The following is a 57,671-nucleotide window of genomic DNA, read 5'->3' on the forward strand; positions in this document are numbered from 1 at the left end:
GCGTCCACCGAGGAGGTGACACCGGCCTTGACTGCCTGACTCACCAACGAGGAGCCACGCGACGGCCCTCGTACACCACTCCCATGGACTTGACCGCGCCGGGCTCGAGTTCGCCGCAGGCTTTGTCTGTGGCGGACAGTGTCCCGTCGGGGATGGAAATAGACGACACCCGGCGGGCTCCAATCTCCGAGGGTGCCGTTTCGGGCCTTCTGTCGAGTCGATCGGTGCGCTGCAAACGCAGATTTGCGCAGCATGACCGCCGAAACCGCTACTCGCGTAAAGTCACGTGCCTCCGATCAGTGAATGACCACCTATGGGGACGCACATATCCGATCGACTTCGCAGCTCGACTGAATGGTGGCCTGCGAATAACGGTCGGAACCTCCCTGGGCAACGACTGTCTGTGCCTAGGCAGCACGGGCCAATGCGCACGAGAGGGGCATACGGCGCAGGGTCTAACGAAGTGAGTCTGTGCGATCGGACTGGCCGTCCGACAGTCGTCGGAAGTAGTAGCGGGATTGCCACGTGCGACTCAGGTATAGCGGAATTCGCGCGAGATGCGGATCGCGCCGCCGTGCTCACGCGGGCGGGGATGTCATTTCAGGGAGTTCTTCTAACGCGTAGAACTTGGCCGTTCCCGGGCGAACTCCACTGAGGTCGAGGGTGGCGGTCCCCGCGCCCGCTGACACTGAAGCTTCCGTCGTCATCGAACGTGACCAAGTCGCCGTCCTGCAATTCTCGGTGCTGCAACAGGCACTTCAGATACTAAACCGAATTCAGTTTGACAGATCGGAACGGTGGAGTTACGTTCAGTCCCGTGACTCCGCATCGAAGATGGTCGGCGAACACCGCAGTAGTCGGCTTAGGCGTAACGGCCATGGGAAAGATCTATGGGCGAACCACCGCGGACTTCGCCGCCGAGGCGATCGGCCTAGCCCTCGACGACGCGGGACTGCAGAAGACCGACATCGACGGTCTGCTACTCAATGGCAACGGAAACCTGGATATGGATCCGCGCCTGCAGTTCTCGCTCGGATTCGAGGATCTGTCGATCATGAACTCGATGAGGGCATTCGGCTCGACAGTCGGCTCGATGGTCCAGTACGCCAGCCTTGCTCTGGAAGCGGGCTTGGTCAACCATGTGGTCCTGGTATTCGGCGACACCCCACTGAAGCCCGCTGTCGGTGCGGGTGCCGCCTACGCGGCTCGCGGGGTCTGGGACGGGATGAACGTCCTCAAGGCGGCGTACGGCGAGTTCGGTGGCAATGTCCCCTACGCTCTGGCGGCGCGTCGACATATGGAGCTCTACGGCACCACGAGCGAGCAGCTCGGCGCGATCGCCGTCGCCCAGCGCGAGTGGGCACAGATGAACCCGCACGCGCAGATGCAGAAGCCGATGACGCTCGAGGACCACCAGGCCTCACGCATGGTGGCCGACCCGTTCCACCTCTTCGACTGCTGCCTGGTCTCCAACGGTGCCGTTGCCGTCGTGATGACGACTGCCGAACGCGCGAAGGACCTTCGGCAGCCGCCGATCCACCTGAAGGCTGCGACGCAAGCCGCGCCGGGGGACAACCAGATTTCCGGACGCGACCCGGGGATCATCACGGGCGCGAAGCAGGCCGGAGAGCAGGCCTTCGCGCTTGCGGGGATCACGCGCGACGACGTCGACATCCTCGAGCTCTATGACTGCTACACGTACACGGTTCTGGTGACGCTGGAGGATTACGGCTTCTGCGAAAAGGGTGAGGGCGGTGCGTTCGTCGCGGACGGCAAGCTCGGTCCCGGTGGCTCGCTGCCCACCAACACCGGCGGCGGACAGCTGTCGGGCTACTACATGTGGGGCTTCACCCCGCTATCGGAGGCCATCATGCAAGCACGGGGCCAGGCCGGCGACCGCCAGGTGGCCAAGAACGACATCGTCTTGGCCAGTGGCAACGGTGGCGTCCTCAACTTCCACTCGACCACGATCTGGAGCAAGCATGCCGACTGACGCCCCAGAGCTCACCTACGACGACGCCAGCGCCCTGTTTTTCGAGGGCGCGGCCCGTGGCGAGCTCATGCTGCAGTTCTGCGAGTCGTGCGACGGATACATGTGGCCGGTGAAATACCGCTGCTCCCATTGCTTCGCGCCGGCCGTTGTGTGGCGTGCAGCGAGCGGTGGGGCGACGTTGTACAGCCTGACCGTCGTACACCAGGCTCACCCGAGGTTCGCCAGTCCGTACGTCCTCGCAACGGTCGAAACGCAGGAGGGTGTCCGGTTCAACGCCTCGCTCGTCGGCGAGAACGCCGCGAGCATACCGATTGGGTCGGAGCTCATTGCCGACTTCGACCGCACCGAGAAGCCGTTCACCGTTCCCAGATTCCGGAGAGCCTCATGAGCTATCACTTCATCACCTACGAGAAGCGCGACCGTGTCGCGGTCGTGACGCTCAATCGGCCGGAGTCGATGAACGCCCTGCATCTCGAGGCGCACCGCGAACTCGCGGGGGCGTGGGAAGATTTCCGCGACGATCCTGACGTGTGGGTCGCGATTCTGACCGGAGCAGGTGACCGCGCCTTCTGCGCGGGGAACGACCTCAAGGTCACGGCCGAGCGTACGGCGCAGGGCGGCGACGTCCAGGGCGAGGCCCGCCCCCCGTTCGGGCGCATTACCCGTGACTTCGACTGCCCGAAGCCCATCATTGCGGCGGTCAACGGCGTCGCCGCCGGCGGCGGTCTCGAGCTCATCCTGGCCTGTGACATTGTCGTGGCCTCGGAGCACGCCCGCATGGGACTTCCCGAGCCGAAGGTCGGCCTCTTCGCCGGTGCCGGGGGCGCTCACCGGCTCGCACGTCAGGTCCCCTTCAAGGTGGCCATGGGGATGCTCCTGACCGGCGACCTGATCGATGCGCCCGAGGCCCATCGGATCGGGCTGATCAACGAGGTCGTTCCCCACGACGAGCTGATGACGACGGCGCAGGCGTGGGCCGACCGGATTATCAGGTGCTCGCCGTTGTCCGTGCAGCTCACCAAGGAGGCGGTCTTCGACGCCCAGTTCCTGAGCGTCGACGACGCGTTCCGCAAGGACAACGGCCGACGCGATCGGTTGCTGGCCTCGCACGACTTCGTCGAGGGGCCAAAGGCCTTCGCTGAGAAGAGAGAACCCGAATGGACAGGACGCTGATCGACATGACCGGGACCCACTCCCTGAGCGCGCTGCTCGCGCCCCGCAACGTCGTCATCGTCGGTGCGTCGGAGCGCTCCGCCTGGTCCGCAGGGTCGTTCTCCAACTTCGCCCGGCTGGGGTTCGAGGGTCAGGTGTATCTCGTCAACCGGAAGGGTGGCAGCGTCCACGGACAGTCGGCACACAAGTCGTGCGCCGAGATCGGCGAGCAGGTCGACCTGGCCCTGCTGCTGGTGGCCGCCGAGGCCGTCCCGAACGCGCTGCTCGACATCGCCGCGGCCGGGATTCGCTTTGCTGTGGTGCTAGCTGCCGGCTTCGACGAGATCGGTGCCAACGGTCGTGCCTTGCAGCAGCAGATCACCGAGCTCGCTTTGGAGCTCGGGGTAACCTGCGTGGGACCGAACTGCCTGGGGTTCATCAACCTCGTCGACAAGGTGCCCGCTTGGTCCGGCCGGATGGCCGAGCTCACTACGGGCGGAATGGCGGTCGTGTCGCAGAGCGGCGCGACCGCGCACACTATCTCGGCCTTCGCAGCGCAGCAGAACATTGGCGTCAGCCACGTCGTCTCAACCGGCAACGAGTCGATGGTCGACACGACCACGATGGCGACCATCCTCATCGAGGATGAGCGGGTCCGCTCCGTGGCAATGTTCATCGAGTCGATCCGCGATGCCCGAAGCTTCCGGAGTCTGGCGCGTCGGGCGGCCGAGCTCGGCAAGCCGATCGTGGCGCTCAAGATCGGCTCGAGCGAGCTCGCCGCCGAGATCGCCCAGAGTCACACCGGTGCACTCGTCGGTGACGACCGCCTGGTCGATGCGGCGCTTCGGCAGTTCGGCGTCATCCGGGTCAGGTCTTTGGAGCAGCTGGTGATGACGGCCGGGCTGCTGTCACGTACCGGTCCGCTGGCCGCGGGTGACCTAGGAGTCGTCTCGATGTCCGGCGGCGCCTGCGACCTTGTTGCCGACCGGGCGGATGCATCGGGTGTCAGGCTTCCCGTCCTCGCGGATGTGACGAAGGCGCGGCTCGCCGAGCTGTTGCCGGAGTTCTGCACCCTGCGCAACCCGCTCGACTCGACGGGCGCGGCGTCGGCGAAGCCGGAGCTCTTTCGCGACTCGATCTTCGCACTCGCCGAGGATCCGTCGGTGGCGATCGTCGCTGCGATCCACGTTCATCCGACGGAGGAACGTGGCGAGGCGATCAAGGAGCGGCTGCGGATCGACGCGCCGGCGCTCGCCGGTTCGGCCACGCCGGTGATCCTGCTCGACCAGACGATCGCGACGATAGACCCCGGGACGGTGCGCAATCTCGAGGAGCTCGGCATCCCGCTCGCCATGACGGGTCTTGACCACGTCGTCGAGGCGGCGGGCCATGCGATCTGGTGGTCGCAATGGCTTCGCCAGGATCACAGGCCTATTGCGAGCGCGCCGGACCTGTCCGACCTCGCCGGGACCGGTGGGGTGTGGAGCGAGGCCGAGTCGCTGTCGCTCTTGGTCGAGCATGGCGTCCCGGCGGTTCCGTACGCCCATGTCAGGGGCGAAGAGGCTGCCGTCGAGGCGGCGGGTCGGCTCGGTTTGCCCCTGGTGGTGAAGCTCGTGTCGCCCGATATCGTCCACAAAAGCGACGTCGGTGGAGTCCTCCTCGGCGTGGATTCGCCCGAGGCCGTCCGGCAGGCGTACCGCCAGGTGCAGGCTGCGGTGCTCGCGGTGCCGGGCGCGCAGTCCGAAGGTGCCCTGATCTCATCGATGCGATCCGGCGGCGTGGAGATGATCGTCGGGGTTGTGCGCGACCAGCAGTGGGGGCCCATTCTCGCGGTCGGCCTCGGGGGTGTCCTCGTGCACGTCATCGACGACAGTGCCCTGCGGACCCTTCCCGTAAGCGAGACCGACGTGCGTGAGATGCTGTCCGAGTTGCGGGGGAAGGCTCTGCTCGACGGTGTCCGCGGCTCCAAACCCGTCGACCGCGATGCGTTGGTGGCTGCGATCCTGAACGTCGCCAGCCTGGCCGAGCGGCTCGGCGACTCGCTCGAATCCATCGAGATCAACCCGTTCCGCGTGGAGGGCTCGACCGTCGAAGCCCTCGACGCATCGATCGTCTGGGCGCCTTAGCGTCAACATTGCGAGCCCATGCACCCGGCATCATGACCGAGCCACGCACCCAGAGGGATGTTCTGACACTGTCTGTCGATGCGAACCGGTGAGGCTGCGGAGTACTTGGGCATGTCGGTAGTTGGGGTGCGCAAGGCGGCAACGCAGGGCCGGTTGAATCAACATCGGCTCCTCGGCGACGCCGCCGCACGGTTGGCAAGGGGTACCGATCAGCATCTCGGGAGATCGCGGGTCTTCTCGCAACGCGAAAGTGCTCGCCGATCGTGAATTGTGCCCAGCATGACCGAGCCGGGATCGACTGCGCCACGGCTGTTCGCGTGCACCACCCGCGCATACATGGCGGTCGACGACGCGACCGGCGAGCCGATCGGGCGGGCGATCTGATTGCCGGCGCCGGTGGCGAGTTGGTGTCGCAGCTGTGGCAGAACGTATCTCAGGCGCACGCCACACCAGTGGCAGACATCCTGGACGAGATGCGGCAGCGGCTCGCGGCCTGGTTGCGCGAGGGCAAGTTGGGCGAGTAGTCGTCACCTCCACAAAAGTGAACTGGTTTCACTTCAAGGGATCAGGTGATTGACATCACACACAGGGCCATCTAGATTCAAACTGATTTCAGTTCATGACGGAGAAGAGTCATGACGTTCGTTCATTCGGCTGATCTCGTCGGCGGGGCAAGGTGGTTTCTCGAATCGGGCCACCTGGCATTGTGTCGGCTCTCTCGATCGTGTTGCTGCTACTCGAGTCACTCGCGGCATAAGAGTTCCTGCTGCGTGTGATCCTCGCTCCATCCCGAATACGCAGGTTCGCATTCGTCGAACCGATACCGGAAGGGCTTTCATGCCATGAGAAGTATGCCGATAAAGCTGATGGCCGTCGCAGTGGTCGCCGCTTTCGCCTCTGCCGCTTGCGGATCCGGCGGCTCCGGACCCACTGGGCCAGTGACCGGCAGTTGGGACGACGTCGTCGCCGCGGCCAAGGGCGAAGGCAGTGTGCTGCTGTACTCGAGCCAGAAGCCCGCCAATCTCGACGCTCTCAAAGTGGCATTCGAGCAGGAGTATCCCGAGATTTCCCTCGAATACGTTCGGGGGACCGATGCCGACATCAACCCGAAGGTCGAGGTCGAGAATCAGACGAAGCGCGGAACGGCTGACGTGCACATGCTTACCGACGCCGCGTGGATCGAGACTGCCGCCGAGTCGGGCACCTACTCGACCGACCTCGTCGGCCCGGCATTCGATGCACCGGAATACGACCCAAAGACCAGTATCATGTCCGACAGATTCTTCTTGACGAGTGCGGCGGTGTTCTCTCTCGGATGGAACACGACAGCACTTCCGAGCGGTCTGCAGAAGCCGGCAGATATGCTCGACCCGGCGTTGAAGGGCAAGATCGGAATCGTCAACCCGTCCGGTATCGCCTCCTATGTCGACCTCTACCGATTCTTCGAGAAGAACTTCGGCGCCGACTATCTCCAGAAGCTCGCAGAGCTGAAACCGCGAATCTACCCGAGTGCACTGGGGGTCGCTCAAGCATTGACCTCAGGGGAGATCGTCGCAACCCCTATGGTGCAACCCCTGGTGCGAGAAAAGGAATCGGGTGCACCAGTGGACTGGGCATTGCCCGCGCCCTCGTGGGGAACCCCGTGGTTCACGCACGCCCTCTCCGCGGCGCCGCACCCCAATGCGGCGCAGGTGCTGGCGAACTTCATGGTCACTCCCGCCGGCCAGAAGGCGTTGTCCCTCGGCTACGCGAGCGCCCTCCCCGACATCGAAGGAAGCGTCGCACGAGCCCAGGACATCGCGCTGCCCAACGCCTCCGATCTCACGCCCGAATCGCTCACGCAATACCAGTCGGAGTGGGAAAAGAAATTCATCCAGTAGGCCGCGCACCAAGCGGTTTCCATTCTTCCGCGCCAAACTCAATCGCGACATAGCCCTCTCCACACGGCGGGCGTTTCGCATCTCAGATCCTGACGAGGGTGATGCGGTGCGCGGCGGCCGCCCGCAGGCTGTCGTCGAGGGACTCTCAAGTTGTCGATATAGCTGGCTTAATCTGTGGTGGCGAGCTATTCGCGGCGGACAGGCGTCCGTCGAAGGTGATCTCGAAGGTCTTCAACGCCGCCTTCCAATGGTTGGACCAGCGTATCCGGGTCTTCCTGGCGGGATCGAGACTCATGATCGCGAGGTAGACGCACTCGAGCGCCGATTGCTCGTCGGGAAGTGACGGCGGGCATCGGCGGCTCGGCGAATCTCGGGTTCAGACTCTCGACCCCGTTCGTCGTGGCGATCAGCGTTCGGATCTCGATGTCGAGCACCAAGAATGGTGTGAACCTGTCGACTCCGACAGTGGAGATCGACTTGATTATGTCGCAGAGCGCTGCGGTGCGGCGGATTTGCGAAAGCGCGGTGCCTCTGATCGAGGGTGGCCTTGCGCGGTGTTGCGGTGCTGGATCTGCATCTGGTGGATTCGTTGTTCGCGGCGTCGTGTTGCGTCTGCTGGGTTGCGGAGCTGGTGGAAGGCGCGCATTCGGTCGATTGCGGTGAGTCGCCAGCGGAGGAGTGTCTTCTACGGGTCTGCGGACAATCGTGTGTCATCATGGCTCGGGGCTGACCGGAAGGTGGGCGATAGCTCTTCCGCTACTGTCCAACAATCGGCCCATGTGTTTGACCGTGTGCAGTACCACGGCTCGGTCGGAGATCGTCACACCGAACTCAGCGAGGCGGCCCGTGATGCGCGTCTCCAGGCGATGGACCTCTTCCAACGACTGCAGCCACACGTCGAGGACGAGATTGAAGGGACCGGCTGTCACCGAAGCCATACGTAGTCCTGGTATCGAGTTGAGGGACACCGATACTCGCTCGACTTGGTTTGCTGGTACGGAGCCGAAGTAGATTGCCGAGACGGGGTAGCCGATATCCGTTCGGGCGGCGCCGCACCGGAATTCGAGACGCCCTGCTCGTTCGAGCGCCTGAATACGGCGTTTGACGGTTGCTGCGCTTGTATCAAGTTCTTCAGCAAGGGTTTGGAACGAGGCTCGCCCGTCCCGTTCGAGAGCCGCGAACAACCCCCTGTCGATTGCGTGTGGTCGTATCGGGGTCGACGCACGGTCGAATCTCGTGGAAGGCAGTCGTCTACGCTGAGCCGCATCAAGAACGTTCAGGCTCCACGTGCTGCCGATGGCGAGCGCGTGAGTCACGAGATGCATTCGGATTGATCGACACTGGTCGAGTCCGGCGACACCACCTGCGAAATCTGCAAGCGCATCGAGCCCGTGTGCCACGACGAGTGCCAGGTAGTCACGTACGCCCGAGGTTCGACGAAGGCCGATGACGTCCGGATGGCCGGCGAGCGAGTGTTCGAGCTGGGGCGCTGCCAGGCCTCCGGTGTCGATCTCGACCCACGCCCGGACGACAGGCTCCTCCGGGGACGATCGAATGAATCCGCGCACCCACACGATTCCTGCCGACTCGAGTTCCTCCCATCGTCGCGCCACGGTCACCGGGGACATTCCCAGAACGTCGGCAACAAGGGTCCACGGCGCGCGTGGTGCGAGTTGCAGACACTCGACGAGCTTCAGATCAGGCTCGTTCATTCTGGATCAGTGCTCCTTTGGCGGATGTCTACATTTTGACCGCGACTTCTGGCGGAAAACATCAAGTTTACACAGTCTTGTTTCGATTTAACAATGATCGCCTTCAGTATTGCGCAAGGCTTCTTCAGGGCCTTCGAGATGGATACGGAAGAGATGGAGTGCGAGCATGCAGGCTGTAGACCTAGCTCGACGGGGAATAGGTGCGCGGGCAGCTTCTCGAAGGAAGCAAGCAATAGGTGCCGATGCAGACACTGATTCATGTGGTGAGCACGAGACGAGTATGAGGACCTCGTCGTCTATGACGAGCCGCCACGGCCGAACAATTGCGGCGCTCCATGCCACGCACGCCGGCCATCGCGCTGACCCGCAGGGAACTCTCGGGCGTCGTCAGCTGCCGTTGTGTCAATCGCCGAGCACGGGTCTGCCCAGCGAACCACTTCGGTGGGGCCTCGAGGAGCTTCCGAGATAGCCTGCGCGGCAATGCCGAGCGGGCAGACGGGTTCGCTCAGTGATCCGCGGCACTATGCGGGAACCAAGGCACAGACCAGACTGCGTTCCCACCACACGTGAACGCGGAGCAAAGGGGCCACGAACATGAGTTCTATCCACGGTTCGGCTGGAGGGATCGGCACGATCTCTCCGCCGGCCAATCCACAGACGACGGCGGCGAGAACCCCGCTTCGTGTTCCGTCGGTGCTGCTATTCCTTCTCGCGCGTGTTGCTCGCGGCTTCGTCGTGCTCTTCACACTGTCGATACTCGCTTTCGGCGTGGTCCATCTCATTCCCGGCGATCCTGCTGAGACCCTCGCAGGCCCGTACAGCGATGCGGAGACCCGGGCACAGATAACAAGAGATCTCGGTCTCGACGGCTCGCCGGTGTCGCAATACCTCCGGTGGGTCGGCAATGCGCTGCAAGGAGACTTCGGGACTTCGTACATCAACGGGCTACCTGTGAACGAGTTGATCATGTCGAGGATCCCGAACACATTGCAACTCGCTGTGGGAGCTACGTTGGTGTCGGTGATTTGGGGAGTCACGTTCGGCCTCGTTGCCGCGATGAAGAAGGGGCGCCCGTTCGACTGGTTCACTCGCGGAGCCACCTTTCTCGGCATGGCCACACCGGTATTTGCGTTCGGTGTCTCTCTCGTCCTACTGGCTTCTGTGGCAATGCCCGCCTGGCCGACTCTTGGCTTCGTCCCGTTCGACGAGAACCCGTCGCAGAACCTGGCCAGTATGGTTCTTCCCTGCCTGGCGATCGGGTTGCCTCTCGGGTCGACGATTTGTCGGTACATGCGTACATCGATGCTGGAGGTATATGACCACGACTTCATGAGGACGGCACTCGCCACCGGAAGTACCCGATGGCAAGCGACGATTCGGCACGGGTTCAGGAATGCCTCGGCTCCGGTGGTCACCATCGCCGGCCTGCAGATCGCCGGAATCGTCGGCGAATCGATTCTCGTGGAGAACGTATTCGCCATTCCAGGGATCGGCCAATTGACCATCACTGCAATCAACAACAACGACTATGCGGTAACTCAGGCGTGCATCCTGCTGCTCGGTGTGGTGTATGTGGTGATGAACCTCGCGGTCGATCTCCTGTACCCATTGATCGATCCGAAGGTAGGGGCGTCCAAATGACCGCCGACAACCTGGGCGCGCGTGCATCCGTCGCCGACAAGAGCAGCAGAACGACAACTCTGGCAGCCATCAAGGCTGCGATAGTCTCCCGGCCCGGGCTTGCGGTCGGAGTCTCGATCCTACTCGTGCTGCTTGCAATGTCAGCCCTCGTCGGCGTGCTGCGGCCCTTCTCGGCCACCGAGGTTGCCGGAATCCCCTTCACTGGACCGAATTCCGCAAACTGGCTCGGAACCGATGAGCTCGGGCGCGACTACTTCGTCCGAGTGTGTGTCGCAGCGCGCACCTCGTTGACCATCTCGGTATGTGCCGCTTTGCTCGCTCTCTTCATTGGTTCCGCGATCGGTCTGGCTGCGGGTCTCGAAGGCGGCAAGCTCGATTCCCTGCTCATGGGTGCCATCGACTTGCTGGTCTCGTTGCCGTCGATCATCGTGGCGCTCGGCGTTGTGGCGATCTTTTCGCCCACGATGACTACTCTCGTCTCAGTCCTCGCTATCGTATCCGTGCCGAACTTTGCGCGTGTCATACGGTCTCGCGGACTGGAGCTACGGGAGCGTGAGTTCGTCCTGTCGGCTCGGGTATCGGGAATCTCGTCGTTCCGTATCGCTAGCCGACACCTTCTGCCGAACGTACTCACAGTGATGATGGTCCAACTCTCGAACACAGCCGCGATCGTGATCCTCATGGAGTCAGGTCTGAGCTACCTGGGTCTGGGAGTCCAGCCGCCCACTCCCAGCTGGGGCAAGATGATCTCCGAATCTCAGAGTTACATGGTCGAGGCGCCGTGGCTTCCCTTGGTTCCCTTCATCGCGTTGCTGATCACGTCCTCTGCGTGGGGATTGATAGGAGAGGGCTTCGGATCGAAGCGCAAAGCAGCGAACTAGCCTCCCCGCCTTCATCCATGAACTTACTCAGCGCCTATGCGCGACGAAAGGCACTGCCGTGAAAGTATTCAATTCACATTCGAAGGCAACAGTTCTTGCGGCCACCACTGTGTTGTCGCTCTTCCTCGCAGGCTGTTCGGGTGCGAGCACAACCAGAGCCGGTGCGGCCGCTGAGGCGGGGGATCCTGTACGCGGCGGTACTTTGATCGTGGGTGAGGACACGCAACCGGTCAGCGGCTTCGATCCGATGTTGGCGCAGGCACTTGACGCGAAACGCATTGTCTCCCAATTCTACGAGGGATTACTCTCGGTGAGTGCCGATTTCACTGAGGTGCAACCGGCGTTGGCCAGCGAATGGACACAACTCTCCGACACGAAATACAGCTTCACCCTCCGCGCCGGCGCCAAGTTCCACGACGGTTCACTCGTCGAACCGTCCGACGTAGTATTCAGTCTGAATCGGATCGCCGACCCGGACCAGAACTCCCCGTACAAGCGTCTATACGATCTCAAGTCCGTCACTGCCACCGGCCCCGACACTGTCGAGATCGAGACGAACGCGCCGCAGGCATCGTTGTTGACCCTTCTTGGCCAACCGTGGAGCGGTGGGATCGTCAGCGAGGCCTGGATTACGAGCCACACAGCAGACCAGATCAAGACGACCGAGAACGGAACCGGCCCCTTCTCCTTGGCTGAGTTCCAAGAAGGCGCCGTGATCAAGACGGTGCGATTCGAAGACTACTGGGACGAACAGAAGCCCTACCTGGACGGCGTCGACTATCGACTCATCTCCGCTGAAGCCACTCGCGTACAGGCCCTCAGTTCGGGTTCGGTCGACATGATCGAGGTCCGTGCGTCCACCAACGCAGACACACTGAAGGCAAAGGGCATCAACGTCGGCCCGCCATTCAGCATCGGTACTGCGTGGTACGCAATGAACACGCTCTCCGGACCATTGTCCGATATCAAGGTTCGACGGGCTTTGAGCATGGGAATCGACCGAGATCAGCTGATTCAGGTTGCGACGCTTGGCGAAGGCGTTCTCAGCTACACCGTTCCGCCGGCAGACCCATACGGCACCGAGGCATCCGAGGATTCGCCCTACTACAAGCATGATCCGGACGCAGCGAAGTCCTTGCTGGCCGAGGCCGGCCAGCAGAGTCTAGCTCTGTCGATGCTCGTGCGGTCAGACAATCCGAAGGCTGTCTCAACAGCCGAACTGATGAAGCAGCAGCTCAGTGAGATCGGGGTGAATCTCGAGATCCGGACCGTGCCGTTCAACCAAGTGGTCAACGCGGTAACGGGCGGAGAGTGGAACGCTGACATCGTCACATTGAACGCATCGCTCAATGCCGATCCAAGCCAGTATCTCGACCTGTGGTTCGCGCAGGGAGCCCCCGGCACCAAGGTCGACGATCCCACGCTGTGGAAGATGATGGACGAAGCGGACCGGATCACCACAGGCAACGCCGACCGCAGCGCCAAGTACGCGGAGATCGGCAACTACATCGCCGAGAACGCCTACCAACTCGTTCCCTACGCCTCACCGGTTGTGTACGACACCTGGGCGAGCAAGGTGCACGGATTCGAAGCCGACCTCTCAGCCACCCGTCTCCTGCTGAAGAATGCGTGGATCAGCTGATGAACACAATTGCGACGATGACCCTGAACGATTGCGATGACTCGCGACAACCCATCGTGGACATCCGAGGCCTCACCATTGCCTACGGCGATGCCGTTCCGAGCGTCAAAGGCGTGGACCTCGTCGTCCACCCCGGTGAGATCGTCGGATTGATCGGCGAGAGTGGAAGCGGGAAGAGTTCCGTCGCGATGGCGTGTCTCGGGCTCCTCGACGGATCGGCCACTGTTGCAGGCAACCACTTCTCGGTGTGCGGGACGGACATGCTCGAAGCCGAAACATCGGATCTCGTGAAACTTCGCGGCAGCCGCGCCGCCATGGTATTTCAAGACGCAATGGGCGCACTCGATCCGTGTATGAGGGTCGGTGCTCAAGTCGCCGAGGTGGTGAAGCGCCACCGCAGCCTACCCAAGAGCAAATGCCGCACTGCTGTGATCGACCTACTGGAACGGGTTGGAATACCTAACCCCGAGATCCGCGCCAGACAATACCCACACCAGCTCTCCGGCGGACTTCGCCAACGCGCAGCCGTTGCACTGGCACTCGCCGGCGAACCGGACCTGCTGCTAGCCGACGAGCCCACAACTGCTCTCGACGTCACGGTGCAGGCCGGGATATTGGACCTCTTCCGCTCCATTCGCGACGAGTTCGGCGTCGCAATCCTGCTGATCTCCCACGACATCGGCGTTATCGCGCAGACTTCTGACCGGGTCGCGGTGATGCTCGACGGGAAGATCATCGAACAGGGCGACGTCGAGGACGTGTTGCTGGAGCCTCAGACAACCTACACACAGACGTTGTTGAGGGCAGTTCCCACCATCGAACGAAGTGAACGTTCCGCCCCCTCCGCAAGTAGACCGCGGAATGCCGGTGACGCGACGGTTTTCTCGGTGCACGACCTTGGTCGTAGATATCGGACGAGCAGTGGGTTCGTCGACGCGTTGAAGGGCATCACATTGGATGTCCATCGCGGCGAAGTTCTGGGGATCGTTGGCGAGTCGGGCTCGGGAAAGAGCACGCTTGCCAGGATTCTCATCCAATTGGAGAAGGCAACCAGTGGATCGGTCGCCTTCGAGGATGTCGACTACGGTGGAATGCGCAGTGGCCGACTCCGGGAATTCCGCAACGCTGTCCAGATGGTCTTTCAGCATCCATCGGGATCACTCAACCCGCGATTGAAGATCAAGAACTCCATTCGTGAGCCATTGACTGTTTCCAACAAGGGGCACCGACACGCCGAGCGCGTGCGCACTGTGCTCGAAGAAGTCGGACTACCCGCAGACAGTGGGGATCGATTCCCGCATCAGTTCTCCGGCGGACAGAAGCAGCGGATCGCGATCGCTCGTGCGATCGCAGCGTCACCCGAAGTGGTGCTGTTGGACGAACCGACGTCGGCGCTCGATGTGACCGTTCAGGCGCAGGTGCTCGAACTGCTCGCTCGGATTCAGCGTGATCGCGGCCTGACATACATTCTGATCTCGCACAATCTGGCCGTCGTACGCGCAATCAGTGATCGTGTGATCGTGATGAAATCCGGCGAGATCGTCGAAAGCGGAACGCCCGAGGAAGTGTTCGATGCACCGTCGCATCCCTACACGCAGGCGCTGGTTGCGGCGATACCGTCGGTCGACCCTCGTGAACGGCAACGTCTGTCGAGCCAGGCCAAGTCGGCATGACATCGATCTGCCCGCACGGTCGCGCGCCGCGGATCTCACGAAAGGAAGCATCATAGACACGCAATGGCTCGACGCCACGACGCAGGCGGAGCTGGTACGCACTGGGGAGGTCGCGCCACGCGAGCTCGTGCAGGATGCGATCGAGAGAATCGATCGTCTCGACCCGGTTCTCAACGCAGTGAACCACAGACGGTTCGGGGCAGCGCTGGCGGAATCGGAGACGGTCGACGCTTCGGCTCCGTTCGCAGGAGTACCCACTCTGATCAAGGGCTTGACAGCAATGGAAGGCGACCCCAATGACCGGGGAACGCTGGTGCTCAAAGATTTCGGGTCGACTGCCAAGTCCGACGCGGTCATTGCCCGTCGATTCCGGGAAGCGGGTTTCATCGTTGTCGGTCGATCTGCAGCGCCGGAACTCGGCATCGTATCTACGACGGAGAGCAAGGCACACGGAATTACCAGAAACCCGTGGCGACTCGATCTCACATCAGGTGGGTCTTCTGGAGGAGCAGCGACAGCCGTCGCTGCGGGAATGGTGCCAGCAGCACACGGCGGCGACGGGGGCGGTTCGATCCGCATGCCCGCGGCCTTCTGCCATCTCGTCGGGCTCAAGCCTAGCCGGGGCCTGATCAGCACCGGACCTGCGACGGCAGATCGATGGGGCCACAGTGTGCCCGGCGTCCTCACCCGAACCGTCCGCGACACAGCGGGGATCGTCGACGCGGTGTCGGGCGGCGAGCCTGGCGACCAGGGACGGCCAGCCCTCATCGAGGGTGGCCTGCTCGGGGCGCTGAAGCGAGCGCCGACGCGGCTCAGAATCGGATTCGTCACATGCCCAGCCGGGCTCTCGGCGCCGGTGGATGCTGAGGTGAGTGATGCGATTCTCGATGCCGCACGACTACTCGAGAGCTTGGGACACACCGTCGACAGTTCCTATCCCGACACGATGTTCGACCCTCGGAACATCCGTGCCTTCTTCGACTCACTCAGCGTCACGGTGGCTCAATCGATCGACGCGATCGAGGTGGAGGTCGGCCGCGCGCTCGCATTCGACGAACTCGACGTGATCTCGCGTCATTGGGAGCGCCGAGGGCGGGAGATGTCGGGTGTGGATCTCGCCGATTCGCTGAACTGGCTGGGCGGGTTACGTTCCCGCATGGGGAATTGGTGGGCGTCGGGATTCGACCTGCTTCTCAGTCCGGTCTTCGCTACGACGCCTCCGAAGCTGAGCTGGCCGTGGTCCGAACCCGGCGGGGTCGAGAAGACCATCGACGTTCTGACCTTCACCGCTCCGATCAACTCGACGGGCCAGCCGGCGATCTCCGTCCCCTATGGGTTCACGTCCGCAGGTGAACCGTTGGCCGTGCAGTTGGTTGCAGCCTTCGGTCGTGACGATCTCTTGATATCCACTGCGGCACAAATTGAATCGGCGAGGCCCTGGGTGCACATGACCCCCGCCGTTGCAGACAGGGCAAACTTCGATGCAGAAGGTGCAGGCGCGTAATGGGCACAATGAACGATCAGGGTGTCGACGTCGGGCTGCGATTGGAGACCGAACGCGCTATTCGCGACAGTGTCGAGCACTATGCCGCGGGTCTCCTGGACGTCAGTCACAGGATTCACCGCCAACCGGAACTGCGCTTCGAGGAACGCTTCGCGTCTGCTCTTCTAACGGAGACGTTGCAGAAGGAGGGGTTTCGAGTCGAGATCGGAGTCGCGGATCTTCCGACTGCATTCATCGCGGATTTCGGATCCGAAGCCGACGGGCCGACCGTTGCGTTCGTCCTCGAGTACGACGCACTCGAGACGATCGGACACGGATGCGGCCACAATGTCATTGCGTCGATGGGCCTGGGTGCTGCACTCGGTACGAAGCGTTGGATGGAGCAAGAGGGCCGACATTTCGGGCGGATCCTCGTCGTCGGAAGCCCAGGTGAAGAGGGTGGGGGTGGGAAGAACCATCTCATCGCCGCAGGACTTCTCGATGGCATCGATGCAGCACTGATGATGCATCCATCCGGTGAGAATCTCTCTGTAATGCGGACATTGGGTAGGGTCGCTGTCGACTTCGAGTTCAGCGGGCGGGCCGCCCACGCCGCAGTGAGTCCTCATCTGGGGATCAATGCGCTCGATGCTGCCGTGCTCACACTCAACGCGATAGGCCTTTTACGGCAGCAGTTGTCGACCGATAGTCGTGTTCATGCGGTTATTCTCGATGGCGGCGAGGCACCGAACATCATTCCCGAACGCAGTCTAGTTCGTGCGTACATTCGGGCGGAAGACACCCGCACGCTGGTGGATGAGTTGCAGCCCAAGGTCGAGAATTGCGCGCGTGGTGCTGCACTCGCCACCGGAGCAACGGTCAGTATCACAAACCAGTCGCCCACCTATGCAGCGCTCGCGCCGAATGCAGTTCTCGGGGCCCTGATCGAGAAGAACTTCGCGCGGGTCGGCCGCATCACAGAACCGGCCCGTGCCGAGGTTTTTCCAGGGTCCACGGACATGGGCAATGTGAGTCAGATCGTTCCGGCGATTCATCCCAATATCGAGTTCGTACCCGGACTCGGAATGCATACCCGAGAAGCTGCGGCCCTCGCGGCCGGTAAACCCGGTGACAAGGCCGTTCTCGATGGCGCGCTGATCATGGCAATGACCGCGGCCCAACTGTTCACCACACCCGAGTTGATGGATCAGGTGCGCGAGTCGTTCACCGAGGGCGTCCGGATTGCGCTGTGAGTGCGATGGCGCGGTCGGCGACAGGGTGGATAGGGCCATGATGTTCCGGGTCGAGGGACTGCTCGATGACGGCACAGTTGAAGCGATCGTCGCGGCGTGCGTCGCCGGCCTCCACACCGGTGGGTGATCGGGGTGGAGGTGGCGGTGTCGTTTGGCGATTTGAGTGGCGATCCCGGAAGTTTGCCCCGACGTGCTGGACGGCCTGTCATGTGGACGCAATGAAGCTCGGCGACCCGGCGGAGGTGACGGCGTGCTCTCCTTCGTCGAAGGGCAGCTGGTCGAAACGGCGGGTGGAGGGTAGTGCACCTTGAAATCAGGCGATCGCGGCGCAGAATCCGTCGAGGTTATCGTTCATCATGATGTGACCGGCGTCGGCGACGACTCTGATGTCGCATCCCATTGTGGAGAGTTCGGCGGTGTCCAGTCGAGACGTCGACCCGGTGACGAACACGCGTGGAATGTGCAACGCCGCGAGCTGAGCCCGAAATGTCGGCTCACGATTGCCGATTAGCGAGACCGCTGTGCGGTGCAGACCGGCGGGGGACCATCGCGCCACAGTGTGCGCGAAGTCTGCTGAGTTGGTTTGTCCCTCAACAGCCTCCGTCTGCAGTGAGGCGATCAGGGCGGCGTGTCCGTGCGCTATGAATTCACCTTCGTCCCATGATGCGATTTTTGCCGATAGTGCCCCCATTCCGGGGTCGAGGTTTCCTTCGCAGACCATCAGGTGTCCGGTCAGGTCCGGCCGTTACGTGGACAGTGCGATGGCAATGGAGCCGCCCAAGCTGTGGCCGACAAGGCTTACCAATTCGAGTCCGATGGAATCGAGGACCGACGCGACGGATGCGGCATGGTCCTCGACGGAGTAGGTGAAGTCGTCGGGATGGTCACTCCAGCCGCTACCGAAAAGGTCGACCGTTATCGACCGCCCCTGGGTTGCGGGATGAGCGACAACGGACGTAAACGCAACGCTGCTGGCTGATCCGAGACCGCCGAGGTAGACAGTGGTCGTTGCGTTTGCACGATGGCGATCTCCGGAATCGAAGAAGGCGAGACTGCCGGAGATGCCCGAGGGCGAATGGACGTGCATGTTTGTCTTTCGGGTGTCAGGAGACCACATGGGTATTGCGGACCAAGAAGAGCAGACAGAAGGCCAAGACTGCCGCTCCTGTCATCACCGATGAAACGGCAAGACTGTCGGTGCCCAGGACTCCGACGAGCGGCGCGGCAGCTGCGGCTGCTGCGAACTGAGTGAATCCCAACAACGCAGATGCACCGCCGGCAGCCTCTCCGTGACGCGACAGGGCCAGGGCAGGAACGTTGGGCGTTACCAGGCCGATCGACCCGAGAACAATCAGCAGGGGTATCTCGAATCCCCCCAGGCCTCCGGTGTTCGTGGCGGCCATGAGGACAAACGCCGCACCTGCGAGAACAGCCGCGAGGAGTGACCACCGAGCGACCTGCAGCGGCGACCAACGTACGAGCAACAGGACGTTCAACTGTGACGCCACGGTGATTACGACAGCACCGGCAGCGAAGAGTAAACCATAAGCGCCGACGCTCAATCCGAACTGGTACTGAATAACGAACGACGATCCAGCGATATAGCCCCACTGGGCAATTCGGACGACCCCGCCGATGAGCACGAACAGGGAGAATGGGCGGTCCCGGGCAAGCATCGCGTACGTGCATAGTATGCCTCGCACTCCTGGCGACCTCCGCGATTGTGGGGGAAGGGTCTCGGGCATTGCCCGCACGGCGATCGACAACGCGGCGACTCCGAGTACTGCGAGGAACAGGAATACGCCGCGCCAGGGCATGAAGCTGAGCAGTAGGCCGCCGACCGAGGGGGCGATGATCGGAGCAACTCCGATGACAAGAATGACGCGGGAGAGCATCACAGCGGCAGAGTGGCCGACGTACAAGTCTCTGACGACGGCCATAGCCACGACACCGGCAGCAGCGGCGCCGAACCCCTGCAACACCCGCAGTGCCGACAGCATCGGTATCGATGTTGCGAAGAAGCACAACACAGAAGCGGAGACATGTATTGCGGTGCCGACGATGATGGGACGGCGTCTGCCGTAGATGTCGGAACAGGGTCCGATGACCACCTGGCCCAAAGCGAGTCCCGCCAGTGTGCCGGTCAACGTCAGCTGCACCATGGTCGCGGACGCGCCGAATTCGGAGGTGATCGTCGGAAGAGCTGGAAGATAAAGCGAAACCGTAAGCGGCCCCAGTGCCGTCAGCGCACCGAGTATTATGACCAGGGATACCGTGCGCAAGCCGGTGGTATTCCCGTTGTTCAGTGGTCGATCTACCCTGTGTGGCGACTGTGCCTCGGTCAAATGCCGACCCTGACGCCTTCGGTGAACGATTCCTTGATCCGGGCAGTCAGGTCGGGGGAAAGGAATACTCGGACAGCAGTCATCGCAAGGACGAATGCACCGTCGAGAACCGCACTATCTCCGTGGGGGCCGCGGGCGGCGGTGGCAGCCTCGCGTGTGTGCATTCCCAATCCGGGCACCAATTCGATGCATGGGTGAATGGACGGGATGATCTGACTGACGTTGCCCATATCCGTCGAACCTGGGAATGCGTCCGGTCGTGTCGGACTCGTGGTGCGCCCGACGATGGCGAAGCCGTCTTCGACGAGTTGAGCCAGAACCGGATTGGGAGCCATTGCCGCATACGTTGGCGATTGCTTCGAGATACTGAGTGTGGCACCTGTCGCCAACGCCGCACCCCGTGCGCAGTTTTCGATTCTGGGCTGTAGCTCGTCGATAAGGTAGCGAGAATCCGGAGCGCGGACATACACACGGACGGAACTGTGCTCGGGGATGATGTTGGGGACCTCGCCACCGTCGGTCATGATTGCGTGGACACGAACGTCGGAGGGCAATTGCTGTCGGAGCAGCCCGATCGCGTTCAGCGTGAGAACCGACGCGTCGAGTGCGTTGACCCCCTTCTCCGGGCTGACAGCCGCGTGTGCCGCGCGCCCCGAGAAGTCGAAATCCAGCGCCACTCTTCCCAGTGTGGCCATCGCCGACAGATTTTCTCCCTCGGGATGCATCATCATTGCTATGTCGATGTCGTCGAGTCGACCACTGTCGATGAGGTGGTTCTTTCCTCCGCCACCTTCTTCTCCAGGGCTTCCGATAACCAACAGCCTGCCGACGTTCAGCTTGCTGGACTCCATCCAACGCTTGACGCTCAGCGCAGCGCCGAGTCCGATCGAGGCAATGACGTTGTGTCCGCATCCGTGCCCGATGGTCTCCAACGCATCGTATTCGAGAAAGATTGCCACGGTTGGTCCGTTCTCGGCGGATCCGTAGCTTGCCACGAAGGCGGTACGAAGACCGGCGATCCCGGCTTCGGTGTCGAAGCCCTCGCGCCTCAGGATGTCGCCGAGCAATCCTGATGCGAAGTGCTCCGCGAACCGAAGTTCCGGTTGAGCGTGAATACGATGACTGACCGCGAGAAGGTCATCGCTTCGCTCCCGCACATCGGTGCGCAAGAACTCGATGATCTCCTTCGGCAATGCGGAACCGGGAGAGCTTTCGCGACTATTCAACAGTTACCTTCCTTCCACCGTGCACCAGACTCGATAACTCTCCACGCCGGCGGCGGCTCGAGGCAACGATTGCGGTCCGGTCACTGGGATCCGGCGCTAACGATTGCTGTAGATCGAACCCGCGGAGCGGAGCGGGTCATCACGACGGATGGGCGAGTAGCTCACGATAGGTGACGGATCTCCGGCCGCGTAACGCATTGGCCTCTCCGCCTTCGGCAGCTCGCAGGCGAAGGAGAGCAGAGATGGGCATCGCCACGGGGAATCGGAGCGAAGGTTCGGTCTGGACCCCGGGTCACGGTCCTCCTTGCGGGTATTGATCAGGGTACGAGAACGGCGCGGCCGGTCAGCTTCCCCTCCTGCATCAGTTGCAGACCAGAGGCGATGTCGTCGAGTGCAAACTCTTGAATCGCAAGCGTCAGTTCACCGGCAGCGAGACGGCGGATCATCTCCGGCGCAAGCTCGGCTTGACGGGCGGTCTTCCGCATCATATTGAGGGGCAGCAGCTGTACGTCGCTGAGGAGCCAGTTGGGTAGATCCAGAGTCAGTGTTCTGCCGAGGGTATATCCGATGAGCACGGCCCGGCCGCCGGGCGTGACTCTCTGCAATAGTTGCGGTAGAACGTCGCCGCCCAGTGTATCGATGAGCACCTCGGCGACCGGTTCGGTGCCGAGGGCAGCTGCCACATCGTCACCGCGGCCGACAACCGGACGGACCCCGTCCGGAAGCAAAGCAGTCTGGTCTGCTCGCGGGACGACTCCGATCACTTCGGCGGCACGGGCGAGGAGCGCGAACTGCGCCGCCATCGATCCCACTGCGCCGGAAGCGCCGGACACGATGACTCGTTCACCCTGTACGACCCTGGCGATGTCGTGGACGGCGACGTAGCCGGTGGCGGTCGGCAGGGAGAAGGTGGCTGCCACCGCCGGCGATAAATTGGGATCGTACGGAGTGAGTGCCTTGTCGGATGTGACGAGGTACTCCGCCCAGCATCCGTTTCTGAACAGTCCGACCCCGTCGCCGCGAACCAACACACGGGTACCGGGAGCGATAGTGTCCGAATCGACAACGGTGGCCGAACCGTGGGTTCCGCCGGTGTGTGGTAGCTGCGGTCTTATATCGAAAGTTCCGCTGGCGATGGTGATGTCGAGGTGTCCCAGGGCAGCAGCGTCGATCTTGACCAGAGACTGCCCCGGTTCTCTGCTGGGAATGTCGATCTCGTCGATCACAGGTGATTGCCCGAACTGGTGCAGTCGTGCGGCGCGCATTTTGAACTCCTCGAGTAGTGGCTGGCGGGGGTGGTCAGGAAGGTGTTGTCAGGACACAATCGTGCGAACGGTGCGAACTCGGATGCCGGCGGAGGTTCCGTCGTCTGGTCGCACCCAGGTTCGAAGGTTGCCCTGGGGCGCAGTGGACCGACCGGACGACTGGCCTGGCTGATCATTCGAGCCTAGGTAGCCGTCACGGCCACCCTGACGTTTGGGGTCTGTTGACCGGACCGTGGTAGACAGGTCGGTCCTGCCGGAAAATCATGTGCGGTCCGGTCAGCAAAACCTAGGGCGGTCGACTCAGTGGACCAAAGGTATGGACGACGAAACCCCATTGCGACATCTTCGATTCCACGGGAGGGCCCATGGAATGGTTTGAGCACCTACACGGAAGTCGGGCGAGTTGACATGGCTATTACGTTGAATTCCACCGTCGCATGACCGGGATCGAGGTAGGGATTCGTCTCCCACCGTGCGTATCGGCGCAAGAAGTGGCCCGAGCGGCCGGCGAGGCTGAGCAACTGGGTTTCGATCAGGTCTGGATTCCGGACTCGCAACTACTGTGGAGAGATCCGTTTGCTGTTCTCACTGCTTGTGCGATCGCGACGTCGAGTATCCAGTTGGGTACCGCGGTGACCAACGTGGTGACAAGGCATCCCAGTGTCATTGCGTCTGCTACACGCACGGTCACGGAACTGGCACCGGGTCGCTTCACCCTCGGAATCGGCACCGGTAACAGCTCTGTACAACCGATCGGAATGCGACCGAGTAGGCAATCCGAACTGGCAACCGCCATTTCCGCACTTCGCACGCTTCTCGACGGTGAGGAACACGAATTCAATGGTGTCCGAGGGCGTTTACGTGACCCTGGGCCCGAGGTGCCACTGTTCATGGCAGCCAGTGGCCCCAAGAATCTTCGACTCGCCGGCGAGCTGGCCGACGGCGCTATCCTGCTGAGCGGCGTCTCTCCCGCAACACTCTCCAGAAGTTGTGCGTTGGTGAATGCCGGAGTGCTCGCTGCGGGGCGGCGACCGGACTCTGTGTCCATCACAGTGTCTGCGCACTGCCACGTCACCGATGACCTGGGTCGTGATGCCCGGATGCTGAAACCGATATGCGCGGGCATTGCACAGCACGGAGGTGCGAGCGCGCTTGCACTCGCTGGAATCGACGTTGTCGTGCCGTCCAGAATCGATGGGATCTATCCGGATGTGATTCATGCCGAAGATTGGGACCTGGCTGTCGAGCGGTGCTCGGAATGGATCAGCGACGATGACGCGGTCAAGTTCGCGCAGACTTTCTGCCTGTTCGGTACCCCGACCGAGATCGCCGCGGGCATCGAGCGGGCACGGCGCGCGGGTGCTTCCAAGATACTGTTGCAGCATGTCGGTTCGTACGATCTGCCGTACGAGTTGATGAACTCGTACGCTGATCTGGTCATGCCGCTGATCTAGATCGATATTCCTGATGGTGCACGCGAGATGTGCACCATCAGGCGAGACGGTGGAGTCCTACGGAGAACTTCGTGAACTACTGGGCAGCAAGGGAGTCCAAGAACCGGAGCACTTCCTTTGCGAACTGGTCTGGCTTGTGATCGACGGACGGTACGCCGGTACCGGGCAGTATACTTTGGCGAGAATCGCGAAGGTGCGCGACCAAGCGGGGCACGTCGGGCAGTGAGAATGTGTCCAGTTCGCCGCAAAGGATCAACGTCGGGGCGTAGACGCTCTCAATCCTGTCTTCCATGCGATAGTTGTTGACTGCTTGATGGCCTTCCTCGACTCGCGCCCCGACCTTGAGCGCGTCGACGAGGAGGCGATCGAGCAAGTCCGGACGATCGAGTGGGTAGAAGGGGGCGCGTTTCTGCCGCAACTGCTTCAGATGCGACCCATCCGTCGACAGCGGTACCCCGTCGATCGTCGGACCGAGCGCGACCTTGCGGCGTCGCTCGGCATCGACATAGGGGACGCCGGACAGCACCAGGCTCCGGACGCGTTGTGGATTTGATGCGGCAACTTCAATGCCAACGACGCCTCCTGTGTGATGACCCACGATGTCGAATTGTTGGATATTCAGGCTGTCGGCCACGGCGAGGACCCCGGCCGCGAACAGCTCGATGGTCCAGGGCTCGTCCGGTGAATCGGAGGCGCCGAAGCCCAGTGTGTCCATTGCGATAACGTGATGGTTGTCGCTGACCAGGGGGATCACGTCTCGGTACTCGTCGCTCGACCGTGGCGTTTGATGCAGCAGGAACAGCGGGTCACCCGTGCCTGAGGCTATGTAGTGAATCTGACCGTGTGGGGTGTCCGCATAGTGCTTCCGCAAGGGAGTGAGCTCCTTCGATGTCGACGCGAGTGCATGGTGCGCGTCTGCCCATTGCATCCAGGTGCGAATGCGGGAATTGTCGTCAAATAGACTGAGATGAAATCATATTCAGTGTAGTCGTACTGCCGCGCCCGGGCCTAGAGGTAGATTCAGGAAGTAGAAGATGGCCAGAACAAGTGTCCAGGCGACGATGAACGGAATCACGAAGAGGCTCGTACGAGAAATCAGTGTCCCGAATCGCGTTTTCGGCTCGTACTTCTGCATCATTGCCAGTATGAGGAAGAGGTAGACGTTCATCGGTGTTACCAGCGCAGTGGTCGAGTCTCCGATTCTGAATGCCGCCAAAGTGACTGCGGGTGAGAGTCCGAGCAGCATGAACGTGGGAATAAACACCGGGGCTACTAAAGACCACATCGCTGATCCGGAGAGAATGAACAGATTCAGGATGCAGATCAACAGAATGAAGAGGGTGATCCCGGCGAATCCGTCGAGTCCCATTGCTTCCAGGGCCGTCGCCAGCTTTACGGAGAGCAGGATGCCCACGTTGGACCAAGTAAACGTTGCGATCATCTGGGCGACGAAGAACATCAGCACGATGTAGCCGCTCATCGCTTTCAGCGACTCACCCATGGCATTCGGCACGTCTTCCGTACGAGTGAAGGATCCAACCAGGAATCCGTAGACGATCGCGGGTATCAGGAAGACCACGAACAGCATTGGCGGAATGCTGGAGAGAAACGGTGAAGGAATGAGAGCGCCGTTCGCGCCGCGCAGTGGGCTTCCCGGTACCAGCCACGTGGCCAGAGCAGCGACGACGAGGATGGAACCGACGGCGGCGGCGATGACGAGTGCCTGTATCTCCCGGCCGGTGAGGGGGCTTTCGGCCTCGTGATCGATATACCCTTCAGGTCTCGGCAGTCGAGGCTCGAGTACTCGCACGATGATGAATCCGCCGACCATCGCAAGAATCAAGGATGAGGTGGCCGTGAAGAAGTAGTTGATGAGGATGTGAGTTGCCACGGTGTCGTACCCAGGGAGTATCGCGGCCGCCTTGACAGTGATTCCGGCATACAGCGCATCGAGGGTTCCGACAGTGAATCCGGATGCATACCCCGCAGACACACAGGCGAAAGACCCGATGAGCCCGGCGACCGGGTTGCGGCCCGCGTTACGAAAAACTGCCGCAGCCAATGGCGGAACGACCAGGAACACGACATCCCCCATGAAATGACCCTGGAGCGACACGAAGGCTACGGCGTAGGGTATGACGGACCGCGGTGCTCGTCCGATCGTGCTCTGGACCGCCGCTCGAAGTAATCCGCTTCTTTCGGCGGTGCCGACTGCCATCACCATCAGAAGTACGGTGCCGAGCGGTGGAAATCCAGTGAAGTTCGTGACGGCATTGGTCAGTAACCATCGCAGGCCCTCACCGGTGAACAACCCGTGTACGAGGACGACCTCATCGCTTCCGGGAATGGTGACCGATGCACCGCCGAGCGCGAGTGCGGTCGAGCCCACCCCGACGAGCACGAGCAATCCGGCGAAGAGTAGAACCGGGTGAGGAAGTTTGTTCCCGGCCCGTTCGACGACTCGTAGAAGGCGACCTTGACGTGGCTCCGCGCCCTCGGGTTTCATGGCGGTCATTGATGTGAGCATGAACCGGCCTAGCCCGTCGTCGCAACTGATCGGGGTGATGACGGCAACACGGTGTCTTTGACGATCCCGCCGTCGCGAAACACCGCGAATGATTGCTTCGGTGCACGGCGCCCTGGTCCCGCAAACGCGACACCGCCTGCGACGTTGATGCAGACCGTCACGCTCTGGACAGCCGGGCATCCTGTTCCGTCGATCAATAGAACTTCTCCAGAGGGATCCGGCGCTCGAGATGGTTGGTGTGCATGGCGACTCCGTGTCGATCGTCGGAACTCAAACATCCCCTACCTGCCAGTATCGAAGCCCATCGTGGTCAATGTTTGTATCCTTCGTGTAAATCCGATCGAATCCGACGAAAATCATGAGAACAATGATGGAATCCGTCAGGGAAGCCGCGTTTCGGTGGCGTGCAGGTTCTGTGATCAGAGCGAGGTTGAAGGCGTTGGCCGTAGCGTCGAGGTCAAGAGATGCCGACCAATGAAGAGGTGAGAGGGCTCATGTCGTCAGGAATCGACCTCGACGTGGCGTTCAAGGAACGATCACCCCGGCAGCACACCACGCTCGAACCGACGAAATCAGTCTCCATTAGCGGCGGAGCGCAACAGACACTCCGGTCGGCGGCGAAGACTCAAACGTGATTTCGGATGGTCCGGCGGTAGGAACCGGTTTCCGGATCGGCGTGACAGCACTGGTGGGGCGACCCCTCGACGCCCCACCAGTATGCGAACGATCGACGGCCGACGAGTCAATGCGGACCGTCGCATCCGCATTACCGCCGGCTACAGATCGCGGGTGCAGGGACCCGAGCGGTCGAAGCTCACCGCGGCGGAGTCGGCGGGTGTGATTTCGTCGATCCGCTTCCGTCGTGCCACCCCACACACCGTAGGGTTCACCTGCCGCGAGAGCGTGATCGCGGCACTGCGCGAGTACAGGGCAGGGCTGGCAAATCTGCCGGGCGCGCGCTTCGCGCCGGTCGCGGGCGTGGCCGCGTTCACCGTCAGGCGAGAAGAACACTGCCAGTTCGGCATCACGGCACGCGGCATGCGCCCGCCAGTCAGCGGAATCGAGACTGACGTTTTCCTTGCGCGTGGGGGAAATTTTCAGGGGTGGCGATTGCGGCTCCGTCCTCATCGAACGCCACCCATGTCGGTGGGCGCTGCACGTGGCAGATGGACGGTGGGACGGGGTTCCGGTTGCTCTCGCAGATCGGGAATCGTAGATGGCCGGGACAGGATGTGTTCGGCTGCGGTGACAACGCTGACGTGCTTGCGGCGGGCTAAATCGAGGAGAGAATCGAAGGCGGCGTCCTGACTGCAATCAAGCTGCTCGGCCAGGATTGCGGCCGCGGCAGACAGTAGCTGTGCGCCAGCAGTTTCCGAAGGGTCCCGTCCGGATACTGCAGAGGTGTCAGTCGGCACGAGAGTCCTTTCGCTGCGTCGGCGGTCTCGACGGCGTAGACGGCAGGTGGACAGTGCTCCGCGCTGTACCGCCGACGCCACCCGGTCGTTACCTCAGCCTCCTCGACGAGACGTCCAGAGACCACCGACATTCACCTAGTCATGCCTCGGCACGTGGTACCTGTCGGGGCGACCCTCGCAAGACGAGATTCAACGGCGACGCCCCCGAGCCGACTGCGCCGCCAATGTGATCGGACGAATCCTCGGCGCCCAATATGGCCACCTGCACGAATGGCCAGGTCCGAGGAGGTGCCGACAGCGTGGTTGGGTGTCACAAAATCCGCGGAGATCTCACTGGACCGGGGTGGTGAACGGATAGACGTCGGTCCCGGCCCCACGGAATGTGAGCCGGGACCGACGAAGTACAGTGACCGCATTTCCGCCCCCTGACTACTTCTTCGAGGTCAGTGACCTGAGAAAGAAAGCCAGGTTGGCGGGGCGCTCGGCGAGACGACGCATGAAGTAGCCGTACCACTGCTCGCCGTAGGGCAGATAGACCCGCAGATGCTGCTGCTCTTCGATCAGACGCAGTTGTTCGTTGTCCCGGATGCCGTGGAGCATCTGGAATTCGAACTCGTCGGTGGTGCGACGCGTGGCCTTCGCCCGCGCCAGTGCGGCGTCGACCATGGCCGGGTCGTGCGACGCGACCATCGGGTAGCCCTGGCCGTTCATCAGGATCCGCAGGCACCGCAGGTACGCCTCGTCGACCGCGGTCTTTGCTTGATAGGCAACAGATGCGGGTTCCTTATAGGCGCCCTTGCACAACCGGATCCGTGATCCCGGCCCCGAGAGGTCCCGGCAATCCGCTTCGGTGCGCTTCAGGTACGCCTGCAGCACGGTGCCGAGAGACGAAAAGTCCTGCCGCAGTTCCCGCACGATCGACAACGTCGAGTCGGTGGTGGTGTGGTCCTCGGCGTCGACCGTGACCCATACGCCGGCTTCTTCGGCCGCGGTACAGATTTTGTGGGCGTTCTCGAGTGCCACGTTGTGACCGTCGCGGGGCAGGAACTGCCCGAGGGCGGACAGCTTCAGGGATACCTCGATGCTGCGCGGCCTACTGCCATTGTCGGTGGCCGGGGCAAGCTGCGCCAGCGACGACAGCAGCGTCAGGTAATGCGACACGGTGCGGGAGGCCTGCGCGAGATCGGTGGTGTCCTCGCCGAGGTAGTCGATGGTGATGTAGCGGGCGGAGTCGAGGATTCCGGTCGTCGCGGCCACCGCCTGATTCTCGGTCTCGCCGGCGACGAACCGGTCGACGAGACTCTTGGTCGCCGGAATGCGAGTGACCGTGCGTTCTATGCGCGGTGAGCGGGCTGCGGCCAGCAGTGCAGGCCGGAGCAGATCGGAGGGTGCCATCAGATGTCCTCGGAGGTGTCTGCGGCGGCCTGGTGGGGGTAGTGGTGATCGGTGGCCGGGACGAAGGTTTCCTTGATGGTGCGTGCGGAGGCCCAGCGGAGCAGGTTCTGCGGGGAGCCTGCCTTGTCGTTGGTGCCCGATGCCCGTGCACCACCGAATGGCTGCTGTCCGACGACGGCGCCGGTGGGCTTGTCGTTGATGTAGAAGTTGCCGGCCGCGAACCGCAGGTCGGCGGTCGCCTTCGCGATCGCGGTGCGGTCGTCGGCGATGATCGAGCCGGTCAGCGCGTAGGCGGATCCCTTGTCCACGAGGTCGAGGACCTTGTCGAACGATCCGGCGGCGGAGTCGTCGTAGACGTGCACGGACAGGATCGGTCCGAAGTACTCGGTGCGGAATGCCTCGTCGGTGGGGTCGTCACCGAGCAGGACGGTGGGGTCGACGAAGTAGCCGATACTGTCGTCGACGTGGCCGCCGGCGGCGATGGTCAGGCTCGGGGTGGCCTTGGCGCGGGCGATGGCGTCGGCGTTGCGGTCGAAGGCCCGCCGGTCGATGACGGCGCCTCCGAAGTTCGAGAAGTCGGTGACGTCCCCGTATGTCAGTGTCGATGCCTTCTCGATGAAGTCGTTGCCCATCTTCGCCCACACCGACTTCGGGACGAATGCGCGGGAGGCGGCGGAGCATTTCTGGCCCTGGTAGTCGAATGCGCCGCGCAGCAGTGCGGTGGTGAGGGTGTCGGGGTTGGCGGAGCTGTGGGCGAGGACGAAGTCCTTGCCGCCGGTCTCGCCGACCAGGCGCGGGTAGCTGTTGTAGTTCGAGATGTTGTTTCCGACCTGGCGCCACAGGTGCTGGAAGGTGGCGGTGGATCCGGTGAAGTGGATTCCGGCCAGGCGCGGGTCGGCGAGGACGACGTCGGAGACCTCGGCGCCGGCACCGTTGACGAGGTTGATCACACCGGGCGGTAGTCCTGCGGCCTCGAGCAGCTTCATCGTCCAGTACGCGGCGACGGCCTGGGTCTGCGACGGTTTCCACACCACGGTGTTGCCCATCAGGGCGGGTGCGGTGGGCAGGTTACCGGCGATGGCGGTGAAGTTGAACGGGGTGATGGCGTAGACGAAGCCCTCGAGGGAGCGGTATTCGAGCTTGTTCCACACGCCGGGGGAGGAGATGGGTTGGTCGGCGAGGATCTGCCGGGCGAAGTGGACGTTGAACCGCCAGAAGTCGATCAGTTCGCAGGGGGTGTCGATTTCGGCCTGGTAGGCGGTCTTTGACTGGCCGAGCATCGTTGCAGCGGAAAGGGTTTCACGCCACGGTCCGGACAGCAGGTCGGCGGCGCGCAGGAACACTGCGGCGCGGTCCTCGAAGGACAGTGCCCGCCAACCTGGGGCGGCGGCGGTGGCGGCTGCAACGGCGTCCTGGATGTCCTGGGCGCCGGCATTGGTGAAGGTGCCCAGGACCGCGGCGTGCCGGTGCGGCTGCACGACGTCGATCGCGGGCCCGTTGCCGCGCCGGTGCGTGCCGCCGATGACGTTGTGGATCTCGGTGGGATTCGAACCAAGCTCGGTCAACTTCGCCTGCAGCCGGGCACGCTCGGCGCTCCCCGGTGCGAAGGAGCCCACCGGCTCGTTGATCGGCTGCGGGGTGGTGGTGATGGCGTCCATGGAACCTCCTACAGGGGTGTGGCGGCGAAAGAACCGCCGCTCGAACTAGACGTAGTCAACACCAGAACAGAGCCGAGATATTGAGCCAATCGGACAAGGAATACCATTTGGCGTTGTACTGTTGGCTAAACCTGCTCTCACCTTCCGAACGGAGCGATGTCGGTGACTCCCGGAACTCGAAGCCCCGCCACGGCAGCCGCGGCGCCAGCTACTTCTGCCGAAACCATCACGCTGCGTGAGCTTCTCCGCGCTCTCGACACCGCGGTCGTCGAGCTGATCGACGCTCCCGCGGGCGACGAGGTCGTCGTCGCGTCGATGGCGCTCGTCGACAGCTCCGATCTGACGGTCGAAACCGAATCGCAATCTCCGATGCAGGATTTGTATCTCCATGTGGGGGTTGCCGACGCCGATGCCGTGCGCTGGTTCGACGACGTCTCCGGGCGGGCGCGTGAGCACCGGCCGCATGCGGTGATGTCGAAGACGGCGCACGAGTCGAGCACAGTGCAGGAGGCGGCGCGCCGTGCCGGCGTCGCCCTGGTGGCGGTGCACCCCAAGGCCCGATGGGATCACGTGTTCCCGTTGGTCCAGCGCATGCTCGACCGCTCTCGCCGCGGGCGTGGCGCACCTGCGGACCCGGATCTGCTCGCCACGGACACCGACCTGTTCGGTCTCGCACAGATCGTCGCCCAGAACGCCGGAGGGATGGTCTCGATCGAGGATGCCCAGTCGAAGGTGCTCGCCTACTCTGCCTCCGACGAAGCGGCGGACGAACTGCGAGCCTTGTCGATCCTCGGCCGCGAGGGCCCACGCGATTACCTGCGGGCACTGCAGAAGTGGGGAGTGTTCGATCGGCTCCGCGAAAGCGACGAGGTCATCGACGTGCCCGCGCACGAGGAACTCGCCACCAAGCGGCGGTTGGTGGTCAGTATCCGCCAGTCCACCGAGGACACCTCGACCGCACCCCGGCTTCTCGGTTCGATCTGGGTGCAACAGGGCGACGCGCCGTTCAATTCTGATGCGGTGGACGTGTTGCGCGGCGCTTCGGCGATCGCAGCCCGGATCATCTCCCGAAGTCTCAACGCCCCCTCCACCGAGGGGCTGCTGGTCCAACGGTTGTTCGGGGCGCGTGGCCGGGGTGTCGACGTGCCCTCCGTGGCCAGTGCCCTGAACTTGCCGATGAGCGGCTCGGCCGCTGTGGTGGGCTTCGCGCCGACCGGATCGGAGAGCTCGACGGCCACCGGCGAGTTCGCCGGTATGGGCAGCATGCTCCGCCTGCACGCGAGCTCGTTCAGCCGCCATTCGGTCGCCACTGTGATCGGTGATCGCGCGTACGTGCTGCTTCCTCGCTACAAGTCCGCTGCGGGAGTCACTGCATGGACGCGGCAGCTCGTCGACCAATTCGAGGCGAAGCGGTCGATCGTGCTGAGGGCCGCCATCGCCGTTCCGGTTCCCGATCTCGCGCAGGTGGCCGCAGCGCGCGTCGAGGTCGACAGGGTTCTCGACGGCACTGCCGCCACGTTCCCGGAGGGGCGGGTGACCACCCTCGCCGAATCCCGCACCGCGGTGCTGCTCGGTGAGATCCTCGACCTCGTCGGCGAGCACCCGGAGCTGCACGATCCGCGCCTCGATGCGCTGTTCGAGTACGACCGAAAGCATGCTTCCAACCTGTGCGAGAGTGCCGAGACCTACCTCGCCGAGCACGGGGACGTTCGTAATGCCGCCGCCGCACTGAGGGTGCATCCCAACACGCTGCGCTACCGGATCCGCAGAGTGGAGGAGATCATCGGGATCGGTCTGCAGGACGCAGCCGACCGGCTGCTGTTCGAGCTGCAACTCGCCGTGCACCGGCGCACGACACCAGAGAAGCCGCCGCGGAGTTGACGCATTGGTCAGGCGATGGCGGCAGACCAGATTTCGTCGACGGAGAGGCCGGAGCCGTCGCTGAGAACAGCTTGGGTAACAAGGAGTTTCCCAGTGTTGACCAGGTGAACGCGCATGGCGGCTTCGGCTCCGTCGGGGTCCCCGGCGATGATGGCATCGATGATGGGCGCGTGCTCGTTGTCGATGTCGGCGAGAGTTCTGGTCTTGTCGGCGGTGTTGGCCCCGAGTAGCCGGGTTGTCTCGCGAAGGGTCTTGACGATCGCACGGGCTCGGGCGTTGCCGGCGGCGTCGAGGATCAGGTCGTGAAGCCCGAGATCGTGATGGGCGAACTCGTGTTCATCGCCGCCGGCAGCGGCGTCCTGCATCAGGCGTCGCTGCCGCTGCAGTGCGTCCGAGAGCGCGGGGTCGGCCACGGTTGCGGCCTTGCGGACCGCGGGAAGTTCCAGGGCCAACCGGACTGCGAAGATCTCCGCGATCTCCTTCGGCTGGGGGAGGAGAATGCGGAAGCCCTGGCGTGCTTCGAACTTGATCAGTCCCACTTCTTCCAGGCGCAGTAAAGCGTCCCGTACCGGGGTTCGGGAAATGCCCAGGCCCTCGGCGAGTTGGTAGACCGAGTACTTCACTCCTGGTTTCATGCGGCCGTCGTCGATGGCCGCCCGTACCGCCGCGATCGCTTGCTCCATCCGTCGTCCCGTGAACGGGGTGAGCGGTTCGAGGTCGAGCGCTTCGTCTGCCACTCGCTCACTGTAACAACACGGGGCTGTTCGTAGCATGCTAGACGTTGTAGCATGCTACGAATGATCTCCGCTGAATCACTGGCCGCTGAGCTGCGCAGTTCGGGAGTGAGCGACGTTCTCTCCGACGGCACCACCCGCGCTGCCTATTCGTCCGATGCGTCCCTGTACCGGGTGCGACCGCTGGTCGTCGCGCGGCCACGCCATGCCGACGAGGTCGCTGCCGCCCTCGCGGTGTGCCGCCGAGAGGGCGTGCCGCTGACCTCACGAGGTGGCGGCACCTCCGTCGCAGGCAACGCTGTCGGGACGGGACTGATTCTCGACTTCAGCCGGCACATGAACCGGGTGCTCTCGATCGACAGGGACGCACAGACGGCCACCGTCGAGCCGGGCACAATTCAGACGGTGCTGCAGCAGGCCGTTGCACCGCACGGCCTGCGATTCGGGCCCGACCCATCGACGTTCACTCGCTGCACCATCGGCGGCATGATCGGAAACAATGCCTGCGGTTCACGCACTCTCGGATACGGCCGGACCTCGGACAATGTGAAGGGCCTGCACGTTCTGACCGGAACCGGGGAGTCGCTGCAACTGGGTTCGGCGGGCGGGGTGCCGGACTCCCCGGCACTGGGTGCATTGCAGCAGGTCACCCGCGCCGGTTTGGCGACCATCCGCACCGAACTTGGGCAATTCGGCCGTCAGGTGTCCGGATACGCCCTCGAACACCTGCTGCCGGAAAATCGGTTCGACGTGACCCGCATGCTGGTCGGCACGGAGGGCACCCTCGCGGTCGCAACTCGTGCGACGGTCCGCTTGGTGTCCGAGCCCGCCCACCGCGTCCTGGTCGTACTGGGGTACGCCGACATCGCGTCGGCGGGTGACGCGACCCCGCTGGTGCTGAAGTTCGATCCGACCGCCTGCGAGGGTATCGATTGCCGGATCGTCGAGGTGGTGCGCGAGCGCCGCGGCCCGGATGCGGTTCCGCCGTTGCCTGCGGGGGCGGCCTGGTTGTTCGTCGAGGTCGTCGGCGACGACCTCGACGAGACGATCGCCAGGGCCCAGCAGGTCGGACGGGACTGCGGCGCCGCGGATAGCCTCGTGGTCACCGACGAGGGGCGCACGGCCCAGCTGTGGCGGATTCGCGCCGATGGTGCCGGACTCGCCGGCCGCAGTCCTGCCGGCCTTCCCGCACACGCAGGATGGGAGGACGCGGCCGTGCCACCGGCCATGCTGGGCAACTACCTACGCGACTTCGACGCCCTGATGGACGAATTCGACGTCACCGGCCTGCCTTACGGACACTTCGGTGACGGATGCATGCACGTTCGCATCGATTGGCCGCTCGACAAGCCCGGCGGGGACGGCATCTTCCGGGACTTCCTGGTCGCGGCGAGCACACTCGTCGCCGGCTACGGCGGATCCCTGTCCGGTGAGCACGGGGACGGCCGCGCCCGCAGCGAACTATTGCCGCTGATGTACTCACCGGACGCGATGAAGCTCTTTGCTGCCGTCAAGCACGTCTTCGACCCGGACAACATCCTCAACCCCGGAGTGGTGGTCGACCCCCGCCCGGTCGACGCGGACCTGCGCATTCCCGCAGCCCCACTCCTGCGCCGCAACCTGGCCCTGGCCTACCACCACGACGACGGAGATTTCACCCAGGCGGTGCACCGCTGCACCGGCGTCGGAAAATGCCGGGCCGACAACACCGCCGCCGGCGGCGTGATGTGCCCGTCGTATCAGGCGACCCGGGAGGAGAAGGACTCCACCCGCGGCCGCGCGCGCGTGCTGCAGGAGATGATCAACGGCACCGACATCGAGGGTGGCTGGCGATCGCCCGAGGTTCACGACGCCCTCGACCTGTGCCTGTCCTGTAAGGGGTGCTCCTCGGACTGCCCGACCGGTGTCGACATGGCCGCGTTCAAATCCGAAGTGCTGCACCAGAGCTACAAGGGCCGCATCCGCCCCGCCTCGCACTACTCGCTGGGGTGGCTCCCGCGCTGGGCGAAGATCGCCAGCCGCGCGCCCGGTCTGGTCAACGCCACGATGCGCATTCCCGGCATCGGGCCGCTGGCGTTGTCGTCGGCCGGAGTGGACAAGCGCCGCACCATTCCACCGTTCGCGAAGCGGACGTTCCGGTCCTGGTTCAAGGCCACGGAGAACGACCGTGCCACGACCGGTGACCCGGTGCTGCTGTTCGTGGACTCGTTCACCAACTACTTCACCCCCGAGGTCGGGCACGCCACGGTGCAGGTGCTCGAGGCCGCCGGCTACCGGCCGCAATTGACCGACAAGCAGCAGTGCTGCGGACTCACCTGGATCTCCACCGGGCAGCTCACCGCGGCGAAGAAGATCCTCGGCCGCACCGTGGACGCACTGTCCGGTAGTGCCGCGGCCGGAATTCCGATCGCCGGAATGGAGCCGTCCTGCACGGGTGTGCTGCGCTCGGACGCCGCGGAACTGCTCGGTAGGTCGGCGGCCGAACCGGTCGCCGACGCAACCCGCACCCTCGCGGAACTGTTGACGGACCGAGGGTGGGAACCGCCGTCTCTCGAAGGCAAGTCCGTTGTCGCGCAGCCGCACTGCCACCATCATTCGGTGATGGGGTGGAGTCAGGACGCGCAGCTTCTCGAGAAGGCCGGTGCACAGGTTCAGCGGCTGGGCGGATGCTGTGGGCTGGCCGGCAACTTCGGCGTCGAGAAGGGGCATTACGAGGTGTCGGTGGCGGTCGCCGAACAGCAACTCCTACCCGCCGTGGCCGGGGCGGACGCGGACACCACGATCCTGGCCGACGGCTACTCCTGCCGGACCCAGTTGTCGGATCTGACCGATCGTCGCGGTGACCACTTGGCGCAATTGCTCGCCGCGCAGCTCGACGTCGATGCTGTGCGGCAACGGGACTGACCTCGGTGGTTGCGCGGCGTTCTGGTCATCGACAACACCGCCCGCGGAATGGGCAAGGGCGGGACCCGCATGTCCACCACGGTCAGTGTCGGTGAGGTCGCCAGGCTGGCCCGCAACATGACCTGGAAGTGGGCGGGGGTCGACCTGTTCTACGGCGGCGCCAAGGCCGGCATCTGGGCCGACCCGACTGCCTCCTCCAAGGACGCGGTCCTGCGTGCCTTCGTCCGGGCACTCCGCAACGAGGTCCCCGAGGAGTACGTCTGCGGGCTCGACGTGGGATTGACCGAGAAGGATGCCGCGATCATGCTCGACGAGGTCGGCGGACGCGGCGGCGCGGTGGGCACCCCCCACGCGCTCGGCGGGCTCCCGTACGACCAGCTCGGGGTCACCGGCCACGGTGTCGCGGAGTCGGCCGACGCCGCCGCGCAGGCCATCGGCCTGTCCACCGGTTCGCTGAGCGTGTCCATTCGGGGCTTCGGAGCGGTCGGAGCGGCGAACGCGAAGCGCCTCGCGGAACTCGGGGCGACCATCGTCGCTGTGTCCACCTCGCAGGGCGGCATTCACAACCCGGACGGGCTCGACGTCGCTACCTTGCTCGACCTGCGCGATCAGTACGGTGACGGACTCGTCGACCAGTACTCCGACGCCAAGCCTCTCGCTGCCGGGGAAGAACTCTCGGTGACGGCGGACATCCTGATCCCGGCAGCGTTGCAGGACGTCATCGACGCCGATCTCGCCCGGACGTTGCCGGCCAAGATCGTCGTCGAAGGCGCGAATCTGCCGAGCAGCCCCGAAGCGCAGTCGGTGCTGTTCGACCGCGGCGTGACCGTGGTTCCGGATTTCATCGCCAACGCCGGCGGTGTGGTCGATGCAGCCGTGGCGATGGATGCCCGCTTCTCCGGAATCCGTCCCGAACCGGCAGCCGTGTTCGACAACATCTCGAACAAGCTGCGCGCCAGCACCATCGATACTCTCGATGCGTCGAAGGCTCAGGGGCGGACCACTCACGAGGTGGCCCGCGCCACCGCCCAGGAGCGCGTGCGCGAAGCCATGGTGCTCCGCGGGCGTTCCCTGCAGAACGCCGCGTTCTAAAAGGTTCGGAAGCCACCACGCGCCCGCTGACCGTGTGACCCCACTCCGGTCAGCGGGCGCGCGTCATTCTTCCAGGCAAAGCCATCGACCCGGTCGTTCGTCAGGTGTCCCGGAACCGGTCGGGCATCACATCACTACTCTCGAAGGAAAGAAGAGGACGACATGAGCAAGGAACTTCCCGAACAGGCGTCCGTCGTCGTGATCGGCGGCGGCGTCATCGGCGCCAGCATTGCGTTCCACCTCGCCGAATCCGGGGTCTCCGATGTCGTTCTCCTGGAAAAGGACGAGTTGGCTTGCGGCTCGACCTGCAAGGCCGCCGGCGGTGTTCGCGCCTCCTTCAGCAACGAGGCCAACATCGCGATCGGTCTGCGCGGCCTCGACGTGTATTCGCGGTTCGCGCAGGAGTACCACCAGGAGATCGACTTCAGCCGCGACGGCTACCTCTATCTTCTCTCGGACCAGGCGAACGTCGACATTTTCACCGAGAGCGTCGCGCTGCAGAACCGCCACGGCGTTCCGAGCCGCATGGTCACCCCCGAAGAAGCACAGAAGATTTCGCCGCTCATCAGTACAGACGGGCTCCTCGCGGCATCCTGGTCGCCCCAGGACGGCAAGGCCACCCCCGAATCGGTCGTGATGGGATACGCCGCCGCTGCCCGTCGACACGGTGCCCGCATCGTCCGTCACTGCGCGGTCACCGACATCGAGAGCACAGGCGGCACGATCACCGCGGTCGTGACCGAACACGGACGCATCAAGACCGACACCGTGGTGTGCGCTGCGGGAGCCTGGTCGGCCGGCATCGGCACCATGCTCGGGGTGAACATCCCCGTCGTTCCCGTCCGCCGACAGATCGCCTTCACCGAGCCGCTCTCCGAGTTGCCCGAATCCTCGCCGTCGCTGACCATCGACTTCCCGTCCAACTTCTACTTCCACCCGGAAGGCAAAGGCCTGCTGCTCGGCTGGTCCGACCCGAACGAGCGCGAGGGATTCAACCTCGAGTTCGAACTCGAGGACTGGCTGATGGGACTGGGCGCCATCGCCGAGACCCGGGTGCCGGCTGTACTGGACTACGGCATCAGCACCGGGTGGGCCGGTCTCTACGAGGTCACCCCCGACCGCAACCAGATCATGGATCGCTCCACCGAGGTCGAGGGCCTGCTCATCGCCACCGGTTACTCCGGCCACGGCTTCCTGATGGGACCGGCGACCGGCGAGATCGTGCGCGACCTCTACCACGGCAAGGAGCCCGGATACGACATCAGCTCCTTCGCCCTGGACCGCTTCGCGCAGGCCGGTATCCGAGCAGGCGAGACGAACATCGTCTGACGTCACCCGCGACACTGCCCAGTAGACGATCACCAGTTCTCCATCGCCCGCGCGGCCAAACTGAACCTGCTCTCCGCGTGGCCCGAGGACGCGATCGCGATATGCAGTTTCTCTCAGAAGACACCATCGAGGCCGCGGCGATCACGTCGGTCCAGGTGAGCTGATGGCATACTTCGGGCCGGAATCTGGGGCGGACTCTCCCCGAAAGAGCGTCGCCAGTACAAATGGTTCCACCCCTCGAGTAAGACTGGGACGTAACCTGTCCGAGCACGAACCGACACCTGGAGCAGTTGTGCCCACCTTCGATCCCGGACCGCACACTGAATTGTTACGCGCCCAGGAATTCAACGGAATCGCAGTATTCGACGCCAGCGAACACAACCTCGCCCACGTCGATGTGTTCATTCCCCGGGACTGCATCGTCGCGTTCACCGGGGTCTCGGGATCGGGGAAGTCTTCGTTGGCCTTCGGCACCATCTACGCCGAAGCGCAACGGCGGTTCCTCGAGTCCGTCACCCCGTACGCACGCCGGCTGATGGATCAGATCGGAGCGCCCAGGGTTGGAGACATCACCGGGCTTCCACCGGCGGTTGCGTTGCAGCAGGCCCGCGGTCATACCTCCGCCCGATCGTCGGTCGGCACCCTCACCCACATCTCGAACGTGCTGCGGATGCTGTTCTCCCGAGTCGGTACGTACCCGCCGGGTGCCCCCATCCTCGACTCGAATGCGTTCTCGCCCAACACACCCGAAGGCGGATGCCCAGCCTGCCACGGACTCGGACGCACGCACGACGTCGACATCGATGCCCTGGTGCCGGACCCGAGCCGAAGTATCCGCGGCGGTGCCGTCGCCGCCTGGCCCGGCGCGTGGCTGGGCAAGAACTACCGCGACATCCTCGACACACTCGGTATCGACGTGGACCGCCCCTGGTCCGAGCTCCCGGAGGACCAGCGCGAGTGGGTCCTCACCACCGAGGAACAACCCACGGTCACGGTGTCACCGGTGCGCGACCCGGGCAAGATGGTGCGCGACTACCAGGGGACGTTCTCGAGCGCCCGCACCTACGTCCTGCACACCTTCGCGACGACGAAGAGCGCAACCCAGCGGGCGAAGGTCGCCCGATATCTGGTGTCCCGGCCCTGCAGTGCGTGCAGGGGCAAACGGCTGCGCCCCGAGGCGCTGGCCGTACGGTTCGCCGGCCTCGACATCGCCGACGCCACGGAACTGTCACTGGCCGATCTGGCGTCGGTCCTCGACGCCGTCGTCGCATCCCGCGGTTCCGACGCAAGCGACGCAACCGAACGCGCATCCGCGGCGCTGGTAGACAACCTTCGCGGACGCCTCGCGGGTCTGACCGAGCTCGGGCTGGGATACCTTAGCCTTGCCCGTTCGACCACCACCCTCTCGCCGGGAGAACTTCAGCGCCTGCGGCTGGCAACCCAGCTGCAATCGGGTCTGTTCGGAGTGCTGTACGTCCTCGACGAACCGTCCGCAGGCCTGCATCCCGCCGACACCGAGGCGCTGGTCACCGCCGTGCGGCGACTACGAGCGGCAGGTAACTCCGTCTTCGTCATCGAACACAACCTCGACGTCGTCCGGGCAGCAGATTGGATCGTCGATGTCGGTCCCGGTGCCGGGGAGCATGGTGGCCGGGTGCTCTACAGCGGTGAGGTGGACGGTCTCGCTCACGTCCCCGAATCCGCCACTCGCCGATACCTTTTCGGAACCCCCGAGAGTTACCCCGAGCCCGGACCGCCGAGCCGGTGGATCGAACTCGCCGGCATCACGATGCACAACCTCCGTGATCTGACCGTGCGAATCCCGCTCGGGGTGCTCACCGCGGTCACGGGCGTGTCCGGTTCGGGCAAATCCACACTCGTCAGCCGTGTGCTCACCGACGTCGTCGCTCAACACCTCGGCGTCGACAGCGAACCCGGGGGCGACACCGGGGGAGACGACGCCGAGGATTCCACGGTCGTACTGGCCGAGGAGCGCGAGAACGACACCGAGCCGACGGTCGTGGCCGCCCACGGGCTCGGACACATCACCCGGCTGGTGCGCGTGGACCAGACCCCCATCGGGCGGACTCCGCGCTCGAATCTCGCGACCTACACCGGTCTCTTCGATGTGATCCGGAAACTCTTCGCCGCACACCCCGTTGCCCGTGATCGGGGATACAGCCCGGGCCGATTCTCATTCAATGTCAGCGGCGGCCGTTGCGAGGAATGCGAGGGCGCCGGTTCGATCACCATCGGCATGCTGTTTCTCCCCGAGGCCTCCGCGCCGTGCCCGGCCTGTGCGGGCGCGCGATACAACGCGGAGACCCTCGAGATTCTCGTCGACGGCCGGTCGATCGCGGACGTTCTCGCGATGACGGTCGACGATGCCCGTGCTTTCCTGAGTCACGTTCCGGCAGCGGCGAAAAGCCTCGACATGCTGGCCGAAGTCGGTCTCGGATATCTGCGACTCGGCCAATCGGCCACCACCTTGTCCGGTGGGGAGGCGCAACGCGTCAAGCTCGCCAGCGAACTGCAGCGCATCCGATCCGGGCACACGCTCTACGTACTCGACGAACCGACCACCGGATTGCACCCCGCCGACGTCGACCGCCTCATGGTGGTGTTGCGTCGTCTCGTCGCTGCGGGAAATACCGTCGTACTCGTCGAACACGACATGCCGGTCATTGCCTCGGCGGACTGGATGATCGATCTCGGGCCCGGCGGCGGAGACAACGGCGGCCGGATCATCGCCGCGGGGCCACCGACGGTCGTTGCCGAGACGGCCGGCTCCGCCACCGCCGCCTACCTCGCCCGGCACCTCGCCGTGTGACGTTGCGTATGACGTAGTCGACATCGACCTGGTGTGGTAACGGTTCAGTGCGCGTGGATTCCGTAGACGGTGACGACGAAGCCGTGCCCCTTGGCGGTGCAGGTGAGGTCCCCCATGAATCCTGCGACACAGGTGGTTCCCCCGTGGGTGATCGTCTTCTGGTACATGCTCCGGCTGGTGGCGACCTCGGATATGTCGGGGCTGCCGGCGGGCAGGGTGAACGGAGTGCCGGGCGGATAGGTGGGGTGAGCGGGAAGCCAGGGAAGGTCGATGACGACGTGCTGGACGGGTCCCAGCCACGGCAGTCCGAACTCGCCGAGGATCGGGAAGTCCATCGGCAATGGTTGTGGCAGATCGCATCCCACGACGTCGTCGGGTGCGATCGAGCAGTTGAAGTTCCCCACGCGGAAGTAGACGGGCGCGGGGGAGTTCGCCTGCGCGGGTGTTGCGAATGCGAGGAGAGCGGCTGCTGTGGCCGTGAACAGGCCGGTGGCTCGCTTCACTGACGGTTTCATACGAGCTATATACGCTGGGAGCGCCGGGTGTTAGCTGGGCGTGGCATCGGACGGCTGAGAACTGACCGTGAGGAGCGAGAACGTCATGGCGGCGGCAGACGAGCAGACGGACGGACCGGACAGCACGGCCGTGCGCGTTGCCCTGTGGCGGGCAATGCACGTACAGGTCGACCCGCCGCCGCACGTTCTCGTCGACGAGATCGGCCTGCAGCTCGCGGCCCCGGACGAGGGCTGGCGGGCTCGTCCGGACATGGACCCGGCCGGCACCCGCGGGTTTCGGGCGGCCATCGTCGCGCGTGCTCGTTTCATCGAAGAGCTGGTTGCCGAGCAGGCCGGCCGCGGCGTCGACCAGTACGTCGTCCTGGGGGCCGGACTGGACACCTTTGCCCAGCGTAGGCCGGGAGATCGCCTCCCGTATGCGGGTGTTCGAGGTCGACCAACCCGGCCCTCGAGCATGGAAGCGGAAACGGCTGATCGAGCTGGGCTTCGGTGTACCCGACTGGTTGCGGCTGGTTGCGGTCGATTTCGAGGCGAGCGAGTCCTGGTCGGAGCAGCTGGCTGCGGCGGGCTTCGATCCCGGCCTGCCGGCGGTTGTCGTCTCGACCGGCGTCACGATGTACCTCACGAAAGACGCGACAGCGGCCACCCTGCGCCAGCTCGCCGGTCTCGCTGCCGGCTCGACGCTGGCGATGACGTTCCTGCTGCCGCCCGGGCTTCTCGACGACGCCGATCGCCCCGGACTCCAGACGTCCGAGAAGGGTGCACGGGCGGCCGGAACACCGTTCATCAGCTTCTTCACGCCGCAGGAAATGCTCGCCCTGGCCCGCGAGGCCGGTTTCACGGGCGGTCAGCACGTGGCAGGAACGTCACTCGCCGAGCTTTACTTCGCCGATCGGACCGACGGCCTGCGACCGTCGAGCGGAGAGGATTTGTTGGTGGCCACTACCTGAGCACCTCGTCAAGTGACGGCACAGCTGGACAGTTGTCTAGATGACAGGCGCGGCGCCGTCGGCTAGAACTGTTGGGGCATCGACAGTGACGTGACTCACATTTTGCGTCCGGACGGGATCGTCGGCACACCGGCGGGCCGGCAGCCGATGCACGAGAGCGAAGGAGCATCGCGGAATGATCGAGGACAGCACCGAACTACTCACTCCGACTCCCGGCCCGACACGGCTGATCCCCCGTAGGCGTCCCGACGGACGTGAACTACTCGGCACGGCGAAGGGAATCCTGATCGCAGGCCGCGGCTGCAGTGATGCCCAGGCGTTCGACGAACTCCTCGACGTCGCCCGCCGTCATCACCTGACCGTCCTCGGCGCTGCCCGGAGCCTGGTCGACCTCGCCGCCGGACCATCGTCCCGTCCGCGCTCGCCCGAAGCTGCCCGATTCGAAGAGTGGGAGCGGCTGGTCAGCCAGCTTCCTCCCCGCCGACACGCTCACGCGAGTTGACGCGACACGGGGCGCGAGCGGTGAGTGATTCCGAGGTAGATCCGAACGAGATCAGCACAGCAGAATCGGGCCACCCGCGCGAAAGTGCGCCATCACTCACGGCCGACGCGATCGTGTGGCCCGAACCGAGCCCGCTCGAATCGTGGTGGGAGCACGTGGTCAACGACCATGCGACTACGCTCCCCGAGCGCGAGCCCGTCACCGACGCCGGCAAGTAGCAGACCGCGACAGGCGGGTTCTCCGGGACGTCTCTCTTCAGCCTCGACCGCGTCGTGCCCGGCAGTGCGAGCCGATCATGCGAGATCGGAGTCGGTGGCGCGTTGGACCCAGGTCGCGAACTTCTCGGAGCCCGCGCGGTCGGCCACGTAGCGTCGAACGATCCGCTCGACGTAGTCGGGCACCTCGGTGGCTGGAAGCTTGTGGCCGCGCAATTTACGTCCGAAGCTCGTGTCCAGCCCGAGGCCGCCGCCGAGGTGAACCTGGAATCCCTCGACCTGGTTGGAATCGACGTCGGTCACGATCATGCCCTTCAGGCCGATGTCGGCGACCTGAATGCGGGCGCACGAGTTGGGGCACCCATTGAGGTGCAGTGTGATCGGGTGCTCGAGCCGATCCTGGACGTCGGCAAGTCGCTTCTCGACTTCCGCAATGAGTGCGGCGGCCCGCGCCTTGGTCTCCACGATCCCGAACTTGCAAAATTCGATGCCGGTGCATGCCATGGTGCTCCGTCGCCACGGTGACGGACTCGACGGAAATCCGAGACTTTCGAGATCGGATTGGAGTGAGTCGATCTGTTCGTCGGGCACATCGAGGATGACGAGTTTCTGCATCGGGGTGATGCGGACCCGCCGGGATCCGGTTGCTTCCGCTGCCCGTGCCAAGTCGGTGAGCAGGGTGCCGCCGACCCTGCCGACAACGGGTGCGATCCCGACGGCGTTGAGACCGTTCTTCTGGCGCTGGATACCGACGTGATCGCGTGGTTCGTCGAGCGGCTCGGGTGCGGGTCCATCGAGCATCGGGTGTCCGAGGTACTCCCTCTCGAGCACGTCGCGGAATTTCTCGACACCCCAGTCCGCGACGAGGAACTTCAGGCGCGCCTTCGCTCGCAGGCGCCGATACCCGTGGTCACGGAAGAGGGAGACGATACCGATCCACACGTCGGGCACGTCCTCGAGCGGGACCCACGCGCCCAACCGCTCGCCGATGCGAGGATTGGTTGACAGGCCGCCGCCGACCCAGACGTCGAGTCCCGGACCGTGCTCCGGGTGTTCGACGCCGATGAATGCCACATCGTTGATTTCGTGGACGACGTCCTGAAGGCCGGAGATGGCGGTCTTGAACTTGCGCGGCAGGTTGGAGTATTGGGGGTTTGCGATCAATCGGCGGGTGATCTCGTGCAGAGCGGGTGTGGCGTCGAGGACCTCGTCGACGGCAATACCGGCCATCGGCGAGCCGAGGACCACGCGCGGGGTGTCGCCTGCGGATTCGGCAGTGGTGAGGCCTACCCCTTCGAGCCGCCGCCAGATTTCGGGCAGGTCCTCGACCCGGATCCAGTGCAGCTGGATGTTCTGGCGGTCGGTGAGGTCCGCGGTGTCGCGGGCGAAGAGTCGGGAGACTTCACCGACGACGCGCAGCTGTTCGGTGGTCAGTGCCCCTCCATCTATTCGGATGCGGAGCATGAAGTGCTGGTCCTCGAGCTCTTCCGGCGGCAACGTGGCGGTCCGGCCGCCCTCGATGCCAGGTGCGCGCTGGGTGTAGAGCCCCCACCAGCGGAACCGGCTTCGCCGGTCGGTCGGGTCGATGCCGGCGACACCGGTGCGGGAGTACACCTCCTCGATTCTCTTGCGCACGTTGAGGCCGTCATCATCCTGTTTGACCTGCTCATTCACGTTGAGCGGCTCACGGTCGCCCTGGGCCCATTGCCCCTCCGCGCGCGGGGCCTTCGCCTGGGCAGGGCGGGTCTTCGGCGTTGTCATCGGTGCTCCTGTCGAAACTGTGTGCCCGAAACTGTAGCGTAGGCGAATAGATCGTGCATTAATTATATGTGCACGCCCCGGTTGTCTACGAAGTGAAGGATGAGCCATGAGTAGAAGCAATTTTCTGGTCGACGCCGAATGGGTCGTCGAACACCGGCACGACCCCGATGTCGTCCTCGTCGAGGTGGACGAGGACACCGCGCAGTACGAGACGAACCACATCGACGGTGCCGTACGCATCGACTGGAAGCGCGATCTTCAAGATCCGGTACGCCGCGACTTCATCGACCAGCGATCGTTCGAGAAACTCCTGTCCGAGAGGGGAATCGCCAACGGCGACACGGTGATCCTGTACGGCGGGAACAACAACTGGTTCGCGGCCTACGCGTACTGGTATTTCAAGCTCTACGGCCACCGCGACGTCCGGTTGCTCGACGGCGGACGCAAGAAGTGGGAGCTCGACGGTCGGCCTTTGTCGAGCGAGAAGGTCACCCGGCCGGGCACCGACTACGTGGCGTCCGAGCCTGTGTCGGGAATCCGCGCGCACCGCGACGAGGTGATCGAGCAGATCGGGAAGAAGAGTATCGTCGACGTCCGGTCTCCCGACGAATTCTCCGGGAGGATCCTCGCTCCGGCGCAGTTCCCGCAGGAGCAACCCCAGGTTCCAGGGCACGTCCCGACTGCTGTCAACGTGCCGTGGTCCAAGGCCGCCGCTGACGACGGCACCTTCCTCGCCGAGGACGAGCTCCGCGCCCTGTACGGCGACGCCGGCCTCGACGAGACGAAGGACATCATCGTCTATTGCCGGATCGGCGAAAGATCGGCGCACAGTTGGTTCGTTCTCCACGAACTGCTCGGCTACCCCGAGGTTCGGAACTACGACGGCTCGTGGGTGGAGTACGGCTCGTTGGTCGGCGTTCCGGTCGAGAGGTAGCCCACGCCTTGACCAGCTCTCGGTTCACCGAACTCAATCAACGCGTGCGGTTCATGATGTTCACCGTGTTCCAGGTGGTTCCCGGCGCGCTTCCGGACGTGCGCGACGAGGTCGTGGACGATGCGCACACCTACCTCGACCGAGTCGCCGAGTCCGGTGTCGCGATCCGCGGGATCTACGACGTCGCAGGACTACGTGGAGACGCCGACTTCATGATCTGGACGCATGCCGACACCGTCGAGGGATTGCAGGCCGCCTACTCCGGTTTCCGGCGCTGCCGACTCGGGCGAGCGTGTACGACGGTGTGGAGTGCGGTCGCGCTCCACCGGCCGGCCGAATTCAACCGTAGCCACATCGCGGCATACGTGGCCGACGAGGAGCCGGGGCAGTTCGTGTGCGTGTACCCGTTCAACCGATCGCTCGAGTGGTATTTGCTGCCGGACGCCGAGCGACGACGGCAGCTCGCCGAACATGGCCGAGCGGCTCGCGCCTACCCGGACGTGCGGGCCAACACCGTGAGTTCCTTCGGGTTGAGCGACTACGAGTGGATCCTTGCCTTCGAGGCTCCGGACCCGAGCCGGATAGTCGACATGATGCGAGACCTTCGCGCTACCGACGCGCGCCGGCACGTTCGGCTGGAGACTCCGTTCTTCTCCGGCCCGCGAACCGGCCTCGATGCCCTCGTTGCGCGTCTACCTTGATCGCCGACTACCTCCAGAATGATTCGTGCAATATTAGTTATTGCACGAATCATTCTGGTAGCCTGGTGGCATGACCGCAGACATCCAGCAGGGGAAGGCCGGCGACGATCTACTCGCTCTCGACCGGCAGGTGTGTTTCGCGCTCGCGATCGCGAACCGGGCGGTGCTCGCCGTCTACCGCCCCTTGCTCGAGCCGATGGGGCTGACGCATCCGCAGTATCTGGTCATGCTTGCTCTCTGGGGAAAGGCCCCGATGGCGGTCAAGGAGATCGGGACCGCGCTGCAACTCGATTCGCCCACCCTCTCGCCGCTCCTCAAGCGCCTCGAGGCGTCCGGACTGATCACGCGCACCCGCAGCCGGGCCGACGAGCGCCAGTTGGATGTCGAGCTGACCGAAGCCGGTGCTGCGCTGCGTGCGGAGGCCGAAAAGATTCCGCCCGCCGTGATCGAGAAGCTCGGCGTCAGCCTGGCCGAACTCGAAGAACTGCACGACGTTCTCACCCGCGTCAATCAGGCTGCGCTCAGAGCGGGCGCGCTCGATCAATGAGGACAACCATGTCGAATTCGACTTCAGCACAACATGAACAGGTAGTTGTCATGTCGCGAAACACGCAACGAACCCGGCCGGGCCCCATACAGTGGCTGGGCTACGCGGTAGGCCGCAAACTTCCCGACTCCATGCAGGACTGGGTCCGCAACGACCTGGTCGGTGACTGGGCGGTACCCCGGCACCTCGTCCGCAGCATGGTCCCGTTCGTTCCGGTCTTCGCCGCGTTCTTCCTGTTCCCGGGACCGCTCGGACTGCGAGCGTCCATGGTCCTGCTCGGAGTGCTACTCGCCGTGTTCTATGCGGTGTCGTACATGGCGCAGAACCGATCTCGGCGCCTCGAGAGGCATGGACTGCCGCCCGATCTGGAGAACCCGAGAAAGGCGTCCCGGCACGACGCCGAAAAGGCCGCGTACGAGAAGCTCCACGGACCTTCCGGCACCTGGGGCCTCGAACGGCGGAGTGGCAACGAACTTAACTGAGCGCAGTCGATCAACCCCGGCGCCGAGAATGGTCACATGGTGAGGACCATCCGATAGCGTGCGCGTCCTTCCTCCATCGCGGCGTAGGCCTCCGCCGCTCGAGCCAGCGGCCGTTCCTCGATTCGGGCACGCACGCCTGACAGGACCGCGAAGTGCATCGTCTCTTCGACGTCGCGGGCGGTGCCGGACGGGTGGCCGGTGACATCGACGCCGGGAGTGATCAGCTGTAGGGGGCTGATCGGCAGTGGGTCGGGCGTGACACCGACGACGGTGAGCTCACCGAGCGGAAGCAGCCCACCGACCACAGAACCCATCGCTTTCGAGTTCGCAGCGGTCCCCAGAACCACCGACACGCCACCGAGAGCCTGCAACGCTTCGCTGACGTCGCCGGCGGTGGAATCGATGTAGTGGTGGGCGCCGAGCTGACGAGCGTCGTCGCCTTTGTCGGCGCCGCGGGCGATGGCGACCGTCTCGAAGCCCATCGCCCGGGCGAACTGCACGCCGAGGTGGCCGAGTCCGCCGATGCCGAGGATGGCGACGCGGTCGCCTGGGACGGCCCTGGTTTTGCGCAGCGCGTCGTACGTGGTGACCCCGGCACAACTCATGGGTGCGGCTTCGGCGAAGGACAGCTCGTTCGGAATCCGGGCGAGTGCGTTTGCTGGAACGATCACCGACTCGGCGTATCCGCCGGGGTACTGCCAGCTCGGCACCTGCAACTTCTCGCAATGAATGAAGGAGCCCTGACGGCAGGGGATGCACTGGTTGCAGTGTCCACCGAACCAACCCACAGCGACGCGGTCGCCGACGGTGTAGTTGTCGACGCCGTCGCCGAGTTCGGCAATGGTTCCGGCGATCTCGTGTCCAGGTGTCAGGGGCCAAGACATATCCGGGAACGCGCCGTTGACGAAGGCGTGGTCGGTGCCGCACACTCCGCACGCGGACACCGCTATTCGTACGTGGTCGCGAGGGGGCGATCCTGTCTCGACGTCGACGAGTGTCAGCGGTTCACCGGGGGCCTGGACGTGAACGGCCTGATGGGTTGGCATATGCATCCTCCCTGTCTGTTCATCCTGGGCGATCGAGACCCACGTTTCAGTCAAGCCCCTCAGCGGAGCTCCTGACAAGGGTTGACGGGGTCCAACCCATCGGCTGGGAGACAAAGGTGCCCGGCGACACGACTATCCGTGTGTCATGTCTGCGCGCGTACCAGCAGTGCGTCCTCGTCGGCGGCGTCCGTCTCGCGGCGGATCACTTGCGCGTCCGAGGTGCCGGGACGCACGTGTTCGGCTGTGCTGATTCGTACGGTGATCAAGGCGGCGAGGGAGAATGCCATGACGGCTGCCGCGAACGTGATGACGGCTGCGCCGAAGGGTATGAATTGGATCAGGTAGCCCGTTCCCACAGGTAGCAGAGCCGCAGGAATGTAGCCGGCAATGTTCAAAGTCGCGTTTGCTTCGGCGCGATGGTTCGAGGGGATCCGGGTGCCGATCAGCGTCAGTGCCGCAAGCTGGCCGAGGCCCTGTGCGGCGCCGGCAAGAAGTGCCGCGATGACGAACAGCGCCGGTGTGGGGGAGATGGTGACGCTCGCCGTCAGCGTCACCATCGAGACGAATGCGGCAGAGGAACTCAGCGCGAGATGGGTTCTGGTACGTAGATGCGCGAGGGCGAACTGGATTCCGGTTGCTACCAGAAACATGGCGCATGCCGCTGCACCCGCGAGTAGCGGGCTGGGGGCGTTGATGCCGGTGGCGAGGACCGAGGGTCCGAGGGAGAGGAAGAAGGAGGTCGAGGTAATGCCTGGAGCGAATGCTGCTGCTCCCCAAACGAGTTCACGTCGATTCGGGCGGGGAACGGAAGGCCACGACCAGAGAGGCTCGACAGGACCGTCCGCTACGAATCCGCGGTGGAGTGGCAACCGTATCGCGACGACCAGTGTCAGCACCGTTACTGTGAGCACGATTCCAAATATCCAGGACTGTGGTGTGTCGATGAGCTGGGAGAGCGCCCCGGACAGTAGTGGTCCGAGTCCGGCACCGAATACCATTGCAGCGGAGGCGATCATGGATCCCGTCCGGCGCCGGTGATCGGGGGCGAGATCGATCGTCGCCGACATGCCGGCGGTGACGGCCGCGCCAACCGCGGCGCCCGCGAGCAGCCTGGCCGCCAGCAGCCATATTACGTCCGTGGCCGACAGGAAGAGGCCCGCCGCGGTGACCGCGGCGATCAGGCCTGGGACGAGCACAATCTTCCGCCCATATCGATCGGCGAGTTTCCCTGCGACGAGAAGGGTCCCGATCAACCCGACCATGTACGCCCCGAACACGATCGTCAAGGTTCCGGAACTGAATTCCCATTCCGTTTGCCAGCGCGTGTACAGCGGTGTAGGCGCGTTCGACAGCACGAACACGGCTGTCACCGTACTTGCGGCGGCCAGGGACCACCCCAGTTCCTTCGGGCCGGCCGAAGTCTTTGCCATCGCTGTCTCCTCTTCCGCATCCGGTTCGATACCGGGCGTACCAGTACGAAAATTATCGTACTGAGATGGTACGACAAAACTCGTACTGACGCTATGCTGGATGTATGACTGATCTCGCGCCGACCTATCGCATGAGCGACAGCGAAGAGCTTTCCCTGCCGATGCCGCTGCCCGAACCGGCGGCAGCGGACATACGCCTGGAGCGGGTCATGGGCGTCCTCGCCGACCCGCTGAGACTGACAATCGTCAACCGGCTCTTGACCAGGTCTGAGGAATACGACCACACCTGCGGTTGGTTCGGCTTCGACCGGCCCAAGTCGAGCCTCACCCATCACTTCAAAGCGCTCAGGGAAGCGGGTGTCATCCGACAGCGGCAGCACGGGCTCGAGCGTCGCAGCCGAGTCCGCATCGAAGACCTCGATGGGCGTTTTCCCGGTCTCGTGGAACTCATTGCGAACTGGCAGCCGGATGGTGGCGGGGTGTGAGGGATGCGGAGCCCACCCGGCTCCTGATCTGCTCACCGATTTCCTCGGTGGAGCGGGATTCCTGTTCGCGGGATGCGACGTGGTCCTGAACTGCCTGGTCGATGGTGTTCGCCTCACGTGACAGCCCGAGGTGATGCAGCATCAGCGCTGCCGAGAGGATCGCGGCTGTGGGATCGGCGACTCCTCGACCCGCGATGTCCGGAGCGCTCCCGTGTACTGGTTCGAACATGCCAGGATTCCTCCGTGAGCCATCGATGTTCGCGCTTGCCGCTAGACCGACACCCCCGCCCAGGGCGGACGTGAGGTCGGTGATCAGGTCGCCGAACAGGTTGTCGGTGGCGATGACGTCGAATCGGGCGGGGTTTGTGACGAGATGCAGCATGGCCGCATCGACGAGCATGTGATCGACCTCGACGTCTGGGTACATCGTTGCCAGTTCGTCGGCAGCGCGCGTCCACAAGGAGCCGGCGAAGGCGAGAACGTTCGGCTTGTGCACGATCGTCAACCGTTGCCGCCTGACCGTGGCCCGCTCGAACGCCTCGCGGAGAAGTCGATCGACGCCGAAGCGTGTGTTGACGCTGACTTCTGTCGCGACCTCATGGGGAGTTCCGACGCGGAGCGCGCCCCCGTTGCCGGTGTACGGGCCTTCGGTTCCCTCTCGGACTACCAGCAGGTCGAGATTCGCATCTCCGGCAAGCACCCGTGGCGCGCCGGGCATCGTCTTCGTCGGACGTAGGTTGATGTGATGATCTAGCGCGAAGCGCATTTCGAGCAGGATGCCACGTTCCAGCGTGCCTGCCGGGACGGTGGGGTCGCCGATTGCGCCGAGCAGGATCGCATCGTGATGCCGGATCTCGTCGAGTGTTTCCGGGTCGAGCAGGCGACCTGTGGCCCGGTAGTTTCGGGCGCCCAGATCGAAGTAGCTGGTTTCGACGGTGGGGGCAACCTCGCGCAAGGTCCTGACTGCCTGGTCGATGACTTCGGGTCCGATTCCGTCCCCGGGAATGACTGCTATTTTCATCAGATCTCCGAACTACGAACGCGGGACTGTTTCCGCGCGTGATGAGTCGTCCAGCCCGAGTGCAGGCATGTAGTGGGCGGAAGTGGCGTCGGTCTACAGAAGCTACCGCGCTGAATCAAATGCTGGAATAGGCGTGCCACATAGTGAGATCGAAGTTCGAATGCCGAGTCTCACGGAGCATTCCGTCTTCACGCGATCCCAATCCGGCGCCTGGGTAGGGGCCGCGTCGAGCGTAGGCATCGGAGTGTCACCTCAGCGTATTGACAAACTGTGAGCCAGTGCACATACTCGAAAGTGACACGGCGTACCGCTGAACGGCACAGATCGATTCAGGTTTACGGCGGCCTGTCTCGCGAACCCCACGCCGCCCGCGTGCGATCGCAGGTCGAATAGCGACTTCCTAGAAAGGGAAAGGCCATGCCATTTGTGGACACGGAGAGGTTCACGGAGGCGCTCAACTTGGATCCCGAATTCAAGATTGCGGCGCGCTTCTGGAACGCCATCGTCCGGTTGGAGATCGGCGATGAAACCTACGTGCTGGTGATTCGTGACGGTCGACTCGACTCCATGACACCGCCCGAGGGCAACAACCTCATGACGGTTGCGCGGAACTACGACATCGAGATCTCGGCGCCGATCGAAGAATGGAGCAAGTTCTTCCAGCGGGTGCCTCGCCCGTTCTATCAGGACCTCTTCTCGGCGGTCACCCGGCACAACTTCCGCTATGGGGGAGACATGAAGATGTTCTTCGCCTACTACGCCGCGCTCAGACGACTGTTCGATTTCATGCGTTCGTACACCAACGTTGCCGAGGAGGCGAAATGACCACGACGAAGTTCGACAAGGCGGTCGGACGGTACGTCCATCTCACGATCGACGACGTCGAGTACCGGGTCTACTACGAGGAGAGCGGGTCCGGAATCCCGCTACTTCTCCAGCACACCGCCGGCTGTGACGGCCGCCAGTATCGTCATCTCCTCGAGGACGAGGAGATCACCTCGCACTTCCGCGTGATCACGTGGGATCTGCCGTATCACGGGCGGTCGCTGCCGCCACTCTCGGTGCGATGGTGGGAGCAGGAGTACAACCTGACCCAGGACTTCTTCATGAAGTTCGTCGTTGCCCTGGCGGAGGCCCTCGACTGCGAGGACGCGGTGTACATGGGTAGTTCGATGGGCGGCAACCTCGCCCCCGATCTGGCCCTGCACTACCCCGGCGTCTTCCGTGCCGTGATCGCGCTCGAGGCGGCGCTGCATTCGCCCGGCTTCTACCTCGACTACTGGTTCCACCCCGAGATCAGCAACGACTCGAAGCCCGCGGCGATGTACGCGCTCACCTCGCCGACGGCGCCCGAGGTCGGCCGCAGGGAAACGACCTGGGTCTACAGCCAAGGATCCCCTCCGGTCTTCAAGGGTGATCTCCACTACTACAGCGTCGAGCACGATCTTCGGGAAACGGCACAGAACATCGATACGTCGAAGACCGCCGTGTACATCCTGAACGGCGAATACGACTTCGCGACGGGACCGGAGGAGGCCGAGGAACTCGGCGCGCAGATCGAGGGTGCGAAGGTCGTTCCGATGGCGGGACTCGGACACTTCCCGATGAGCGAGGACGCAGCCCAGTTCTTCCGGTGCATCAAGCCGGTGCTGTGGGAAATCCGTGACTCGGCTGTGCCGTCGAAGGTGCTCTCGGCTACCCAGTAACCCCCTGACGGGTTGCGCGGCCGGCAGTGCTCGTGGTGGTCACGAGGCACGAGGCCCGCGCAACCTCGCGGGCCGCCGACGAGCGAGTTCCTCCAACCTCGCCGTCGGCGGCACCGCGCCGCCCATCAGGTCGCGACCCGACTCGATGGGTATGAAAGATCGAAGCCAGGATGGAAGTAGAAGTAGAGGTGGGAGTGAGCGAAGTCGAATGGGACGAGGTGCACGACGGTGGGTTCATCGGGCTGATCGGTCCACTGCTGCTGCGTCGCGGAGATGGCGGTGCACGGGAATACGGACTGCGGTGTGAACCCAAACATCGAAACCTTCGAGGAGTCGTGCAGGGCGGCCTGATCATGGCCTTCGCCGACCGAGCTCTCGGTTCGACCGCCCTCGCGGAAACCGGCACGCAGAACATGGCGACCGTGCAGCTGAATGTCAGTTTCCTCGGTATCGTCCGGGTCGGTGACCTCTTGACGAGCTCACCCCGTATCGTGCGGCGTACGGCATCGATCGTCTTCGCGGACTCCGACCTGCGGGTGAACGATTCGGTGGTGGCAACGGCGACGGGCGTCTTCAAGATCCTCGCGGACAGTTCGCCGCCTGTCGGCTTCGGCGCGGCCGCCGAGAGTCGCCTTCGGTGAGCCGGTAGCGGACATCGAGACTGGACATTTCGACATACTGTGCCGATAATCGGCACAGTACGAAATGTTGCACCGCGGCGGAGCGGCGGTCGAGGGAGAGGAACAGTAGGTGCAAGGCATCGAACGAGGTTTGCGCGTACTCGAAGCTGTGGCGGAGAGCCAGCCGGTTGGAGTAGGCGAACTGTCCCGCACCCTTCAGTTGCCGAAATCGACCGTGCAGCGGACTCTTCAGGCGCTCGCATCCGCCGGCTGGATTCGCAGCGATGGGAGCGAGTACACCAGGTGGAAGCTCACCTCGCGGGCACTGGCCGTGGGCCGGCGCGGCTGGGACAAGGGAGACTTGCGATCGGTCGCGCTCGAGCCGATGCGTGAGCTGCGGGATCTGACGAACGAGACCATCACACTCCAGATTCGCGATGGCGTGGAGCGGGTGGTTCAGATCGAACGCATGGATTCCCATCAGGCTGTTCGCACCTTCATCAAGGTCGGCAGCACATGGCAGCTACCTCACACGTCGGGGGGAATGGCGATCATGGCGCGCCTGCCGGACGACGAGGTCGACAGAATTCTTTCCAATCCCATCCAGCAACTGACGCCGCAGACCGACACCGATCCCGAATCGATCCGAAAGAAGATCGAGGAGATCCGCCGCGTCGGATATGCGGTGAACGTCAATCAGAACCGGATGGGAGTATGTGCGGTCGGGGCAGCTGTGCTGGGGGAGGGGGGATGCCCGGTAGGTGGCATCGGGATCTCGATGCCGGAGACCCGTTTCGACGAGCATCGTGTGCCCTGGTGGGGAAAGCAGGTCTCCGACACTGCAGCGAACGTGAGTTCACTGCTCTGATCCCGCCTGTAAGCGCTCTGGATCCTTCCCGAGCCGCGCAGACCACATTTGTCCACGTTGTTGCTGCCCGTAAACGCCCCCGTGCCTCATGCGGCACGGGGGCGTCGACTCTGGTGCCCTCACAGGCCCCGCGTGGTCACAGGCGGGCAGTGACCGTCTTGAGCTGGCAGTAGTGCTTGAGCGCCTCAAGGCCCTTCTCTCTGCCGAAACCGCTCAACTTGTAGCCACCGAACGGGGTTTCGACACCACCGGCGAAGTACTGGTTGATGAAGACCTGCCCCGCCTCGATGGCGCCGGCGACGCGATGAGCCCGGCCGTGGTCTCGGGTCCAGACCCCCGCGACGAGTCCGTAGTCGCTGTCGTTGGCGATCTCGACCGCCTGCTCATCGGAATCGAATCGGAGCACTGTCAGTACCGGGCCGAAGATCTCCTCGCGTGCCACCCGCATGGTGTTGTCGACGTCGACGAAGATGGTCGGCTCGATGAACAACCCGCGGCCCAGCCGCCCGGTGTCGGCGACGTGTCCACCGGTAGCGACACGTGCACCTTCGCTCGGTCCGAGTTCGAGATACGAGCGGACCTTGTCGAACTGCCCTCGCGTGGCCAAGGATCCGATGTCCGGGTCCTCGATGCCCGGTGCGATGACCGTGGTCGCAGCGTGCTGGACGAGCCGATCGACCAGCTCGTCGTGCACCGAGGCATGCACCAGCAACCGGCTGCCGGCCGAACATACCTGACCCGCCTTGGTGGTGAACGCGGTCCAGGCGCCTGCGGCGGCCGCGTCGAGGTCGGCGTCGCCGAAGACGATGTTGGGGGACTTGCCGCCCAACTCGAGAGTCAGGGGAATCAATCGTTGGGCGGCCGCCCGCATGATCGCCCGGCCGGTCTCCACCGAGCCGGTGAAGACGATCTTGCGGACCTTGTCGTGGCCGGTCAGCGCCGCTCCCGCATCGGCACCGAATCCGGGGACGACGTTGAGAACGCCCGCGGGCAGTCCCGCTTCGACGGCGAGACGGCTCATCTCGAGTGCCGACAGCGGTGTGTCCTCGGCGGGTTTGAGGACCACCACGTTGCCCATCGCCAATGCGGGTGCGATGGCCCGTGCGGCCTGGTTGATCGGCGCGTTCCAGGGCGTGACGACACCGATCACGCCGAACGGTTCGTTACGGGTGTACGAGAGGTAGTCGGGTCCCAGCGGAATCGTCTCGCCGTGCACCTTGTCTGCCGCCCCGCCGTAGTACTCGAAGTATCGTGCGGCGGTCTCGATATCGACCTTCGACTGCGACAGCGTCTGGCCCGTGTCCAGTGTTTCGATTCGGGCCAGTTCGTCCGCGTGTTCACGCAGTGTGCGGGCGACCTCGAGGAGAATGCGACCGCGAGTGGCGGCCGGGGTGTCACGCCACGAACGGAAGGCGTTCTGCGCTACGGCAACTGCTTCCTCGATGTCCTCCGCCCCGCCGAGCGCGACTTCGGCAATGACGTCGCCTGTGGCGGGATCCCGGGTGGAGAAGTACTTCCCACTCTTACTGCGCTCGTCATGTCCTCCGACGAACGTTTCGTAACGCTCTCGCATTGTGCTTCCTATTCCGAGTGGTGCCCCGGGGTGACCGGCTACACCGCGTTTGTGCCGATAAATGGCACAGTGTTTCTGTTGATAGCTTGGTTCGTTCCCGCGATCTCTGTCAAGGGCCGGGTGTCCTCCCACCATCGGGGGAACACCCGGCCCGGATCGAAGATCGGAGGGACGAGATCCTTGATCCGCGTATCACACAGCCAGCCAGCAGATCTCATCCGGTCTCGGTGAGATCAGCCGCGGGCGTTACGGGTGGGAACGCTCCCACAGGAGTCGACTACGCGTGCGGCAGTGGTCGAGCGGGTTGGTCGCCGCCGCGCGAGTCGCCGTAGCTTCGCTTGGGTACGAGAACTTTGCGTCGGAAGATGCAGACGATCTGCCCGTCCTGCTTGTAGCCGCGGGTCTCGACGTACACGACGCCTCGGTCGTCCTTGGACTTCGAGGGAGTGACTTCCAGGACCTCGGTTTCGCCATAGATCGTGTCACCGTGAAACGTCGGCTTGACGTGCCGCAACGATTCGATTTCGAGGTTGGCGATCGCCTTGCCGGAGACATCCTGTACGGACATTCCGAGCAGAAGTGAGTAGACGTAGTTGCCCACGACCACGTTTCGGCCGAATTCTGTTGTTTCCTCGGCGAAGTGGGAGTTGATGTGCAACGGGTGGTGGTTCATCGTCAGCAGGCAGAACAGGTGATCGTCGTACTCGGTGACGGTCTTGCCTGGCCAATGCCTGTAGATTGCTCCGACTTCGAAATCCTCGAAGTACCGACCGAACTGCATGTTCTGTTCTTTCTCCACGGTCGTCACTGTTCACACACCGCTC

Annotated in this window: 48 protein-coding genes and 3 pseudogenes (1 of these 51 running past the window's edge); 30 read left to right on the plus strand and 21 right to left on the minus strand. The window is 63.8% G+C overall.

What is annotated here, in order from left to right; genetic code table 11:
• Positions 1 to 877: 877 nt before the first annotated feature.
• From ACFVJ3_RS35485 to ACFVJ3_RS35505, 5 genes are all read left to right on the plus strand, one after another.
• Positions 878 to 1,993 (plus strand): thiolase family protein, encoded by a 1,116-nt coding sequence (locus tag ACFVJ3_RS35485; protein ID WP_378456515.1) that lies wholly within the window; start codon positions 878 to 880, stop codon positions 1,991 to 1,993.
• Positions 1,983 to 2,381, plus strand: a complete 399-nt coding sequence (locus ACFVJ3_RS35490; protein ID WP_378456516.1) for a Zn-ribbon domain-containing OB-fold protein — start codon at positions 1,983 to 1,985, stop codon at positions 2,379 to 2,381. The genes ACFVJ3_RS35485 and ACFVJ3_RS35490 overlap by 11 nt, the downstream gene beginning before the upstream one ends.
• Entirely contained in the window at positions 2,378 to 3,166 is a 789-nt protein-coding gene (locus ACFVJ3_RS35495; protein ID WP_378456517.1) for an enoyl-CoA hydratase-related protein, read from the plus strand. The genes ACFVJ3_RS35490 and ACFVJ3_RS35495 overlap by 4 nt, the downstream gene beginning before the upstream one ends.
• A 5-nt stretch (positions 3,167 to 3,171) precedes the next feature.
• Positions 3,172 to 5,271 carry an acetate--CoA ligase family protein gene (locus tag ACFVJ3_RS35500; RefSeq protein ID WP_378456518.1) on the plus strand — a complete coding sequence of 700 codons (2,100 nt, stop codon included), beginning with the start codon at positions 3,172 to 3,174 and terminating at the stop codon, positions 5,269 to 5,271.
• A gap of 842 nt (positions 5,272 to 6,113) precedes the next feature.
• Positions 6,114 to 7,151 carry an ABC transporter substrate-binding protein gene (locus ACFVJ3_RS35505; RefSeq protein WP_378456519.1) on the plus strand — a complete coding sequence of 346 codons (1,038 nt, stop codon included), beginning with the start codon at positions 6,114 to 6,116 and terminating at the stop codon, positions 7,149 to 7,151.
• Between the two features lie 713 nt (positions 7,152 to 7,864).
• On the opposite strand, the gene ACFVJ3_RS35510 is transcribed toward ACFVJ3_RS35505, so the two are convergent.
• Entirely contained in the window at positions 7,865 to 8,863 is a 999-nt protein-coding gene (locus ACFVJ3_RS35510) for an Lrp/AsnC family transcriptional regulator (protein ID WP_378456520.1), read from the minus strand.
• A 594-nt stretch (positions 8,864 to 9,457) separates the two neighbouring features.
• Here ACFVJ3_RS35510 and ACFVJ3_RS35515 point away from each other — a divergent pair.
• From ACFVJ3_RS35515 to ACFVJ3_RS35540, 6 genes are read left to right on the plus strand one after another with little or no spacing between them, the layout of a single operon-like run.
• Positions 9,458 to 10,504, plus strand: a complete 1,047-nt coding sequence (locus ACFVJ3_RS35515) for an ABC transporter permease (protein WP_378456521.1) — start codon at positions 9,458 to 9,460, stop codon at positions 10,502 to 10,504.
• Positions 10,501 to 11,385 carry an ABC transporter permease gene (locus ACFVJ3_RS35520; RefSeq protein ID WP_378456522.1) on the plus strand — a complete coding sequence of 295 codons (885 nt, stop codon included), beginning with the start codon at positions 10,501 to 10,503 and terminating at the stop codon, positions 11,383 to 11,385. The genes ACFVJ3_RS35515 and ACFVJ3_RS35520 overlap by 4 nt, the downstream gene beginning before the upstream one ends.
• A 58-nt stretch (positions 11,386 to 11,443) precedes the next feature.
• Positions 11,444 to 13,027: an ABC transporter substrate-binding protein gene (locus ACFVJ3_RS35525; protein ID WP_378456523.1), complete on the plus strand. Its 1,584-nt coding sequence runs from the start codon at positions 11,444 to 11,446 to the stop codon at positions 13,025 to 13,027.
• 17 nt (positions 13,028 to 13,044) lie between these two features.
• Positions 13,045 to 14,700: a dipeptide ABC transporter ATP-binding protein gene (locus tag ACFVJ3_RS35530; protein WP_378456579.1), complete on the plus strand. Its 1,656-nt coding sequence runs from the start codon at positions 13,045 to 13,047 to the stop codon at positions 14,698 to 14,700.
• Positions 14,600 to 16,204 carry an amidase gene (locus ACFVJ3_RS35535; RefSeq protein WP_378456524.1) on the plus strand — a complete coding sequence of 535 codons (1,605 nt, stop codon included), beginning with the start codon at positions 14,600 to 14,602 and terminating at the stop codon, positions 16,202 to 16,204. The genes ACFVJ3_RS35530 and ACFVJ3_RS35535 overlap by 101 nt, the downstream gene beginning before the upstream one ends.
• An 8-nt stretch (positions 16,205 to 16,212) precedes the next feature.
• Positions 16,213 to 17,436, plus strand: coding sequence for a M20 family metallopeptidase (locus ACFVJ3_RS35540; protein WP_378456580.1), 1,224 nt, complete (start codon positions 16,213 to 16,215; stop codon positions 17,434 to 17,436).
• A gap of 313 nt (positions 17,437 to 17,749) precedes the next feature.
• Here ACFVJ3_RS35540 and ACFVJ3_RS35545 read toward each other — a convergent pair whose 3' ends face one another.
• The 5 genes from ACFVJ3_RS35545 to ACFVJ3_RS35565 all read right to left on the minus strand — a co-directional run bounded on the left by ACFVJ3_RS35545 (position 17,750) and on the right by ACFVJ3_RS35565 (position 22,272).
• On the minus strand, positions 17,750 to 17,887 hold the full coding sequence (locus tag ACFVJ3_RS35545) for a hypothetical protein (protein ID WP_378456525.1): 138 nt from the start codon (positions 17,885 to 17,887) through the stop codon (positions 17,750 to 17,752).
• Between the two features lie 294 nt (positions 17,888 to 18,181).
• Positions 18,182 to 18,523, minus strand: coding sequence for an alpha/beta fold hydrolase (locus ACFVJ3_RS35550; protein ID WP_378456526.1), 342 nt, complete (start codon positions 18,521 to 18,523; stop codon positions 18,182 to 18,184).
• A 16-nt stretch (positions 18,524 to 18,539) separates the two neighbouring features.
• Entirely contained in the window at positions 18,540 to 19,781 is a 1,242-nt protein-coding gene (locus ACFVJ3_RS35555; protein WP_378456527.1) for a multidrug effflux MFS transporter, read from the minus strand.
• Positions 19,778 to 21,007, minus strand: coding sequence for a M20 family metallopeptidase (locus ACFVJ3_RS35560; protein ID WP_378456528.1), 1,230 nt, complete (start codon positions 21,005 to 21,007; stop codon positions 19,778 to 19,780). The genes ACFVJ3_RS35555 and ACFVJ3_RS35560 overlap by 4 nt, the downstream gene beginning before the upstream one ends.
• A gap of 317 nt (positions 21,008 to 21,324) precedes the next feature.
• Positions 21,325 to 22,272 carry a zinc-binding alcohol dehydrogenase family protein gene (locus tag ACFVJ3_RS35565; protein WP_378456529.1) on the minus strand — a complete coding sequence of 316 codons (948 nt, stop codon included), beginning with the start codon at positions 22,270 to 22,272 and terminating at the stop codon, positions 21,325 to 21,327.
• 437 nt (positions 22,273 to 22,709) lie between these two features.
• Here ACFVJ3_RS35565 and ACFVJ3_RS35570 point away from each other — a divergent pair, with 437 nt between their 5' ends.
• Positions 22,710 to 23,726 carry an LLM class flavin-dependent oxidoreductase gene (locus ACFVJ3_RS35570; protein ID WP_378456530.1) on the plus strand — a complete coding sequence of 339 codons (1,017 nt, stop codon included), beginning with the start codon at positions 22,710 to 22,712 and terminating at the stop codon, positions 23,724 to 23,726.
• Between the two features lie 76 nt (positions 23,727 to 23,802).
• Here the strand turns inward: ACFVJ3_RS35570 and ACFVJ3_RS35575 are convergent, their stop codons facing one another.
• From ACFVJ3_RS35575 to pruA, 6 genes and pseudogenes are all read right to left on the minus strand, one after another.
• The gene (locus ACFVJ3_RS35575; protein ID WP_378456531.1) at positions 23,803 to 24,597 is read right to left on the minus strand and encodes an alpha/beta fold hydrolase; all 795 of its coding nucleotides are present in this window, start codon (positions 24,595 to 24,597) and stop codon (positions 23,803 to 23,805) included.
• A gap of 108 nt (positions 24,598 to 24,705) precedes the next feature.
• Positions 24,706 to 26,433, minus strand: coding sequence for an AbgT family transporter (locus ACFVJ3_RS35580; RefSeq protein ID WP_378456532.1), 1,728 nt, complete (start codon positions 26,431 to 26,433; stop codon positions 24,706 to 24,708).
• Positions 26,434 to 27,156: 723 nt separating this feature from the next.
• Positions 27,157 to 27,381: pseudogene (locus ACFVJ3_RS35585) on the minus strand (WhiB family transcriptional regulator); the annotation flags it as partial.
• Entirely contained in the window at positions 27,378 to 27,749 is a 372-nt protein-coding gene (locus ACFVJ3_RS35590) for an ANTAR domain-containing protein (protein ID WP_378456533.1), read from the minus strand. The gene ACFVJ3_RS35590 and the pseudogene ACFVJ3_RS35585, both read right to left, overlap by 4 nt.
• Positions 27,750 to 28,097: 348 nt before the next feature.
• Positions 28,098 to 29,063 (minus strand): proline dehydrogenase family protein, encoded by a 966-nt coding sequence (locus ACFVJ3_RS35595; RefSeq protein ID WP_378456534.1) that lies wholly within the window; start codon positions 29,061 to 29,063, stop codon positions 28,098 to 28,100.
• Positions 29,063 to 30,721, minus strand: a complete 1,659-nt coding sequence (gene pruA, locus ACFVJ3_RS35600) for an L-glutamate gamma-semialdehyde dehydrogenase (protein WP_378456535.1) — start codon at positions 30,719 to 30,721, stop codon at positions 29,063 to 29,065. The genes ACFVJ3_RS35595 and pruA overlap by 1 nt, the downstream gene beginning before the upstream one ends.
• Positions 30,722 to 30,877: 156 nt before the next feature.
• Between pruA and ACFVJ3_RS35605 the strand changes: the two genes are divergently transcribed.
• A complete protein-coding gene (locus tag ACFVJ3_RS35605) occupies positions 30,878 to 32,602 on the plus strand; it encodes a PucR family transcriptional regulator (protein ID WP_378456536.1) in 1,725 nt (574 codons plus the stop codon).
• Positions 32,603 to 32,610: 8 nt separating this feature from the next.
• On the opposite strand, the gene ACFVJ3_RS35610 is transcribed toward ACFVJ3_RS35605, so the two are convergent.
• Positions 32,611 to 33,339, minus strand: coding sequence for a GntR family transcriptional regulator (locus ACFVJ3_RS35610; RefSeq protein ID WP_378456537.1), 729 nt, complete (start codon positions 33,337 to 33,339; stop codon positions 32,611 to 32,613).
• Positions 33,340 to 33,390: 51 nt separating this feature from the next.
• Here ACFVJ3_RS35610 and ACFVJ3_RS35615 point away from each other — a divergent pair, with 51 nt between their 5' ends.
• From ACFVJ3_RS35615 to ACFVJ3_RS35630, 4 genes are all read left to right on the plus strand, one after another.
• Positions 33,391 to 36,240 (plus strand): FAD-binding and (Fe-S)-binding domain-containing protein, encoded by a 2,850-nt coding sequence (locus ACFVJ3_RS35615; protein ID WP_378456538.1) that lies wholly within the window; start codon positions 33,391 to 33,393, stop codon positions 36,238 to 36,240.
• A gap of 9 nt (positions 36,241 to 36,249) precedes the next feature.
• Positions 36,250 to 37,332, plus strand: coding sequence for a Glu/Leu/Phe/Val dehydrogenase (locus tag ACFVJ3_RS35620; RefSeq protein ID WP_378456539.1), 1,083 nt, complete (start codon positions 36,250 to 36,252; stop codon positions 37,330 to 37,332).
• A gap of 162 nt (positions 37,333 to 37,494) precedes the next feature.
• Positions 37,495 to 38,661 (plus strand): NAD(P)/FAD-dependent oxidoreductase, encoded by a 1,167-nt coding sequence (locus ACFVJ3_RS35625; protein WP_378456540.1) that lies wholly within the window; start codon positions 37,495 to 37,497, stop codon positions 38,659 to 38,661.
• 292 nt (positions 38,662 to 38,953) lie between these two features.
• The gene (locus ACFVJ3_RS35630; RefSeq protein WP_378456541.1) at positions 38,954 to 41,491 is read left to right on the plus strand and encodes an ABC transporter; all 2,538 of its coding nucleotides are present in this window, start codon (positions 38,954 to 38,956) and stop codon (positions 41,489 to 41,491) included.
• A gap of 44 nt (positions 41,492 to 41,535) precedes the next feature.
• Here the strand turns inward: ACFVJ3_RS35630 and ACFVJ3_RS35635 are convergent, their stop codons facing one another.
• Entirely contained in the window at positions 41,536 to 41,994 is a 459-nt protein-coding gene (locus ACFVJ3_RS35635; RefSeq protein ID WP_378456542.1) for a hypothetical protein, read from the minus strand.
• A gap of 166 nt (positions 41,995 to 42,160) precedes the next feature.
• Between ACFVJ3_RS35635 and ACFVJ3_RS35640 the strand changes: the two are divergent.
• From ACFVJ3_RS35640 to ACFVJ3_RS35650, 3 genes and pseudogenes are all read left to right on the plus strand, one after another.
• Positions 42,161 to 42,956: pseudogene (locus ACFVJ3_RS35640) on the plus strand (class I SAM-dependent methyltransferase).
• A 175-nt stretch (positions 42,957 to 43,131) separates the two neighbouring features.
• Positions 43,132 to 43,458: an ANTAR domain-containing protein gene (locus ACFVJ3_RS35645; protein ID WP_378456543.1), complete on the plus strand. Its 327-nt coding sequence runs from the start codon at positions 43,132 to 43,134 to the stop codon at positions 43,456 to 43,458.
• A 20-nt stretch (positions 43,459 to 43,478) separates the two neighbouring features.
• Positions 43,479 to 43,676 carry a hypothetical protein gene (locus ACFVJ3_RS35650; RefSeq protein WP_378456544.1) on the plus strand — a complete coding sequence of 66 codons (198 nt, stop codon included), beginning with the start codon at positions 43,479 to 43,481 and terminating at the stop codon, positions 43,674 to 43,676.
• A gap of 75 nt (positions 43,677 to 43,751) precedes the next feature.
• Here ACFVJ3_RS35650 and ACFVJ3_RS35655 read toward each other — a convergent pair whose 3' ends face one another.
• A complete protein-coding gene (locus ACFVJ3_RS35655; RefSeq protein ID WP_378456545.1) occupies positions 43,752 to 45,434 on the minus strand; it encodes a nitrite/sulfite reductase in 1,683 nt (560 codons plus the stop codon).
• A 106-nt stretch (positions 45,435 to 45,540) separates the two neighbouring features.
• On the opposite strand from ACFVJ3_RS35655, the gene ACFVJ3_RS35660 reads away from it, so the two are divergent.
• The 4 genes from ACFVJ3_RS35660 to ACFVJ3_RS35675 all read left to right on the plus strand — a co-directional run bounded on the left by ACFVJ3_RS35660 (position 45,541) and on the right by ACFVJ3_RS35675 (position 48,098).
• Positions 45,541 to 46,368, plus strand: a complete 828-nt coding sequence (locus tag ACFVJ3_RS35660) for a sulfurtransferase (protein ID WP_378456546.1) — start codon at positions 45,541 to 45,543, stop codon at positions 46,366 to 46,368.
• An 8-nt stretch (positions 46,369 to 46,376) separates the two neighbouring features.
• Positions 46,377 to 47,069 (plus strand): hydrogen peroxide-dependent heme synthase, encoded by a 693-nt coding sequence (gene hemQ, locus ACFVJ3_RS35665; protein ID WP_378456547.1) that lies wholly within the window; start codon positions 46,377 to 46,379, stop codon positions 47,067 to 47,069.
• A 70-nt stretch (positions 47,070 to 47,139) separates the two neighbouring features.
• Positions 47,140 to 47,616 (plus strand): MarR family winged helix-turn-helix transcriptional regulator, encoded by a 477-nt coding sequence (locus ACFVJ3_RS35670; protein WP_005242124.1) that lies wholly within the window; start codon positions 47,140 to 47,142, stop codon positions 47,614 to 47,616.
• Between the two features lie 50 nt (positions 47,617 to 47,666).
• On the plus strand, positions 47,667 to 48,098 hold the full coding sequence (locus ACFVJ3_RS35675; RefSeq protein ID WP_378456548.1) for a DUF5313 family protein: 432 nt from the start codon (positions 47,667 to 47,669) through the stop codon (positions 48,096 to 48,098).
• 32 nt (positions 48,099 to 48,130) lie between these two features.
• Here ACFVJ3_RS35675 and ACFVJ3_RS35680 read toward each other — a convergent pair whose 3' ends face one another.
• Positions 48,131 to 49,144 carry an alcohol dehydrogenase catalytic domain-containing protein gene (locus tag ACFVJ3_RS35680; RefSeq protein WP_378456549.1) on the minus strand — a complete coding sequence of 338 codons (1,014 nt, stop codon included), beginning with the start codon at positions 49,142 to 49,144 and terminating at the stop codon, positions 48,131 to 48,133.
• Positions 49,145 to 49,287: 143 nt separating this feature from the next.
• Positions 49,288 to 50,574, minus strand: a complete 1,287-nt coding sequence (locus ACFVJ3_RS35685) for an MFS transporter (protein WP_378456550.1) — start codon at positions 50,572 to 50,574, stop codon at positions 49,288 to 49,290.
• Between the two features lie 104 nt (positions 50,575 to 50,678).
• Here ACFVJ3_RS35685 and ACFVJ3_RS35690 point away from each other — a divergent pair, with 104 nt between their 5' ends.
• Positions 50,679 to 51,059, plus strand: a complete 381-nt coding sequence (locus tag ACFVJ3_RS35690; RefSeq protein WP_378456551.1) for an ArsR/SmtB family transcription factor — start codon at positions 50,679 to 50,681, stop codon at positions 51,057 to 51,059.
• Here ACFVJ3_RS35690 and ACFVJ3_RS35695 read toward each other — a convergent pair.
• Positions 51,022 to 52,080, minus strand: coding sequence for a 3-isopropylmalate dehydrogenase (locus ACFVJ3_RS35695; protein WP_378456552.1), 1,059 nt, complete (start codon positions 52,078 to 52,080; stop codon positions 51,022 to 51,024). The two genes, ACFVJ3_RS35690 and ACFVJ3_RS35695, sit on opposite strands and share 38 nt — an antisense overlap.
• 417 nt (positions 52,081 to 52,497) lie before the next feature.
• Here ACFVJ3_RS35695 and ACFVJ3_RS35700 point away from each other — a divergent pair, with 417 nt between their 5' ends.
• The 5 genes and pseudogenes from ACFVJ3_RS35700 (at position 52,498) to ACFVJ3_RS35720 (ending at position 55,274) form a co-directional block, all read left to right on the plus strand.
• Positions 52,498 to 52,905: a hypothetical protein gene (locus ACFVJ3_RS35700; RefSeq protein WP_378456553.1), complete on the plus strand. Its 408-nt coding sequence runs from the start codon at positions 52,498 to 52,500 to the stop codon at positions 52,903 to 52,905.
• Positions 52,902 to 53,786 carry an alpha/beta fold hydrolase gene (locus ACFVJ3_RS35705; protein ID WP_378456554.1) on the plus strand — a complete coding sequence of 295 codons (885 nt, stop codon included), beginning with the start codon at positions 52,902 to 52,904 and terminating at the stop codon, positions 53,784 to 53,786. Before ACFVJ3_RS35700 ends, ACFVJ3_RS35705 begins: the two co-directional genes overlap by 4 nt.
• 170 nt (positions 53,787 to 53,956) lie before the next feature.
• On the plus strand, positions 53,957 to 54,427 hold the full coding sequence (locus ACFVJ3_RS35710; protein WP_378456555.1) for a PaaI family thioesterase: 471 nt from the start codon (positions 53,957 to 53,959) through the stop codon (positions 54,425 to 54,427).
• 109 nt (positions 54,428 to 54,536) lie between these two features.
• Positions 54,537 to 54,704, plus strand: a pseudogene (locus ACFVJ3_RS35715) (helix-turn-helix domain-containing protein); the annotation flags it as partial.
• Positions 54,705 to 54,737: 33 nt separating this feature from the next.
• Positions 54,738 to 55,274: an IclR family transcriptional regulator gene (locus ACFVJ3_RS35720; protein WP_378456581.1), complete on the plus strand. Its 537-nt coding sequence runs from the start codon at positions 54,738 to 54,740 to the stop codon at positions 55,272 to 55,274.
• 136 nt (positions 55,275 to 55,410) lie between these two features.
• Here the strand turns inward: ACFVJ3_RS35720 and ACFVJ3_RS35725 are convergent, their stop codons facing one another.
• The 3 genes from ACFVJ3_RS35725 to ACFVJ3_RS35735 all read right to left on the minus strand — a co-directional run.
• Positions 55,411 to 56,847 carry an aldehyde dehydrogenase family protein gene (locus ACFVJ3_RS35725; protein ID WP_378456556.1) on the minus strand — a complete coding sequence of 479 codons (1,437 nt, stop codon included), beginning with the start codon at positions 56,845 to 56,847 and terminating at the stop codon, positions 55,411 to 55,413.
• A gap of 277 nt (positions 56,848 to 57,124) precedes the next feature.
• A complete protein-coding gene (locus ACFVJ3_RS35730) occupies positions 57,125 to 57,655 on the minus strand; it encodes a MaoC family dehydratase (protein WP_378456557.1) in 531 nt (176 codons plus the stop codon).
• A 3-nt stretch (positions 57,656 to 57,658) separates the two neighbouring features.
• Positions 57,659 to 57,671 carry the 3' end of an HpcH/HpaI aldolase/citrate lyase family protein gene (locus ACFVJ3_RS35735; RefSeq protein ID WP_378456558.1) on the minus strand. It continues 965 nt past the right edge of the window, so 13 of the gene's 978 nt are visible here — the last part of the coding sequence; the start codon falls outside the window, past its right edge — the gene reads right to left on this strand; its stop codon occupies positions 57,659 to 57,661.

Origin of the sequence: Rhodococcus sp. NPDC127593 (genome assembly GCF_042671975.1) — a bacterium.
GTDB lineage: Bacteria > Actinomycetota > Actinomycetes > Mycobacteriales > Mycobacteriaceae > Rhodococcus_F.

What these genes read in the sequence shown, in the direction of transcription:
- ACFVJ3_RS35485 (WP_378456515.1), top strand. Translation starts at nt 878, where the DNA reads ATGGGAAAGATCTATGGGCGAACCACCGCGGACTTCGCCGCCGAGGCG.
- ACFVJ3_RS35490 (WP_378456516.1), top strand. Translation starts at nt 1,983, where the DNA reads ATGCCGACTGACGCCCCAGAGCTCACCTACGACGACGCCAGCGCCCTG.
- ACFVJ3_RS35495 (WP_378456517.1), top strand. Translation starts at nt 2,378, where the DNA reads ATGAGCTATCACTTCATCACCTACGAGAAGCGCGACCGTGTCGCGGTC.
- ACFVJ3_RS35500 (WP_378456518.1), top strand. Translation starts at nt 3,172, where the DNA reads ATGACCGGGACCCACTCCCTGAGCGCGCTGCTCGCGCCCCGCAACGTC.
- ACFVJ3_RS35505 (WP_378456519.1), top strand. Translation starts at nt 6,114, where the DNA reads ATGAGAAGTATGCCGATAAAGCTGATGGCCGTCGCAGTGGTCGCCGCT.
- ACFVJ3_RS35510 (WP_378456520.1), bottom strand. Translation starts at nt 8,863, where the DNA reads ATGAACGAGCCTGATCTGAAGCTCGTCGAGTGTCTGCAACTCGCACCA.
- ACFVJ3_RS35515 (WP_378456521.1), top strand. Translation starts at nt 9,458, where the DNA reads ATGAGTTCTATCCACGGTTCGGCTGGAGGGATCGGCACGATCTCTCCG.
- ACFVJ3_RS35520 (WP_378456522.1), top strand. Translation starts at nt 10,501, where the DNA reads ATGACCGCCGACAACCTGGGCGCGCGTGCATCCGTCGCCGACAAGAGC.
- ACFVJ3_RS35530 (WP_378456579.1), top strand. Translation starts at nt 13,045, where the DNA reads ATGACCCTGAACGATTGCGATGACTCGCGACAACCCATCGTGGACATC.
- ACFVJ3_RS35535 (WP_378456524.1), top strand. Translation starts at nt 14,600, where the DNA reads ATGCACCGTCGCATCCCTACACGCAGGCGCTGGTTGCGGCGATACCGT.
- ACFVJ3_RS35540 (WP_378456580.1), top strand. Translation starts at nt 16,213, where the DNA reads ATGAACGATCAGGGTGTCGACGTCGGGCTGCGATTGGAGACCGAACGC.
- ACFVJ3_RS35550 (WP_378456526.1), bottom strand. Translation starts at nt 18,523, where the DNA reads ATGCACGTCCATTCGCCCTCGGGCATCTCCGGCAGTCTCGCCTTCTTC.
- ACFVJ3_RS35565 (WP_378456529.1), bottom strand. Translation starts at nt 22,272, where the DNA reads ATGCGCGCCGCACGACTGCACCAGTTCGGGCAATCACCTGTGATCGAC.
- ACFVJ3_RS35570 (WP_378456530.1), top strand. Translation starts at nt 22,710, where the DNA reads ATGACCGGGATCGAGGTAGGGATTCGTCTCCCACCGTGCGTATCGGCG.
- ACFVJ3_RS35580 (WP_378456532.1), bottom strand. Translation starts at nt 26,433, where the DNA reads ATGCCCGGCTGTCCAGAGCGTGACGGTCTGCATCAACGTCGCAGGCGG.
- ACFVJ3_RS35595 (WP_378456534.1), bottom strand. Translation starts at nt 29,063, where the DNA reads ATGGCACCCTCCGATCTGCTCCGGCCTGCACTGCTGGCCGCAGCCCGC.
- pruA (WP_378456535.1), bottom strand. Translation starts at nt 30,721, where the DNA reads ATGGACGCCATCACCACCACCCCGCAGCCGATCAACGAGCCGGTGGGC.
- ACFVJ3_RS35605 (WP_378456536.1), top strand. Translation starts at nt 30,878, where the DNA reads ATGTCGGTGACTCCCGGAACTCGAAGCCCCGCCACGGCAGCCGCGGCG.
- ACFVJ3_RS35615 (WP_378456538.1), top strand. Translation starts at nt 33,391, where the DNA reads ATGCTACGAATGATCTCCGCTGAATCACTGGCCGCTGAGCTGCGCAGT.
- ACFVJ3_RS35625 (WP_378456540.1), top strand. Translation starts at nt 37,495, where the DNA reads ATGAGCAAGGAACTTCCCGAACAGGCGTCCGTCGTCGTGATCGGCGGC.
- ACFVJ3_RS35645 (WP_378456543.1), top strand. Translation starts at nt 43,132, where the DNA reads ATGATCGAGGACAGCACCGAACTACTCACTCCGACTCCCGGCCCGACA.
- ACFVJ3_RS35655 (WP_378456545.1), bottom strand. Translation starts at nt 45,434, where the DNA reads ATGACAACGCCGAAGACCCGCCCTGCCCAGGCGAAGGCCCCGCGCGCG.
- ACFVJ3_RS35660 (WP_378456546.1), top strand. Translation starts at nt 45,541, where the DNA reads ATGAGTAGAAGCAATTTTCTGGTCGACGCCGAATGGGTCGTCGAACAC.
- ACFVJ3_RS35670 (WP_005242124.1), top strand. Translation starts at nt 47,140, where the DNA reads ATGACCGCAGACATCCAGCAGGGGAAGGCCGGCGACGATCTACTCGCT.
- ACFVJ3_RS35675 (WP_378456548.1), top strand. Translation starts at nt 47,667, where the DNA reads ATGTCGCGAAACACGCAACGAACCCGGCCGGGCCCCATACAGTGGCTG.
- ACFVJ3_RS35680 (WP_378456549.1), bottom strand. Translation starts at nt 49,144, where the DNA reads ATGCCAACCCATCAGGCCGTTCACGTCCAGGCCCCCGGTGAACCGCTG.
- ACFVJ3_RS35685 (WP_378456550.1), bottom strand. Translation starts at nt 50,574, where the DNA reads ATGGCAAAGACTTCGGCCGGCCCGAAGGAACTGGGGTGGTCCCTGGCC.
- ACFVJ3_RS35690 (WP_378456551.1), top strand. Translation starts at nt 50,679, where the DNA reads ATGACTGATCTCGCGCCGACCTATCGCATGAGCGACAGCGAAGAGCTT.
- ACFVJ3_RS35695 (WP_378456552.1), bottom strand. Translation starts at nt 52,080, where the DNA reads ATGAAAATAGCAGTCATTCCCGGGGACGGAATCGGACCCGAAGTCATC.
- ACFVJ3_RS35700 (WP_378456553.1), top strand. Translation starts at nt 52,498, where the DNA reads ATGCCATTTGTGGACACGGAGAGGTTCACGGAGGCGCTCAACTTGGAT.
- ACFVJ3_RS35705 (WP_378456554.1), top strand. Translation starts at nt 52,902, where the DNA reads ATGACCACGACGAAGTTCGACAAGGCGGTCGGACGGTACGTCCATCTC.
- ACFVJ3_RS35710 (WP_378456555.1), top strand. Translation starts at nt 53,957, where the DNA reads ATGGAAGTAGAAGTAGAGGTGGGAGTGAGCGAAGTCGAATGGGACGAG.
- ACFVJ3_RS35725 (WP_378456556.1), bottom strand. Translation starts at nt 56,847, where the DNA reads ATGCGAGAGCGTTACGAAACGTTCGTCGGAGGACATGACGAGCGCAGT.